We start from the raw sequence: 55,321 nt of genomic DNA on the forward strand, positions 1-55,321 counted from the left end.
GCTGATGCCCCGCGATCTTGCTGCGGATAGCTGGATAAATGTGGACCTCTTCAAGAATCGGGCGTGGCATAAAGAGCTCCAGAAAAGTTGAATAACGACAGTATGCACCGCCACACGAACCAAAAAATGGCCCGTGCGTAGATGCGCGGGGTAGTTGTCGAATCGGCACCAGAGGCTCTCGCTGCATTAGAGTCCGGGTGGAAGGCGTTGGTGATTGGTTCGGAGGAGAAACTGCTCGTTGAGACTTATAGTGCGGTTTGTCAAGGCGAACACAAGTCGATCAGCATTCGGTTACCGGGTGCGATCGTCGTGGTCATCCCTGAACCTGGGTAGGCGTGGGGATGAAGGGGCGGGGTATACGAGGGATATATGTCTATCGCCCCGGCGTGGTTGGCTCCCTCAATCTGCCGCTTCTGGTTGCACTGGCTGGGTTGGACGCGCTGTTACTGCGCGCAGCTCAAATCCATAGTCGATGGCTTCCAGCAGTCGCTGTTTATTCAGAACGGGCAGCTTGCCTTCATATCCCCCTGGCTACCTTTTTCATCACCGGCATGACCTGTTATTGGCCCAACATCAATACTTGGCAATGTATTGTTGGCTCGCGTCAATAGTGTGTGCCGGACGGAGTGCATGCCAGTGATCTTAAAGAATGGAGTGTTGTCGCGCAGTCCGATCTCTTCAAGGAACTCCCGGAACCATTTTTCGGCCTGCGTGCTGGCACGTCCGTTGTTTGGACTCCAACTCGGAAAGATCTGTTTGGCTCCCCGGCGTTGAAGTGACTCCAGATAGTCCAGAAAGCCGAGTTTGACCAGCGTTGAGGGATGGCTACGTTTCGACGTGAGACCTTGTTCTTGGTGGTCTTTTTTACCCCTTTCTCGCTTTCCGTCATGTTCGTAATCCAGAAATACGGTACACCGCTGTCCGGGTCGTCGAGAATGTCCGTCATTGGATTCAATTGGCAGATTTCGCGAACCCGAGCGCCGGTGAAGAGGCCGATCAATGGTAACGCTTTGGCACGATCACCTGTCTTAAGCGTCCTGGTGAACTCACGCTAGCCAACCATTTTGCGCAACTCGACTGGAACTTGAATGCGGAAGTAGAAATTGTCGCCGCGCCTCTGCATGAATGGGTGAATGTGAGCCATGACTTCCAGAGCGCGCTGTAGCACTCTTATGTAGCAAATTCATAAAAGCTACAAACATCAATGGCTTACAGAACCCACCTCTGAAAACGGGACTGTGGTGGAGAGGAGGAGGATCGAACTCCCGACCTCTGCATTGCGAACGCAGCGCTCTCCCAGCTGAGCTACCCCCCCAACAATTGGCAGTCTAACAATAAATCGGATGCTGGGCCAAATGTTTTTTAGTAGATCGCCAACGAACGATCGTTGTTGCAACTAACAAGGCTTGGCTTTGGGGCTTCAAGGTAGGGGTGGAGTGTGTGAAAGAACTGAATCAGGCTTTGCGCCAGCAACGGAATGGCTGGAGTGAATGCCTACCATGGCACTATCACTCATGACATGTCCAAGACGCAACAGACGAGGACGCTTTTATAAATGACGATGCTTATGACGGTATTTTTCGGAATCAACTTTGCAGAACCTGGCATTCAGGCGGGTTTCAAGCGATTTTTTGGTTCCGGCCGCGCCACGGTGCTCTGCTATAAAAAGAATAGCAAGCACCGCATAAATCCCTGCTGAACTGCGTGAGCATGGCAATGCATGCAGGTGCTTGCAGCTCATCCCGCACGCTGCCTCAAGCGCGCAAACCCGCCGCCACCGTCGGGTAGCGCAGCGCCAGCTTCAGTTCCTTTTTCAGCCGCTGGTTGTCGAGTCGCCGTGACTCGCCCATGAAACTCAGCAGCATCAAGGGCATTTGCTCCTGCGCTGTGCTGCGCGGCAGTCGTGGGGGCCTTGGCAACTGGTAAAGGTCGGCAGCCAGATCAAAGTAGTCGCCCATCTTCATCTGCGTATCGTCGCTGGCATGGGTGATGCGCTGCGGCTTGCCGCGCCACAGGGCTGCCAGGCAGGCTCTGGCCAGGTCGTCGGCATGGATGTGGTTGGTGTAAACGTCGTCCTCCGCCCGCAGCACGGACGTGCCCTTGAGCAGCCGCCCGCGCGGCGTGCCGCCTTCGCGATCGGTCGCATAAATGCCCGGAATGCGCAGAATGTGTACCTGCGTGCCGGTGGCGCGCCCAAACAGGCGCAGGTGGCTTTCTGCATGCACGCGGCGCTGGGAACGCGGTGTGTCGGGATTCACGCGCCGCGTTTCGCTCACCCAGTCGCCCTGGCAGTCGCCATAAACCCCACTGGTCGAACCGTAGACCAGCGAGTACGGCAGGCTGCGTAAGCGCAGGGCGCGCAGCAGGGCCAGCGTGCGGGGATCGCTGCGCCAGTCCGGGTTGTCGCTGGGGGGCGGTGCCAGATGCACCACGCGGGTCGCCAACCCGGCCAGCCGACGCAAGGTGGCGCTGTCATCCAGATTGCCTTGCAAGGGGGTAATGCCCTGCGCACGCAGGGCGGGCATGCGCTCGGCAGACGATGTGAGGGCCATCCGCTTGAGCCGGGAAGGCAACTGGCGGGCCACGCGCTGGCCCACATCACCGCAGCCCACGATCAACACACGCTCACGGCGGAAACGGAAAGGCAGCGCGCCAAGGGGGTTTAGGTTTGAAGGCAAAATTGGGTTTTGCTGGAAAACCAGCCAGGTTAAATGAAAAATTGAACAACAGAACTTGCCAAGGATACCGAATATGAGCTTCAACGTGACCGTGCAACCCAGCGGCAGGGCCTTTATCGTCAATAAGGACGAGGTCTTGCTGGCGGCAGCCATTCGCCAGGGCATTGGCCTGCCTTACGGCTGCAAGGACGGCGCCTGCGGGTCCTGCAAGTGCAAGAAGCTCGAAGGCACCGTGACCCTTGGTGCACACCAGCTCAAGGCCTTGTCGCCCGAAGAAGAAGCCAATGGCTTTATTCTGACCTGCTGCGCCACGGCGCATACCGACGTGGTCATCGAATCGCGCCAGGTGACCGACGAGAGCGCCTTTCCCGTCAAGAAAATGCCTGCGCGTGTGAGCAGCCTGGCGCGTGTCTCGCACGACGTGATGGTGATTCGCCTGCAGTTGCCCGCCAGCGACGTGTTCAAGTACCACGCCGGTCAATACGTGGAATTTCTGCTGCGTGATGGTGACCGCCGTGCCTACTCCATGGCCAACGCACCGCATACCCAGGCCGACAACCCGAGCGTGGAATTGCACATTCGCCACATGCCGGGCGGCAAATTCACCGAGCACGTGTTCAGCACGATGAAAGAGAAAGAAATTTTGCGGATTGAAGGGCCTTATGGCAGCTTTTTCCTGCGCGAAGACAGCAACAAGCCCATGGTACTGCTGGCTTCCGGCACGGGCTTTGCGCCGATCAAGGCGCTGATCGAACACATGCAGTACAAGAACATCATGCGCCCCGCCGTGCTGTACTGGGGCGGGCGCCGCCCGGCCGACCTGTACATGAATGACTGGGTACTGGCCAAAGTGGCCGAGATGCCCCACCTGAAATACGTCCCGGTGATCTCCGACGCCTTGCCTGAAGACCACTGGACCGGCCGCACCGGTTTTGTTCACAAAACGGTTCTGGAAGATTTTTCAGACCTGTCTGGCCACCAGGTCTATGCCTGCGGCGCGCCGATTGTGGTGGACTCGGCCCGCGCCGAATACAGCGCGCTGGCGGGCTTACCGGCCGAAGAGTTTTACGCCGACTCGTTCACCACGGAGGCCGACAAGGCCAAGGCCGCTTAACACGCCTTAAGACTGGGGAATGCGACCACACCGGGCCGTCTTACTTTTTTTGCACAATACGCCTATGAAACCTCATCCAACCACCCCCCGCATGTTCAGCCTGAAATCACTCGTCACGAGCGCCGCGCTGCTTGCGGGCGCCCTCACGGCCGCGTTGGCGCCGCCCGCCATGGCGCAAAGCGCCACGCCATCCAACAAGATCATGCGCATCATCGTGCCTTACGCGCCCGGTGGCCCGATTGACGTGACAGCCCGCCTGCTGGCCGAGCGCGTGAAGGACACGCTCGGCACCGTGATCATCGAAAACCGTCCCGGGGCCGGTGGCAACATCGGCGTGGACGCGATTGCCAAGGCGCCGCCCGATGGGCTGACCGTTGGCATTGCCGCCGTAGCCACGCATGCCATCAACCCGTGGCTCTACAGCAAGATGCCCTACAACGCGGCCACCGACTTTGCGCCCATCACGCAAATGGTGCGTGTGCCCAATGTGCTGGTCATGAATGCCGACACGGCGCGGCGCCTGAACATCAACACGCTGGCCGATCTCATCCAATATGCCAAAGCCAACCCGGCCAAGCTCAACTATGCCAGCGGCGGCAACGGCAGTGCGGGCCACCTGGCCGGTGAAATGTTCAAGGCGCAGGCCGGTATCTTTGCACTGCATATTCCGTACAACGGCGGCAACCCGGCACAACTGGCCTTGCTGAGCGGCCAGGTCGATTTCAATTTTGACAACCTCGCCACCGCCTCCGCCAACATCAAGGCCGGCAAGCTCAAGGCGCTGGCTGTGACAACTGCCAAACGCAGCGCTGCACTGCCCGACATTCCTGCGATGGCCGAAACCCTCAAAGGGTTTGAGATCGACACCTGGTGGGGACTGGTCGCACCGGCCGCTACGCCGAAGGACGTGGTGGCCAGACTCAACCAGGCTTTTGTTGCCGCACTGAACTCGCCCGAGGTCAAAACCCGCTTTGCCATGCTGATGGCGGAACCGGTCGCGAATATGCCGGAGCAGTTCGGCGCCTTCATGAAAAGCGAACGGGCGAAGTATGAAAAAGTGGTGAAGGCATCAGGCGCCAGGGTAGATTGAATTAAATAGTCTTTTATGGCTCTAGACCACTGAATACGGGCGCATGCAGCTATTGAATTGATAGCATTTAACCTGGCTGACATGCCGGGTCTCGCCGTGGCTTTCCAGCAAAGTGAGCCGCTACAAAATCAATAGCTACTCAGGAAGACAAAACGGGAGCTAGAGCCCTAAAGCACTTAAAACTACTCGCCCAAATAAGCCGCGCGAACCCGCGGATCGTTGAGCAATTCTTTGGCGTCGCCGTTCATGGTGACGTTACCCGACTCCATGACATAGCCCCGGTTCGCAATGCCTAGCGCGCGGCTGGCGTTTTGCTCAACGAGCAGGATGGTCACGCCGCGCGCAGAGACGTCGCGCACCACCTCAAAAACCTTGTCCACCATGATGGGCGACAGCCCCATGGACGGTTCATCGAGCAGCAACACCTTGGGTCGGCTCATCAGCCCGCGGCCCATCGCCAGCATCTGCTGCTCACCGCCGGACAGGGTACCCGCCAACTGGTCCTTGCGCTCACGCAGGCGCGGGAACAGCTCAAACATCTTCTCGATGTCGGCGGCTATTTCCTGCTTGTCGTTGCGGATATAGGCGCCCATCTTCAGGTTTTCGGCAATGGTCATGCGGGTGAACACACCGCGGCCCTCAGGCACCATGGCCAGACCTTCTTTCACCAGATCCCATGCACCGCGGCCCCTGATGCTTTTGCCCAGGTATTCGATGTCACCCTCCAGCATCGGCAGAGTGCCGGTAATGGCTTTCATGGTGGTGGTTTTGCCGGCGCCATTGGAGCCGATCAGGGTCACCAGTTCGCCCTCGTTGACTTCAAAGTCAATGCCCTTGACCGCCTGGATGCCGCCGTAGGCCACTTTGAGGCCCTTCACTTTAAGCAGTGTGTTTGCCATTGTTATTTCCTTGCGGGATAGACCTTTAGCTCTGCCCCCAACTGTTTAAGACTCAATGACCTGTGCCCAGATAGGCGGTAATCACTTTTTCGTTTTTCTGCACGTCGGCGGGCGCCCCTTCGGCAATCTGCTTGCCGTAGTCGAGCACGGTCACGCGGTCGCACAGGCCCATGACCAGTTTCACGTCGTGCTCAATCAGCAGGATGGTGCGGTTGTCCTTGCGGATCCGGTCTATCAGTTCGCGCAGTTGCACTTTTTCAGTGGCGTTCATGCCGGCGGCCGGCTCGTCCAGCGCAATCAGCTGTGGATCGGTGGCGAGCGCCCGGGCGATCTCCAGACGTCGCTGGTCGCCATAGCTCAGTGTCCGCGCCTTGAAGTCGGCGTACTTGCCGATGCCCACGTAATCCAGCAACTCCTGGGAACGCTTGGCAATGGCGGCTTCTTCCTGCTTGAAGCCCGGGGTGCGAAAAACCGCGCCCAACAGGCCCGAGTAGGTACGTATGTGGCGACCAACCATCACGTTCTCAAGTGCCGTCATGTCCGCAAACAGGCGGATGTTCTGAAAGGTGCGGGCAATGCCCGCTTTGGCCACTTCATGCACCGCCGTGGGCTTGTAGGGCTTGCCGGCCAGTTCAAACGTGCCACTGTCCGGCGTATAAAGGCCGGTCAGCACATTGAAGAACGTGGTTTTGCCGGCACCGTTGGGGCCAATCAGGCCATAGACCTGTCCGCGCTGAATATGAATACCCACATCGCTGAGGGCCTGCAAACCGCCAAAGCGTTTGGAAACACCGGCAACTTTAAGAATGGTTTCGCTCATGTCCATTCTCCTTAGCTTTTAATGGGCTTGACCAACGACTTGCCGTGCTCTGACGAGGGCCACAGACCGCGCGGACGCATCAGCATGATGATGATCATGGCCAGCGCAATCAACAGCTGGCGCAAGATGGCAGAGTCCAGCCGGCCATCGGTCATGGCCTGCAGCGGCCCAGCCACATAGCGCAGCACCTCCGGCAGCGCTGCCAGCATCAGCGCGCCCAGAATCACGCCGGGCAAATGGCCGATGCCGCCCAACACCACCATGGCCACAATCATGATCGACTCCATCAGGCTGAACGACTCGGGGGAGACAAAACCCTGGAAGGCCGCAAACATCGAACCCGACACGCCGCCAAACGTGGCACCCATGCCGAACGCCAGCAGCTTCAGGTTGCGGGTGTTGATGCCCATGGCCTTGGCGGCAATTTCGTCTTCACGAATCGCCATCCAGGCACGGCCGACGCGTGAATTTTCCAGCCGGTGGCAAATGATGACCGAAACGATCACTAACGCCAGAAAGAGGTAGTAGTACATCGAGACCGAGGTGACCTCAAACCCGAAGAATTGATGGGACTTGCCCAGATCGAGGCCAAAAAACTTCATGGAGTCGATTTGGTTGATGCCTTTGGGTCCGTTGGTCAGGTTGATCGGACGGTCCAGGTTGTTCAGGAACACCCGGATGATTTCACCAAAGCCGAGCGTCACGATGGCCAGGTAGTCACCGCGCAGCTTGAGCGTCGGCGCGCCCAGCAACACACCAAACAGCCCTGCCACCGCGGCAGCGACCGGAATGGTGGCCCAGATCGGCAGATGCAGGCCATTGGGAAAGGCCGCTGCAATGGACGGAAAGGCTTCTGCCAGATGGGGCGAGCCGAGCAGCGCAAACAGATAGGCACCCACCGCGAAAAATGCAACATAGCCCAGGTCCAGCAGACCGGCGTAGCCGACCACAATGTTGAGCCCGAGCGCCAGCATCACATAGAGCAGCGACATGTCCAAAATGCGTACCCAGGCGTTGCCGCCTTGCTGCAGCAACAGAGGCAGCACCAGCAGCGCGGCTGCGGCCATTAAAAAAGTAAGCAGTTTGTTGGGTTTCATCAGAATTTCTCCTTAACTCTCAGCGGGGTATCGGCTTGAACAGCAGCGCAAGGGCAGGCTCACGCCCGGTCGGCCACACGTTCACCCAGCAAGCCCGATGGCCGGAGCGTGAGCACAAAAATCAGCACGATAAAGGCAAAAATATCGGAGTACTGGCTGCCCAGCACGCCACCGGTCAGCGGACCGATGTAGCCGGCACCGATGGATTCAATCAGCCCCAGCAAAATGCCGCCCAGCACGGCACCACCCAGGTTGCCGATGCCGCCAAACACGGCGGCGGTAAAGGCCTTGAGGCCGGGCAAAAAGCCCATGGTGTGCTGGACCGTTCCGTAGTTGGAGGCATACATCACGCCCGCCAGCGCGGCCAGAACGGCACCGATGATGAAGGTGGCGGAAATGACGGTATCGGGCCGCACCCCCATCAGCGCCGCAACGCGCGGGTTCTCGGCGGTGGCCCGCATGGCACGCCCCAGCTTGGTGTAGTGCACCAGCCACATCAGCACCGACAGCGAAACCGCTGTGGCGCCCAAAATGAAAAGCTGAGTCACGGTAATCACGGCGCCGCCGAACTGGTAGGGCTCGGGGGGCAGCAGCGTGGGATAGGGCTTGTAGTTGGGCTTCCAGATGATCATGGCCAGCGTCTGCAGCAGCAGCGACATGCCGATGGCGGTGATCAGTGGCGCCAGTCTGGGCGAATTGCGCAGGGGCCGGTAGGCAATTTTTTCAATCGCGAAATTCAGCGCCCCGCACACAACGAAGGCTATCAACAGTGAAATCAGCAAAATCAGCCACCCCGGTGCGCCTGGCATGGCTTCCTGCATCCAGCCGATGACGGTCCAGCTGGTGAGCGCGCCCACCATCAAGACCTCGCCATGCGCAAAATTGATCAGGCTGATAATGCCGTACACCATGGTGTAGCCCAGGGCGATCAGGGCATACATGCTGCCCAGGACCAGACCATTGATGATCTGCTGTAGCAATACGTCCATAACTCTCTCCATTTGATTGAAATTGCCAACTCCGCTTGGCGACCGCGAACCAATGGGATCACCACGGGATCACGCGAGTTAACAAAAAGCCCGCCTGTCCAAGCCAGATAACTGGCGTGCATGGCGAGCTGATTCGCGAATTGTAGCCACGCCGCTCAAGCGAGAATCGGGCCAACGTAGCGGTTTTCGCGGGGTTTACCCTTGCGAAATTTTATTTCTTCGGCCGAATCGGGCTTTATCAGCAGCTTTTGTTTTTCATTAGTTTTTCTGGTTGTTCTTTAATTTCAACTCATTCAACTTATCGGAAATCCTGATCTCCAGGCCGCGGTTGACGGGTCGGTAAAACCCGGGCGTAGCCATGCCTTCGGGGAAATAATTTTCACCCGCGGCAAAACCGTCTTCTTCATCGTGGGCGTAGCGATAGTTTTTGCCGTAATCCAGCTCTTTCATGAGCCGGGTTGGCGCATTGCGTAAATGCAGGGGCACCGGGCGCGTGCCGTCTTTCTTGATGAAGGCCTTGGCTTCATTGAACGCCTTGTACACCGCGTTGGACTTGGGCGCAACGGCCAGATAGACCACACATTGGGCCAGCGCCAGCTCACCTTCCGGTGAACCCAGCCGTTCATAGACCTCGGCGGCATCCAGCGCCAGCCGCAATGCGCGCGGGTCGGCCAGCCCGATGTCTTCGCTGGCCATGCGAATGAGCCGACGCGCCATGTACCGGGGCTCCGCACCGCCATCGAGCATGCGCATGAACCAGTAGAGTGCAGCATCAGGGTCGGAACCGCGCACGGATTTGTGCAGCGCCGAAATGGTGTCGTAAAACTGCTCGCCCCCTTTGTCGTAGCGGCGCAGGCGCTCGCCCAGCACCTTGAGCAACCAGGCGTCGGTCACCTCGGTGATCTTCTCGCTGCGAGCCGCCACGTTGAGGGATTCCAGCGTATTGAGCAGACGCCGGGCATCGCCGTCAGCGTAGGCAATCAGCCGTTCAACGGCCTCATTTGCTATTTTTTCGATAGCTGGTAGCGCACGTTCCACAAGGACCTTGGCTATTATTTGCTTAAGATCAACCTCTGAAAGCGGTTGTAGCACATACACCACGGCGCGCGACAGCAGGGCCGAATTGACTTCAAACGAGGGGTTTTCCGTGGTGGCACCAATAAAGGTAAACAGGCCGCTTTCCACATGCGGCAAAAAGGCGTCCTGCTGGCTTTTGTTGAAGCGGTGTACCTCATCAACGAATACGATGGTGCGCTTACCACTCCCATCGCCCTGCCCTTGCCAGACGGTGGCCTGCTCGACCGCTTCGCGAATGTCCTTGACGCCACCGAGCACGGCTGAAATGGTGATGAAGTGCGCATCAAAACTGCTGGCCATCAGACGGGCGATGGTGGTTTTTCCCACGCCGGGCGGGCCCCACAAAATGCAGCTGTGCGGCTGGCCCGACTCAAACGCGATGCGCAGCGGCATGCCGCCCCCCAACAAATGCTGCTGGCCGACGACTTCGCCCAAGCTCTTCGGGCGCAGGCGCTCGGCCAGGGGTGAGTGGGTGACGGACGCGTCCATACCGTCCTTGCTCGCAGGTGTCATGCGGCGTCCGGCAGGGTGATCAGGCGAGGCGGGCTTTTGATGAGAATGTGGGTGTAAATCATGGTGGTGGTGACATGGCAGTGCGCGGACACAAGCAGCCCAACTCAGTGCGGATACTGTACTGTAGCGTGCGAACGTGCGTACCCGCCTAGCTCTTGCCGTTGAGGGCGTGTTGCCGCGACGGCGCGGACAGGATGATGGCGCGCCATGCTTGTTCTGGCTGACAGCGAGAACCGTTATACGATTTCCACAGCTACTGCTTCGCCGAGGCCTTAACAAGCTGTGTATCCCGAGTCCCTGTTTTCAAATACCGAGTTCCAAACAAGAGTTTCCTGTTGGCTGTAGACTTGAACTCGCGAAGACATGGACTGGCCTCGATTCGTTTCAATCCCCAAATCCCGGTCAATGCTTTGTCGACACGACGGCTTGTCCGTCTCCGGCTATCTTTCATTTTAATTTCTAAGGACCCCCATCATGAATTCAAATCGCAGAACCTTTGTTATTCAATCCGTCGTCGGTGCGAGTGTTTTGGCCACTGCCAGCCTTGCTCAGGCCCAAGCCATGGTGGTGGAGAGTGATGCACAAGCCACGGCGCTAGGCTATAAAGCTGACGCAAGCAAGGCCGACAAGGTCAAGTACCCCAAGTATGCTGCGGATCAGCAGTGCGGTACCTGCGCACTCTATCAAGGCAAGGCTGGTGCCGCTACCGGCGGCTGTCCGCTGTTTGCCGGCAAGCAGGTATCAGCCAAAGGCTGGTGCAGCGCCTGGGCGAAGAAGGCCTGACATCTGACGCGCCTGGTTTGCTGATTGCAGCAGCGATTGTGGAGGTCAGGCTGATCTTCTCAGTCGCCGTGACTCCGTCAATTTTCAAGGTTTCGCCGCAGAAATGAGCCCGCGTCAGGCTTGAAGGCTCCAAGCAATGCCTCTGCTGGCGAAAATTACCCACGGTGACCGTCTCATGGCGCAGAGCCGGTCGCACATGATTCCATTTTTTGCGTTTCCGCCAGAGCTACGCTGGGTGATTCACACCACTAACGCGAATGAGAGCATCAACGCGCGCTGCGCTTTGATCTCAAGACCCGAAGACACTTTCCGGGAATCAATTGGCGATTCTCTTTGAAGACAGGTTCACAACCCCCCGCCAACAAAGACGCCAAAGCGCTTCTATCACTGCCTGATCACATCCGCCCCCTTGGGCGGTTTGAACTGAAAAGTGTCCGCTGGAAGATTCGGGTTGACCTCCACCTTGCTGAAGCTCAGCATCGAACGCTGGCCAAAGCTGTCGAGAATTTCCAGCGCAGCCAGTTCAGTCGATTTTCCGGCGGACTTGTCACTTGCTTGGCCCGCGCGAAAACCCACGCGCACAGCCTGCAGCTGGCCATCTTTGGCCTTGGGCGTAGCCACCACCCATTGCAGGCCGTCCTTGTCAGGTGCGGCTGCCAGGATAAAGTCAGCCTGCAGGGCTCGCAGGTCGGGCGCGGCGGCAATCAGGGCTGCGGGGGTGGAGCCCAGAGCGCTGGATTGCTTGCGCGCGGTCACCTGGTTCAGGTCTGCGTCGTATAGCCATAGCGTCTGGCCGTCGGCCACGATGCTTTGCTCGAAGGGCTTTTTGTAGATGAACCTGAAGCGGTTGGGCCGGGAAAACGCAAACGTGCCACTCGATGTCTTGCTGCGCGTGCTCTGGCCTTCCTTGGCCGGAGCAGTGACCACCTGGGTGAACTCCGCGCGGCCGCTACTCACCGTTTTCACGAATGTTTCAAGACTTTCCAGGCCATTGGCCCTTGCAGACAGGACGCATCCAGCTATTAAAAAAGTAGCAAGCAGATTCTTCATGAAATTCACTCCGCCCGTGTAGGCACCAGGATTTCGCGCTGGCCGCTGCCGCTCATGGCACTAACCAGTCCGGCGTTTTCCATCTCTTCCACCAGGCGCGCGGCGCGGTTGTAGCCGATTTTGAGGTGGCGCTGCACCAGCGAGATGCTGGCCTTGCGGTTCTTGAGCACCACTTCCACGGCCTGGTCGTACATCGGGTCTTTCTCGCCGCCGCTGGCTTCGCCAACCAAATCACCGCCCTCGCCATCGACCATGCCGCCTTCAAGCACACCCTCGATGTAGTTAGGTTCGCCCTGCTGCTTGAGGTAGGCGACCACACGGTGCACTTCGTCATCACTGACAAAGGCGCCATGCACCCGGATCGGGAAGCCCGTGCCGCTGGGCATGTAGAGCATGTCGCCCATGCCCAGCAAGGCCTCGGCACCCATCTGGTCAAGGATGGTGCGGCTGTCAATTTTGCTACTGACCTGGAACGACAGGCGCGTCGGGATGTTGGCCTTGATCAGGCCGGTGATCACGTCGACGCTGGGGCGTTGCGTCGCCAGCACCAGGTGAATGCCGGCGGCACGGGCTTTTTGCGCCAGCCGCGCAATCAGCTCTTCAATCTTCTTGCCCACCACCATCATCAGGTCGGCCAGCTCGTCAATCACCACCACGATATAAGGCAGGCGTTCCAGAGGTTCGGGCTGCTCGGGCGTCAGGCTGAACGGGTTGTAGAGGAATTCGCCGCGCGCCTTGGCTTCATCAATCTTGACGTTGTAGCCCGCCAGATTGCGTACGCCCAGCTTGCTCATCAGCTTGTAGCGCTTTTCCATTTCGGCAACGCACCAAGTCAGGCCGTAGGCGGCTTGCCGCATGTCGGTCACCACCGGGCATAACAAATGCGGAATGCCTTCGTAGGCACTCATCTCCAGCATCTTTGGATCGATAAGAAGCAGGCGCACATCGCGCGCATCGGCCTTGTACAGCAGGCTCAAAATCATCGCGTTGATGCCCACCGACTTGCCCGAACCGGTGGTGCCGGCAACGAGGCAGTGCGGCATTTTGGCCAGATCGGCCACCACGGCATTGCCGGCGATGTCCTTGCCCAGACCGATCGTGAGCATTGATTTGGCTTCGTTGTAGACCTGTGAGCCCAGAATTTCACTGAGCCTGATCGACTGCCGTTTGGCGTTGGGCAACTCCAGCGCCATGTAGTTTTTACCGGGAATGGTCTCAATCACGCGGATGGACACCAGGCTCAGGGCACGGGCCAGATCCTTGGCCAGGTTGACCACCTGCGAGCCCTTCACACCTGTGGCGGGCTCGATTTCATAGCGGGTGATGACCGGACCGGGTGCCGCGGCCACCACACGCACCTCGACACCAAAGTCCCTGAGCTTTTTCTCGATCAGCCGCGACGTCATTTCCAGGGTCTCTGGTGCCACGCTTTCCTGCCGCTGCAGCGCACCGTCGAGCAAGTCCACTTGCGGCAGCTTGGAGTCGGGCATCTCGCTGAACAGCGGCTTTTGCCGCTCTTTCGCCACCCGCTCGCTTTTCGGAATATCAGCCAACGTCGGCTCAATCAGGACCGGCACCGGGTGATGTTCTTCAATCTCGATGCGTTCGCCCGTCAGTGTTTCTTCACGCTCGCGGGCGGCCAGCTTTCCAAGGGCCAGGTCTTCGGCGATCTCGCGTTTTTCACGACGCGAGTCAATGAGGTTGTCAATCCAGGCACCAAGCGCCAAGGCGACACGGGCCCACGAGAAATTGAAGACGCTAGAGACGGCAATGACACCCAATGCGATGAAGACCAAACCGGAGCCTGCAAAACCCAGCCACTTGACGCCCAGGTTGCCGACCAGATAGCCGAGCACCCCGCCCGCATGGCCGGGTAGCCTGAATTCAAAACGGTAAAGCCGCGACCACTCCAGCGCAGCACTGGCGACCAGCAACAGCAAAAGACCCAGCCAGAACCTGATGCGGCCAGCCTGCCGGGATGCCTCAAGAGTCAGCGGTTCGCCGCGCAGCCCGCGCGCCAGCGATGACAACCAGACCTGGCTGCCCGCAGCCAGCGCCCACCAGACAGAAAAACCCAGCAGGAAATAACTGGCGTCTGCAACCCAAGCACCCACACGCCCGCCCCAGTTTCGGGCTGCAACTTGCGCACCGGCCACAGCCTCGGCACTGCCAGAGGTCGACCAGGCAGCATCCTGCGGCGAGTAGCTCAGCATTGCAGCCAGCCAGAAAATCAGGCCAAGCAGGCCCAGAATGAGGCTGACTTCGTGGGTGAAGCGTTTAATGCCGCCGGGCGCGCCCGCAGCAGGGGAATTTCTGGAGTTCAGGGTATCAAGTGAGTAAGTCATAAACCGGCTCAGAGCTTACCGCAGTTGGGTACGGACAGGCGGACCGACGGGTCAAAACAGCAAGCGGGCAGTCAACCCAGCGAATGGAGGCGTTCTTTCACCAGAAGGGTTCCGTCATCGCGGGTTTCAATGAATCCGCGCTCTGCGAGGTCTTTCATCACCCGGCTGACCATCTCGCGTGAGGCTCCTACCATCTTGGCCATATCCTGGCGCGAGACCTTGTCGCGGATCACGGCGTTGCCTTCGCCGTCCTCGCTGGCAGATTCCAGCAGCGCACGGGCCACACGGCCGTAGACGTCCATCAGCGCCAGCGATTCAATTTTGTGGTCCGCATGGCGCAGACGCTGCACCAGCCCCCTCAACACCGCATAGGCCATGGAACTGTTCTCGGGCAGGCAACGTGCAAACTCTGGCCGACCAAGTATCAGGGCGTCAGTTTGAATCTCTGCGCATACTGAGGCTGAATGCGGTTCATCGTCAATCAGACTCATCTCGCCCACATAATCACCAGGGTGCATGGTGGCCAGTATGACCTCACGGCCCCGGGCGTCGGTGGTTATCACACGCGCACGGCCCGTGAGAATGATGGACAGGGCATTGGATTTTTTGCCCTGTTCCACAATAGGCTCGCCACGTTTAAAACGGCGCTTGACTACCGTATCGGCCACGGACTCCGCCTGGCTGACTGTCAGCATGGAAAAAATAGGCACCCGGCGAATCAATTCCAGGTTGGATACCATTGTCGTCATATCAACTCTCTCCAAACCTCACAGCCAACAGCAAGTCGCGTGAGTTCTTACAATGGCATTTAGCTCGCAAAACAACAAATGCTGTCAAAGTTTGCCCTTGCGGCGCACTCGTACGACCTGACTCTACATGACTTCTAACATTTTCCAAATCAGTTTTTCATCATGAAACATTCCAAAGTCCTCATTCTCGGCTCAGGCCCTGCAGGCTACACCGCAGCGGTGTATGCAGCGCGTGCCAACCTCAACCCCGTACTGATTACCGGAATTGCGCAGGGTGGCCAACTCATGACCACAACGGATGTCGACAACTGGCCGGCTGACGTGCATGGCGTGCAGGGGCCGGACCTGATGCAACGCTTCCTGGCGCATGCAGAGCGCTTCAAGACCGAAATTATTTTTGATCACATCAACCAGGTCGATCTCAGCAAGCGCCCCTTCACGCTGACGGGTGACAGCGGCACTTACACCTGCGACGCACTGATCATCGCCACCGGTGCTTCCGCCAAATACCTGGGGCTGGAATCGGAAACGGCGTTCATGGGCCGCGGCGTTTCCGGCTGTGCCACCTGCGACGGATTCTTTTACCGCGACCAGGAGGTCTGCGTCGTGGGTGGCGGCAACACGGCTGTGGAAGAAGCGCTGTATCTGTCCAACATTGCCAGCAAAGTCACGCTGGTGCATCGCCGCGACAAATTCAAGGCCGAAGCCATCCTGCTCGACAAACTTCATGAAAAAGTGGCTGCAGGCAAGATTGAACTCAAACTTCACAACACCCTGGACGAGGTGCTCGGGGATGCTTCGGGCGTGACTGGCGTGCGGCTGAAAAGCAGCCAAAACGGCGCCACGGAAGACATCGCGCTCAAAGGCTGTTTTATCGCCATCGGCCACCAACCCAATACCGACATTTTTGCCGGGCAACTGGAGATGAAAGACGGCTACATCCTCACTAAAACCGGTCAGCAGGGCCTTGCCACCATGACCAGCGTGCCAGGCGTGTTCGCCGCCGGTGACGTGCAGGACCATATATACCGCCAGGCCATCACCAGTGCGGGTACCGGCTGCATGGCGGCGCTGGATGCCCAGCGATTTCTGGAGCAAAGCGTTTAAACAGCGGGCACAATCGCCCTTTTGCGGGCCTTTCGCAGGCCTTCTTGGAGCCACAGAGCGCCTGTTTTTAATAACTCCATTTTCAGGCTATAATTTATGGCTTAGCTGAGCATTCGTATGATCCGTACAGCACGGATTCCTGCAGTTGCCAGCATCCGATTTCTAATTTTTTACGGAGAGTGCTCATGGCACGCGTCTGTCAGGTAACGGGCAAAGCCCCAATGGTGGGAAACAAAGTTTCTCACGCCAACAACAAAACCAAGCGCCGGTTCATGCCTAATCTGCAGTACCGCCGCATCTGGGTCGAGAGCGAAAACCGCTGGGTGCGTCTGCGCATTACCAGTGCCGGTCTGCGCTTGATTGATAAAAAAGGCATCGACGCGGTCCTAGTGGACCTTCGTGCCCGCGGTGAAGTCTAAGGAGAACCATCATGGCTAAAGGCGCACGCGAAAAAATCAAGCTGGAGTCCACTGCCGGCACGGGTCACTTTTACACGACCACCAAAAACAAGAAAACCACGCCCGACAAAATGCTGATCATGAAATTTGATCCAAAAGCACGAAAACACGTGGAATACAAAGAAATCAAACTGAAGTAAATTCGTCTGATTTCTGCGACGCCCTGCGTTGCCCAAAAAACCCGCTGCATCACAGCGGGTTTTTTTATGTCTGCTCGTCTCCTGATGCCGCCGCTAGCCAGACAATCAGCTGACCTGCAAAGACCACGGCTGGCAACGATAACACCAGGGGCCGGAGTGCCACTTTCGCTGCACTCTTTTACTAGCATGCGCCCTCGCCTGTCCGCCTCAACACAGTGACCCTGAGCCAGACAAATGAGTTACCTGACTACCTACCCAGCCACAAATAACAAAGCCGCCTCAGCGAAATATCGCTGAGGCGGCTTTGAAAAATTTCAGCTCAAATAGTCTGAATGAGTCAATCAGCTCAGGTGCGGGCGGCACGCAACTTCATCGAGAATTCGCGAAGTGCGGCAATGCCGCTTTCTTCGGCACGGTGACACCAAGCCTGCAACTCAGAGGCGAGTTGCTCGCGCGACGCCGAAGTGGTTAACCACATCTGGCGAAGCTCTTCGCGCATGGTGACCATCTTGTCCAGCACAGGATGCTCAGCTCTAGCTTGGGCAAGTTGTGGCTTGGCCGCTGCCGGCACCCTGTCATCGTCACGGTGCAGCCAATGATTGGCTGCGCGCAACACCGACATGTCCGCTTTTTTGGCTTTCAGCACTTCAATCTCGGCCTTACCGGCACGGCGCAACTCGCGCGCAAAACCAGCCATCACCTCATAGCGGTGCGCAATCAGTGCTTCCAGCGTTTTCTCGTCAGCCACCGGCTGGATGGCACCCAGCTGAAGCTTGGGCGGAACTTTCTTCACGGTCGCCAGGCCCACTTTTTCCATGGCACGGATATAGCCCCAGCCAATGTCAAACTCATAGGGCTTCACAGAGAATTTTGCCGACGTGGGATAGGTGTGGTGGTTGTTGTGCAACTCTTCACCGCCGATAATGATGCCCCAAGGCGAAACGTTGGTGCTGGCGTCAGGCGCTTCAAAGTTGCGGTAGCCCCAGTAATGGCCGATACCATTGATGATGCCGGCCGCCGTCACGGGAATCCACGCCATCTGGACTGCCCAGACGGCTAGGCCAGCTGCGCCAAACAGTGCCAGATTGATGATCAGCATCAGGCCGACGCCTTGCCAGCTAAAACGCGTGTACAGATTGCGCTCAAGCCAGTCATCGGGCGTCCCACGGCCAAACTTGGCGATGGTTTCCATGTTTTTCGTCTCGGCCCGGTAGAGCTCGGCACCTTTCCAGAACACGGTTTTGATGCCGTGTGCATAGGGACTGTGCGGGTCTTCCATGGTTTCGCATTTGGCGTGGTGCTTGCGGTGCACGGACACCCATTCCTTGGTGACCTGACCGGTGCCAAGCCACAGCCAGAAGCGGAAGAAATGAGCCGGAATGGCGTGCAAATCCATGGCGCGGTGCGCCTGATGGCGATGCAGATAAAGCGTCACGCTGACGATTGTGATGTGGGTTGTCACAAGTGCGTACAGCACGATTTGCCACCAGCTGGCGGCTACAAGTCCATGAGCCAGCCAGTCGAGGACGGCATCAAAAACGATCATAAAAGTCCTTTAAACAATCTGCACCAGCCATGTATTTAAAACTTGTCTCTTGGGCTGCACCAGACAACCCTCTATTATATGGCGATGGTCAAAAAACACCACGACTTGCTCGCAGCGCTCGGAATGACCAGGAAAGAATCAAAAGTCGGATAAAGAGGCAACGCCCGCTTATCTGCGGTCATGCATCGCCAAAGATCAAACTTTTTGCCACACTGCCGCAAAAAACCCATCAGTCTGGTGCAGGTAAGGCCAGAGCCTGAGGTAGGGGCCGCGGCAAAGTGTTTCGGCCTTTTCCACTCCCAGATGGGTCAACAAAGGCCCAACTTCAAGCAGGTTGAAATCTTTATTTGCGGCGCTGAAAGCCTCAGCAATCGCCTCATTCTCTTCGCGCAGGATGCTGCAAGTGGCGTAAACCAGCCGTCCACCGGGCTTCAGAAGGCGTGCGGCGCTCTGCAAAATGGCGGTTTGCTTGGCCGTGAGCTCTTCAATCGCCTTGGGGCTTTGCCGCCATTTCAGGTCAGGATTGCGCCGCAAGGTGCCCAGCCCCGAGCATGGCGCATCCACCAGCACCCGGTCGATCTTGCCTGCCAGACGCTTGATGCGGTCATCGCGTTCATGCGCAATGGCCACCGGATGGACGTTGGACAAGCCGCTGCGCGCCAGCCGCGGCTTGAGGGCCGCCAGCCGGTGGCCAGAGGTGTCAAAGGCATACAGTCGCCCGGTATTTCGCATGGCGGCGCCAATTGCCAGCGTTTTACCGCCCGCGCCAGCACAAAAGTCCACCACCATTTCGCCGCGTTTGCCATCGACCAGCAGGGCCAGCAACTGCGAGCCTTCGTCCTGCACTTCAATGGCACCGCGCGTGAAAGCGTCCAGCTTGCCGAGTTGCGGTTTGTCCACCAGCCGCAGACCCCAGGGCGAATACGGTGTTGCTACCGTTTTAATAGCTGACTTGGCAAGTTCCTTCTGTACTTCAGCCCGTTTATCTTTCAAGGTATTGACGCGCAAGTCCAGGCCCGCAGGGGCATTGAGGCTTTCGACCAGCGGCCAGAAGTCGTCTCCCAACTGCTCTTTGAGGGGCTCTACCAGCCATTGCGGCAGGTTGTGGCGGTGCAGTTCCATCAGATCCGAGGGTTTGACCTGGTCACAGCGGGCCAGCCAGTCTTGCTCCTGATCGGTCAGCGCACTCAGCAAGAAATCGCGTTCGGCAGCGAAACCCAGAATCGCCAGGCGCCGCTCCGGCGGTCCACTGCCATGCTGGGCCAGGTAGGTGAAAAGCGATTTTTTGCGCAGCACGGTGTAAACCGTTTCAGCCAGCGTGGCCCGCTCGCGGGGTCCGAGACGCAACTCGCGAAAATAGCGCGACAACACCATGTCGGCGGGGTGGTCAAATTTGAGAACCTGCTTGAGTAGCTCGGAACAACTGTCTAGTAAGGCTTTAGGATGCATGGCCCTATTGTCCCACTGCGGTCCCATAACCCACCTCATGGAGTCTTGATTGACCCTGCCCGACCTCTTGCCACCGCTGATTGAAACCCCGCCCGGCCTGTACCGCCACTACAAGGGCATGCTCTATGAGGTGGTGGGGACGGTCCGCCACAGCGAAAGCCTGGAGCCCATGACGCTGTACCGGGCGCGGTATGGCGAAAAAGGCCTGTGGGTCAGGCCGGCGGCCATGTTCAACGAAGAGGTGGTGATTGACGGCCTCCGGCAGCCACGTTTCGCACGGCAGCCCGATTAGCGTGCTAGCCGAGGCAAGCGTCACCGATAATCATGGGTTATGTCTGAAACCTCCGAAATCGCAAAACAAGTCAAGCGCCGCCGCACGTTTGCCATCATTTCCCACCCTGACGCCGGCAAGACCACGCTGACTGAAAAGCTGCTGCTGTTCTCGGGCGCCATTCAGATTGCTGGCAGCGTGAAGGCCCGCAAGGCTGCGCGCCACGCGACCTCTGACTGGATGGAGATTGAAAAGCAGCGGGGTATTTCGGTGGCCAGCTCGGTCATGCAGATGGAATACCGCGACTGCGTGATCAACCTGCTCGACACGCCCGGCCACCAGGACTTCTCGGAAGACACCTACCGCGTGCTGACGGCAGTGGACGCCGCGCTGATGGTGATTGATGCCGCCAACGGCGTTGAGCCGCAAACGCGCCGTCTGCTGCAGGTCTGCCGCGCCCGCAACACGCCCATCCTGACCTTTGTGAACAAGATGGACCGCGAGGTGCAGGACCCGATGAGCCTGATGGACGAGATCGAACGCGAACTCGGCATGACCGTTGTGCCCTTCACCTGGCCCGTCGGCATGGGCAAGCTCTTTCACGGCGTGTTTGACCGGCGCGAAAACCAGATGCGCGTGTTCAGCCCCGGCGAAGACAAAGCAGGCGGCGACGACGAAATCCTGTCCGGGCTGGACAACGCTGAAGCGGCCAAACGCTTTGGCGCAGAGTTCACGCAGGCGCAGGGCGAAATCGAGCTGGTAGCTGGCGCAACGCCAAAATTCAACCGCGAAGAATTCCTCAGCGGCAAGCAAACGCCCATGTTTTTTGGTTCGGCGATCAACAACTTTGGCGTACAAGAAGTGCTCGACGCCCTCGTGGACCTGGCCCCGCCGCCGTCCGAACGCATGGCCCTGCAGCGCGTGGTGCAACCCGAAGAAAAGAAATTTTCAGGCGTGGTGTTCAAGATCCAGGCCAACATGGACCCGGCCCACCGCGACCGCATAGCTTTTTTGCGCGTGGTCAGCGGCGAGTTCACGCGCGGCATGCGTTTGAAGGTGGTGCGCAGTGGCAAGGAACTGCGGCCCAATACCGTGGTGAGCTTCATGAGCCAGCGCCGCGAGCTGCTCGACACCGCTTTTGCCGGCGACATCATCGGCATTCCCAACCATGGGGTGCTGCAGCTCGGCGACACGCTCACCGAAGGCGAAGCGCTGCAATTCACCGGCCTGCCTTTTTTTGCACCGGAAATGTTCCGCTCGGTGGAAGTGGCCGATCCGTTGCGCAGCAAGCAGCTGCGCGCGGGGCTCACGCAGCTTGGCGAAGAAGGTGCCATTCAGGTGTTCCGGCCCATCGCCGGTTCGCTGTTGCTGCTGGGAGCCGTGGGCCAGCTGCAATTTGAAGTGGTGGCGCACCGGCTGGAGCATGAGTACGGCGTGAAGGCCCGCATCATGGGCAGCCACTTCAACCTGGCGCGCTGGGTTACTTCTGAAGACCCCCATGAACTGAAAAAATTCATCGAGGCCAACGCGCACCGTGTGGCACTCGATGCGGTGGATGCACCGACCCTGCTGGTGGACCACAGCGCCACCTTGCGTGCGGTGGAGCAGCAATGGCCCAAGATCAAGTTCCATGCACTGCGCGAGCACGCGGGGCTGGTTTTTCAGTCAAAAATGTAGTGTTTTATGGCTCTAGCCCAATAAAGGCGGGCGAGATAAGCTATTATTTTTATAGCAAATAAACCAGGCACCCCAAGCAGAGACGGGTCGTCAAAAATCAGACACAGCGTTCAAAAAAGGACCGGACGGCTTGCGGAAAAATCAGGTGTTCCTGCGTGAGCACGCGGGTAGCCAGCGTATCCGCACTGTCGCCGGGTAACACGGGCACCACCGCCTGCGCCAGGATGGCGCCGTGGTCCAGCTCGACCGTCACCTGATGCACGGTTGCGCCCGCAACCTGACAGCCCGCGTCGATGGCACGCTGGTGCGTGTTAAGGCCCGTGAAAGCCGGCAACAGTGAGGGGTGGATATTGATCAGCCGGCCCGCGTAGTGCTGCACAAAGCCAGGCGTGAGGATGCGCATGAAGCCCGCCAGCACCACCAGTTGCGGCGCATGCTGGTCAATACGTGCCATGAGCGCTGCATCAAAGGCCTCACGCGAGTCAAAAGAACGGTGCGACACGACCTCGGTCGCTATTCCCATATCTTTGGCCAGCGCCAGCCCCTGGGCGTCCGCGCGGTTGCTGATGACAGCGGCAACACGCATGCCGCGCCTGTCCTGCCAGGCTTCTTTTTGTGCAGTCCTGGCAATGGCAGCCATGTTGGAGCCGCTGCCAGAAATTAAGATCACGATGTTTTTCATTGTTTCAGGATTATCCCCATGAGATCCCTCACACCGATAGAAGCCCGCGTGCTGGCCACCTTGATGGAAAAAGCCCGCACCGTGCCCGACAGTTACCCGCTGTCGCTCAACGCCTTGCTGCTGGGCTGCAACCAAAAAACCAGCCGCGACCCAGTGATGGAAGTCACCGAGGCCCAAGCCCAAGCGGCGATTGACGCGCTCAAAGCCCTGAGCCTGGCGTTTGAAGCCAGTTCCAGCCGTGTGCCGCGTTTTGAGCACAATTTTCAGCGCGGCTTGCGGGTGAGCGAGCCGCAGGCGGTACTCCTGGGTTTGCTCATGCTGCGCGGGCCGCAAACGCCCGGCGAGCTGCGCACCAACAGCGAGCGTTGGTACAAATTTTCCGATATCGCCAGCGTGGAAGACGCTTTGGCCGAACTGAAAGCCCGCAGCGAAGACGGCGGCGCCGCCATGGTGGCACACTTGCCTCGGGCCGCTGGCATGAGGGAGCAGCGCTGGGCACATTTACTCTGCGGCGATGGGCTATTAGCCTCCCTTCCGCACATCGGCACTAGCGATGACGCTATCAATTCTGAAGCTGAGCCGATTTCTTTGGGCCAGGCCGAACGCCTGGAGCAGCGCATTGAAACCCTGGAAACCCAGGTCTTGCAGCTTCAAGGCCAGCTGGCCCACTTGCAAAAAGAGCTGGGCTTGTCTCAAGCCTGACAGGATGGCGCGAATGATCGTGCTAAAAACACTGCATTGGAGAACTTGCCATGGATTTAGCTTTTACCCCTGAAGAGCAGGCCTTTCGCGAAGAGATACGCGCCTGGGTTCATGCCAACTTGCCGGCTGATATTTCGCACAAGGTACACAACGCCTTGCGCTTGTCGCGTGACGACATGCAGCGCTGGGCCAAAATCCTCGGTAAAAAGGGCTGGCTGGGCCACGCCTGGCCCAAGGAATTTGGCGGCCCGGGCTGGAACGCCGTGCAAAAGCACTTGTTTGAAGAAGAATGCGCGCTGGCTGGCGCCCCCCGCGTCCTCCCATTTGGACCGGTGATGGTCGCCCCCGTCATCATGGCGTTCGGCAATGCGGAGCAACAAAAGCGCTTTCTGCCCGGCATCGCCAGCGGCGAAGTCTGGTGGAGCCAGGGCTACAGCGAGCCAGGCGCCGGCTCCGACCTCGCCTCGGTCAAGTGCCGGGCCGAGCGGCAGGGCAACCAGTACATCGTCAATGGCCAGAAGACCTGGACCACGCTGGGCCAGTATGGCGAGTGGATTTTTTGCCTGGTGCGCACCAGTAACGAAGGCAAGCCGCAGACCGGCATTTCCTTCCTGCTGATCGACATGAAGTCGCCCGGCGTGACGGTGCGCCCCATTGTGTTGCTGGACGGCGAAGCCGAAGTCAATGAGGTCTGGTTCGACAACGTGGAAGTGCCCGCCGAGAACCTGATTGGCGAAGAAAACAAGGGCTGGACGTATGCCAAGCACCTGCTCAGCCATGAGCGCACCAACATCGCCGACGTGAACCGTTCCAAGCGCGAACTCGAGCGCCTCAAGCGCATTGCCAAAGCCGAAAACGTCTACAACGACGTGCGTTTTCGCGATGAAATCGCCAAACTTGAAGTGGACGTGGTCGCGCTTGAAATGCTGGTTCTGCGCGTGCTCTCGGCTGAAAAATCCGGCAAAAACTCGCTGGACATCGCGGGCCTGCTGAAAATCCGCGGCAGTGAAATCCAGCAGCGCTACAGCGAGCTCATGATGCTGGCCGCAGGCCCTTACAGCCTGCCCTTTATCGAAGAAGCCATGGAAGCGGGCTGGCAAGGCGACTTCCCAGGTGGCTTGACCGCCAACGCCCCGCTAGCCTCGAGTTACTTCAATCTGCGCAAGACCACGATTTATGGCGGCTCCAACGAGGTGCAGCGAAATATCGTCGCTCAAACAGTTCTTGGTTAAAGGAAAGCATCATGAATTTCGATTTTACGGACGACCAGGAACAACTGCGCGACGCGGTACGCAAGTGGGTTGACAAAGGCTACAACTTCGAACGCCGCCGCAGCATTGCCAAGGCGGGCGGATTTTCACGCGAGGCCTATGGCCAGCTGGCCGAATTGGGCCTGGCGGGCCTCTACATCCCCGAGGCGCAAGGCGGACTTGGCATGGGGCCTGTGGAAGGCATGGTGGTGATGGAAGAACTCGGGCGCGGCATTGTGCTGGAGCCTTTCGCCCAGACGCTGATGGCTGGCGCCGTGCTCTCTGGCTACGCACCGGAGGCTGTCCAGGCAGCCTGGCTGCCAAAAATAGCCTCGGGCGAAAGCCTGGTGGTGCTGGCTTACCAGGAGCGCGCCGCACGCTACAAATTCGAAATTTGCGAAGCAAAAGCGACTCTAGCCCAAGATACATGGGCGCTAAGCGCTACAAAAAGCATAGTGCACGCCGGTGACCAGGCAGATGCTTTCATGGTGCCAGCCATGATTAACGGCAAGATGGCGCTCTTTCTGGTCGAGCGCACAGCAGCAGGCGTGGCCACCCGCGGCTACGGTACGCAAGATGGCGGCCGGGCTGCAGAAGTGACGTTCAAGGAGGCACTCGCCAGCCTGATCACCCTGGAAGGCTTGACAGCTCTCGCCCATGCCATTGACATCGGCATCGCCGCCTCCTGCGCCGAAGCCGTCGGGGTGATGGACAAGACGCTCAGCATCACGGTGGAGTACATGAACACCCGCAAACAGTTTGGTGTGGCCATCAGCAGCTTCCAGGCACTGCGTCACCGCGTGGCCGACATGAAAATGCAGCTGGAACTGGCCCGCTCCATGAGCTACTATGCGTCGCTCAAACTCAATGCGCCGGCAGAAGAGCGCCGCCGCGCCCTGGCCCGCGCCAAATACCAGTTAGGCGTCTCCATGCGTTTTGTGGGCCAGCAGGCCGTGCAGCTGCATGGCGGCATTGGCGTGACCGACGAATACATCGTGAGCCACTACTTCAAGAAGCTCACCCAGCTTGAGATGACGTTTGGCGACACGCTCCATCACTTGGGCGAGGTATCCAGGCAGATGCAGGACACGGCAGGCGTGTTTGCATAAGGCCTGCCCCGCAGACAGGCATTTCGCTCAGGCGTGCAGGCGCGATGTCTTGGGAATGTGTGCCATCAAAAACTCCATCTGGTCCGCCAGAATACGGCGGTTGCGCAGAATGAAGTCTTCCCACAGGCTGGGCACATAAGGCGTGTACAACAGCGGCATGTGGGCCTGCTCGGGCGTGCGGCTGCTTTTGCGGTGGTTGCAGGCGCGACAGGCGGTCACCACGTTCATCCAGGTATCAATGCCGTTTTGCGCAAACGGAATAATGTGCTCACGCGTCAGGTCTTCTTCGTAAAAGTGATCACCGCAGTAGGCGCACAGATTGCGGTCGCGCGCGAACAGCTTGCCGTTGGTAAGCCCTGGCTTTATGTCAAACGGGCTGATGTTGGGCACGCCCTTGGTGCCGATGATGCTGTTGACCGTGATGATGGACTGCTCGCCCGTGATGGCGTTGTGGCCACCGTGAAACGTGGCAACCCGCGCTCCGATCTCCCAGCGCACTTCATCAGCCGCGTAATGCAACACGGCCTGTTCAAGGCTGATCCACGATTGTGGCAATCCCTGGGCTGAGAGCTTCAAGACCTTCAAAACGAACCTCCATGAACATGGAAACACGGCATCAGACTATCTGCTTGTCAATATACAGTGAAATCATGATAGCTAGCATGACAAACAGGTTCCAATTCACAAGTAGCCGCGTTCAGTCCCCACCCGATCGGCCGGTGTCGCTATAAAAACGATAATTGGTCCCATGAAAGTCTTCCGCGGCTACCGACATCCCCAACTGGCGACGCAGTGCGCCCTGACCATTGGCAATTTCGATGGCGTTCACCGCGGCCACCAGGCCATGCTGGCGCTGCTTAAAAATGAGGCCGAGCACCGCAGCGTGCCCAGCTGCGTCATGACCTTTGAGCCCCATCCGCGTGACTATTTCGCCGCGCTCGCCCGCAAACCCGAGCTGGCGCCCGCGCGCATTGCCACGCTGCGCGACAAGCTCACCGAGCTGGCGCACTGCGGCATCGACCAGTGCGTGGTCCTTCCCTTTAATGCGCAGCTAGCATCGCAACCGCCCGAAGGCTTTATTCAGGATGTGCTGGTTCGGGACTTGGGGGTCCGGTACGTGCTGGTGGGCGATGATTTCCGTTTTGGTGCCCAACGCGCAGGCGACTATGCCATGCTGGACGCAGCAGGTGAGCGTCTCGGTTTTGACGTCGCCCGCATGAACAGCTACGAAATATCTGACCCCCACGCCCGGCTGCACCTCGCTGCACCCCAAGGGGGCGCTCCCACCTTGGGACGGCCCGGCGGCGGGCATAGCACCCGAGTTTCCAGCTCAGCCGTGCGCGAGGCGCTGGCACAGGGTGATATGGGCCGCGTGGCGAGCCTGCTGGGCCGGCCTTACAGCATCTCGGGCCATGTGGTACACGGCCGCAAATTGGGCCGCGATCTGGGTTTTCGTACGCTCAACTTGCGGTTTTCCCACTGGAATCCGGCTGCCAGCGGGATTTTTGCCGTGCATGTGCATGGCCTGACCGGGCCACCGCTGCCTGGGGTCGCCAATCTGGGTATACGGCCCTCGCTCGACCCTGGCGACGCTAACGGCGGGCGCGTGCTGCTCGAGACCCATTGCCTCGAATGGCCCGCCAGCCTTGGCCCAGAGGGGGCATACGGTAAAATCATTCGTGTGGAACTGCTACACAAACTGCACGACGAACTGAAATACGACAGCCTGGAAGCCCTCACGCAGGGAATCACAACAGACTGTGTTGATGCACTTGCTTTTTTCGCTGCGCGAATTTGACGGGGCGCTGCGCCCCGCTCTAACCGTTCGCCCCCTGCATTCATTGACATACCGCAGGGGATCTTTTGAAGGTGGTCCTGACGACTGCCTGTCAACCCAAAAGTTTGTCCCAAGAGTTTCAAAATGACAGAAAAAGTCGATTACCGCCAAACACTGAACCTGCCCGAAACCCCCTTCCCCATGCGCGGCGACCTGCCCAAGCGCGAGGCGGGCTGGGTCAAGGAGTGGGAAGACCAGGGGCTTTACAAAAAACTGCGCGAGGCGCGCTGCGGCGCAGTGAAGTTTGTGCTGCACGACGGTCCGCCGTATGCCAACGGCAGGATCCACATCGGCCACGCCGTCAACAAGATTCTGAAAGACATGATCGTCAAGGCGCGCCAGCTCAAGGGGCTGGACGCCATTTATGTGCCGGGCTGGGACTGCCATGGCCTGCCGATTGAAAACGCCATTGAAAAGCTGCATGGGCGCAACCTGCCGCGCGATGAAGTACAAGCCAAGAGCCGCGCCTTTGCCACCGAGCAAATTGTGGGGCAGATGGCCGACTTCAAACGCCTGGGCGTGCTGGGCGAATGGGACAACCCCTACCGCACCATGGATTTCGGCAACGAAGCCAATGAAATCCGCGCGCTCAAACGCATCATGGAACGCGGCTTTGTATACCGTGGTCTGAAACCCGTGTACTGGTGTTTCGACTGCGGCTCGTCGCTGGCCGAATTCGAGATCGAATACGCCGACAAGAAATCCCAGACGCTGGACGTCGGCTTCAAATGCGCCGAGCCCGAAAAGCTGGCAGCAGCTTTTGGATTGTCCAGCCTTGCCAAAGACGCCTTTGCCGTGATCTGGACCACCACCGCGTGGACCATTCCGGCCAACCAGGCGCTCAACCTCAATCCCGAACTTGAGTATGCACTGGTCGATACCGAACGCGGCCTGCTTCTATTGGCGGCCGTGCTGGTGGACAAGTGCCTGGAACGCTACCAGCTCACTGGCCAAGTGCTGGCGACCACGCATGGCAAACACCTGGCGCTGCTGAACTTCATGCATCCGCTGTATGACGTGGACGCCGGCTATCGGCGCTTCAGCCCGGTGTTTCTGGCCGACTACGCCACCGCCGACGACGGCACGGGTATCGTGCACTCCTCGCCCGCTTATGGGGTGGAAGACTTTAACTCCTGCGTGGCCAATGGTATGGCCTATGACGACATCCTGAACCCGGTGCAGGGCAATGGCCGCTATGTGGACGACTTACCGCTGTTTGGCGGCCTCAACATCTGGAAAGCCTGCCCCGTCGTCATTGAGACGCTGCGCGAGCACGGGCGCCTGTTTGCCACCGACAACATCGTTCACAGCTACCCGCACTGCTGGCGCCACAAGACGCCGGTGATCTACCGCGCAGCGGCCCAGTGGTTCATCCGCATGGACGAAGAAACATCGGGCACCCAGGGCGTGTTCACCAAGGACAAGGCCGGCAAAACGCTGCGCCAGCTGGCTTTGGCCGCGATCGAGGAAACCCGCTTTTATCCCGAAAACGGCAAAGTGCGCTTGCGCGACATGATCGCCGGCCGGCCCGACTGGTGCATCAGCCGCCAGCGCAACTGGGGCGTGCCGCTGCCCTTCTTCATCCACACCGCCACGGGCGAATTGCACCCGCGCACCATGGAAATCATGGACCAGGCGGCCGACATGGTGGAAGCTGGTGGTATCGAGGCCTGGAGCAAGGCGAGCGCTGAATCCATCATCGGCGCTGATGCCCCCGACTACATCAAAAGCACCGACATTCTCGACGTGTGGTTTGACTCTGGAACCACGCATGACCACGTCCTCCGGCACAGCCACGCGGCGCAGTCGACCTGGCCGGCTGACCTGTACCTGGAAGGCCACGACCAGCACCGCGGCTGGTTTCACTCGTCGCTGCTCACGGCTTGCGCGATGTATGACCATGCGCCCTACAAAGGCCTGCTCACCCATGGCTTCACTGTTGACGGCAAAGGCCGCAAGATGAGCAAGAGCGAGGGGAATGTCGTGGCGCCACAAGAAGTCAGCGACAAGCTCGGTGCCGAAATCATCCGCCTGTGGTGCGCGTCCACCGATTACTCGGGCGACCTGGGCATTGACGACAAAATTTTGGCCCGCGTGGTCGACGCCTACCGCCGCATCCGCAATACGCTGCGCTTTCTGATGGCCAACGTGAGCGATTTCGACCCCGCCCAGGACGCGGTACCGTTTGACGAGATGCTGGAGATCGACCGCTACGCGCTGAGCCGTGCGGCGCAACTGCAGGCCGACATCCTGGCGCACTACGAGGTGTATGAATTTCATCCGGTCGTCTCCAAACTGCAGATTTACTGCAGCGAAGACCTGGGGGCTTTTTACCTCGACATCCTGAAAGACCGGCTCTACACGACGGGTCCCAAGTCGCTGGCACGGCGCAGCGCGCAAACAGCGCTGCACGCGATCACGCATGCCATGCTGCGCTGGATGGCGCCGTTTTTGAGCTTTACCGCCGAAGAGGCTTGGAAGATTTTCGGCCAGTCGGAGTCCATCTTTCTGGAAACCTACGCCGAACTTCCCGCGCCCGATGCCGCCCTGCTGGCCAAGTGGTCACGCATTCGCGAAATCCGCGATGCGGTCAACAAAGACATCGAAGCCTTGCGGGCCGACGGCAAGGTGGGCTCGTCGTTGCAGGCCAACCTGATACTGGCCGTGCCGTCCGACGACCACGCGCTGCTGGCCAGCCTGGGCCATGATCTGAAGTTTGCATTCATTACATCTGCTATTGATTTGATAGCTGGAAGCACCCTTCAATCAAGCGTTAGTACCAGTTCAGCCACAAAATGCGAGCGCTGCTGGCACTACCGGGACGACGTGGGCATTGACCCCGCTCACCCCACGATTTGCGGCCGATGCACCAGCAACCTGTATGGCGCGGGTGAAGACAGGAAGTTCGCGTAATGGCAAAAACCTCATTCAAGAAAACATCGGGGTCCATGCTGCCCTGGCTGGGCTTGGCACTGATCCTGGTCATTACCGACCAGTTCACCAAGGTGCTGATCCTGGGCTATTACCGCCTCGGTGATGCCACCTACGTGACCAGCTTCTTCAATGTGGTGCGGGTTCACAACCTGGGGGCTGCGTTTTCATTCCTGGCATCGGCTTCGGGCTGGCAGCGCTGGTTTTTTACCGTCATCGGTGTGGTGGCTGCCGTCTTTATCGTATGGCTACTCAAGTCGCATGCCGGGCAAAAGCTGTTCTCGTTTGCCCTGGCCTGCATTTTGGCCGGCGCGGTGGGCAACGTGATTGACCGCAGCCTGCACGGCTATGTGGTGGACTTTCTGGATTTTCACTATGGCAGCTGGCATTTCCCGGCCTTCAACATGGCCGACAGCGCCATCACCTTCGGCGCGATCTGCCTGATCCTGGACGAATTGCTGCGCGTGCGGAAGACACACTAAGGCCAGCTCACACTGTTTTCACCCCCGCTCCCTTCCGGTTGCGACCCAAAAGGCCATGTGCCGCGTTCCGGTTTGAGCAGCGCCATTCATAGAGCTCGTTCTTGACGCTGTTCGCGGCGCCGAACGACAGGTCGAAACCGGGCCACAGGCCCGCGACCGAGCGCCGAGTGAGTCGAGGACAGCCTGATACGAAAGGTCATGAACTCGGATCCGACGAATCAACGCGCCGGAGGCGCCAGCGCGCGCTCGACGCGCTGTTCCAACTCTGTCAGGCCGAAGCTGGTAAGGTCCAGGTCGTGGGTGGTGGATAGCAGGCACACGGTGGCTGCGCCGAGTTCGGCCTTGAGTTCGCCCAGGAAGGGACTGGACGCAAAGATAGCCAGCGAACGTTTTTAGGTTCAATGCACCATCAGCACCGGCAAGGTCATGGACCGCAGCACCGTGCGAGAGGTACCGCCCAATACCCACTCGCGGGCGCGGCTGTGGCCGTAGCAACCCATCACCAGCAGGTCGGCCTCGAGGTCGAAAGCACGCGACAACAGCAATTCGCCCAGTGCCTCGGGCTCCTCGCCCTCGCGGTGCCAGGTCACCTCCACCCCATGCAGCTTGAGGTAGCCGTTCAGGTCCAGCCGGTCGCCGCCGATCGCCCCTTCCTCGCCGGACCAGGAGAGGACGTGAACGCGACGCGCGCGCTGCAGCAGAGGCACGGCGGCGCTGACGGCATGGGCCGCCTCGCGGGTAGGTTTCCACGCGATCACGACGGTCTCGCCAACCCTGGGCGGAACGCCCGCATAAGGCAGGATCAAGGCCGGCTTGCCGCTTGCGGCCATCACGGTCTCGGCGAAATCGAATGGAACGCCGTCCGTTGATGGACTGGAAGGGTCGTGCTGGCCCAGCACCAGCAGGTCCGCGTAGAGCGCCTGCTGCGCGAACGCAGCCATGATGGGATCGTCGCGAATCTCGGCCCATGCGACGTAGACGCCGGTCGTCGCCAGCGACTGCTCGAACGCGGTGCGCGCGCGGAGCCGCCGCTCGTCGTCAATGTCACGCAAGGCGGCCGCGATGCCTGGTCCGGCCTCAGGCGAGAACGGCAACTCCACAAAACTGGGTGTCACAGCGTACAGCGCGGTCACCGCAGCGCCGTGCGCCTGCCCGAACCGGCGCGCCACCTCCAGGCGTTGCACCGCCCGCGGCGAGGCGTCAAGGTGCACCAGCAGTTGTGTCAGGGAAGCTTTCATGGACCTACTCCTTCAACAGCTTGCGATCCCACAACGTTAGAGCGCGAGCGCCCGGGACGGATTGACAAGCATCAACCACCCGTCATGGCCGCGTTCACGGCTCCAGCGGTTCGCTCACGCCGTGTTTGATGGCGTAGCGAATCAGCTCGCTGTGGTTTTGCAGGCCCATTTTCTGCATCAGGTTGGCCTTGTGGGTACTGACGGTCTTGACCGAGAGCTTGAGGTCCGCGGCAATGTCGGTCACGGATACGCCGTCAGCGAGCAGACGGAACACTTCGAACTCCCGGTCCGACAGCGACTCGTGTGCTGGCGCAGCCCCACCCTGCATGGCGCCCAAGGCCAGTTGCTCGGCCACCTCGGCGCTAATAAAGGCACCACCTGCGGCGACCCTGCGCAGGGCCTGGACCAACTGCGTCGGCGCGCTTTCCTTGGTCAGGTAGCCGCTCGCACCGGACTTGATGGCGCGTACGGCGTACTGGAGTTCCTCGTGCATGCTGAGAACGAGGATGCGCAGCTTGGGCTTCTCCCCATGCACTAGCTTGATCAGTTCCATACCACTGCGCCCAGGCATGGACAGGTCCATCACCAGCACATCGAAATCTGATTCGCGCACGCGCTGCATCACTTCGGTTCCGTCAGCCGCCTCACCCGCCACCTCCATGTCGTCGACAGAAGCAAAGATGCGCTTGAGCCCCTCCCGGACGATGGCGTGGTCATCGGCGATCACGATCCTGATCATTCCGGAACTCCCGATTGCGGCAACGGAATGTACATTTCGACCAATGTGCCATGCCCCAGCGCGCTATTGATGGCGATGCTACCCCCGAGCAGCTGCGCCCGCTCGCGCAAACCCATAAGCCCCAGCGATTGCGGCTTGCGCGGCACCGCCGTGACAAAACCGCAGCCGTTGTCCCGCACGGTCAGCATGACCGCGCGCGGCACCTTGTCGATGACCACGGCGACCTCCGACGCCCCAGCATGTTTGGCGACGTTGGCCAGCGACTCCTGGACGATCCGGAACACTGCAGTCGCGTAAGGTTCCTGCAGTTCCAACTCCTCGTCCACGGAGAGCTTGCAGGCAACACCGCAGCGCTGGGTGAAGTTGCCCACCAGCCATTCAATGGCGGGCACCAGGCCCAGGTCGTCCAGCAGCAGCGGCCGCAAGTCCGCGGCAATACGGCGCGTGGCGCCGATCGTACGGTCGAGCGTCTCCAGCATGTTGGTTAGCTTGGCAACTGCGGCCTCGGGAGCGATGGCGGCGTTGTCGCGCACCCAAATGGTGTCCATCTTCAGCGCCGTCAGGGATTGGGCAAGGTCGTCATGCAACTCGCGCGCCACGCGGGCTTTTTCTTCTTCGAGGATGGCATTGGCCGCCATAGCGAAAGCGTTCCGTTCCTCCTGAACTCGATCACGCTCGGTCACATCAGGCGGTCTGATGGTAAAGAACTTCCCATCGGCTGTCCTGAGCCGGGAAACCGGCACGTCCATCTGGAACTCTTCGCCGATTGAGCGCAGCCCGTATAAGTGACCGCCCACCGCCGGAGTTCCAATTCCCATCAATGGCCTCGACCTAAGGTCAGTCTGGATACGGTTGTCCATAAATCCTCCTGAAGCTTCCCTCTTCCTCAGTCATGCTTTGTATCTTCAGCCGCCTTTTTGACGGATTGACTACAACTGCTTGCACTGTCTTGCGTGGGAATGTCTAATCTATTTATGTCACGCTCAAACCTTAGGGTAAATTGATGTTCGCATCTATATCAATAGCCGAAAAAAAACATATAGTTACAATAGTTGCATAACGTAACTACCAAATTCAAACCCTGTGGTGTTTAGCAAAAAAGATAGCAAGACAGGTTGATGCTGATTCATGGAAGCAGTCAGACATGAGCAGCAATGACCCGCCCGTCGCTCATGCGCCGGGCGCTAAAACGATGTTTGGCTGCTCGTTCCCCATTATGATGGCGTCCATGACCGAGTCCAACACAGCCGTAAGGCGTGCTTCCACATTGCTGACCTGGGAGGCATCAAGGCTGTGGACGGAAGAAAAAGGCAGGGCCCAGTGCAGCCGACACTGCGCAAGGCCGACAGGCTCCTAGCGCATCAGCACGGCACCGGCCGACTCCTGGAATGGGCCAAGCGGGTTGCTCTGCCTCTCGACGCGAGCGATTTGCGCCTGCCCTGCATAGTTGCGAAACAGCACCGTGCTGTCACTGACAACCACCAAGGCCTGAAACGACCACCCGGTGACGTCTGTCGTGCGGCGAATATTCAGGACGTCCAGCCAGAAGCCGCCGGTGCGGCGCCGATCCTGTCGCTCGAAGTGGAACAGGTAACCACGGCACGCCGCTTGGGCCTCTACGCACTTCCTGACGCCGGGATCCAGTGCCGACAGCGGCAGGCCCGGGTAAGGAGCCAGCCGCGCGACGATGTCGGGGTAGGGAATCAGGGTGACGTTGGCACCGCCCTCGGGATCGAACCCGAGGTCTTTGAGTTCCGAAAAACGCGTCTTCAGAGGGACGATGCGCTCGGCCGCCGCTTGGGCGGACTCGAATGTGGCAAAGGTACCTGGCGTGTCGCTGCTGCCGCGTGGCAGCATGGCAGAGCAGGCAGACAAGGCGGCGCAGGCAAGCACGACGATTAGCAGGCGGTATTTCATGCAAACACTATGCTCGCTGCTAAACGATCCCGGTTTGACCCGCATCAACAAAATTCATTGACCCACGTCAATGCCGTCCGCCCGGCCGTCGACCACACTGAAGCCGTCAAATACAGCATAAAGGAGCTGATCATGTACAAGCGAATACTCGTTCCAGTGGACGGAAGTGAGACCTCAAACAAAGCTTTGGTGGCTGCACTGCAACTGGCCAAAGACGCAGGAGGACGCGTGCGGCTCGTCCACGTCGTTGAAGAGCTGGCCTACCTGAGCGGCTATGAGCAGTTTGGCGGTTATTCGGACGAGTTATTCAGGGTGATGCGCGAAACCGGGACCAAGGTGCTCAATGACGGCATGGCCATTGCCCAGGCTGCGGGCATAGAGGCGGACAACCTGCTGTTCGACAACCTTGGTGGGCGACTCGCCGAAGTAGTTGCCGACGCCGCCAAACAATGGAACGCCGACCTCATCGTAGTCGGCACTCACGGCCGCCGGGGCGTGGGCCGCATGCTGCTGGGCAGTGGCGCCGAACAGATCATCCGCTTGGCACCCATGCCGGTGCTGGTGGTTCGCTCGGGCGAGGACAGCGGCTCAAAAGCGGCCTGAAACGCAGCCCATCCAGAACAGGCCACGAGGGAACACAGACACTCAACCAGTTGCTGGCCGAACTGGACGGCTTCGACACCAGCGCGGGGTTGATCCTGCTGGCCGCCACCAACCGGCCCGAAATTCTCAACCCTGCCCTGCTGCGGGCGCGTGGAGATTCTCAGCGTGCACCTCAAACGCATCAAGCGGGCATCCAGTGTGGACTTGGTGAACGAGGCCGCGTTGCTGGCGACGTGGCGCGAAGCCGAGGAAGTGACGCTGCATGATTTCACGGAGGCTATCGAACGCATCATGGCCGGACTGGAAAGGCGCAATCGCGTCTTCAACGCCAGTGAGTGCCGCATCATTGCCGTGCATGAAGCGGGACATGCGCTGGTAGCCATGTCGATCCATGGCATGGACAAAGTCCACGAGGTGTCGATCATCCCGCGGGGTATCGACTCGCTGGGCTACACCATCCATAGACCGACGGCAGACCGCTTCGTGACGACACGGCAGGAATTCAAGGAAAAGCATGGCGATGCTGATGGCGGCCGTGCCGCCGAGCCCCAGGGAATACCGTGAAGCGCTCGACCAAGGCGTACTCCCGCCATACCTTCAGCCTTGAGCCGTCCGGGCCCTACTTGCAGCGTGGGACGGCATGCACCAGCAGTTCGCGAACCTGCTCGTCGCTAATCTGGTCGAAGTCGCGGTAATACTGGCCGACACTGCGGAAATCCGGCGGACTCAGCACGCAGACGAACTCGTCCGCCGCCGTGCCGATCAGATCCTGCGCCCCGGACGGCGCTACCGGCACAGCCACCACGATCCACGCCGGCTTGGCGCTTCGCAGGGCCATGAGCGCGGCGCGCATCGTGGCGCCGGTGGCCACGCCGTCATCGACCACAATGACCGCGCGCCCTTCGATCCTCGCGGGTTCACGCGTGCCGCGGTAGAGAACCTCGCGCCGAGCCGGTTCGCGGCTCCCGGTGGCGATGGCCCCCTCCTGCTGCTGCAGGCTCATGCAACTGCTGGCCACGATCTGCTGGTTGACATACATCGCGCCGCCACCGGCGATCGCGCTCATGGTCAGTTCGGGCTGGTGCGGCACGCCCAGCTTGCGCACAATCAGCAGGTCCAGCTCCGCACCCAGCGCCCGGGCCACTTCCCATGCGACGGGCACACCGCCATGCGGCAGAGCCAGCACCACGACATCGTCGCGTCCGGCATAGGCCTGCAGGTGCCGGGCCAATATGCGCCCGGCAGCGGCGCGATCAGTAAACAAGCCGTTCATAAGTTTTCCCTCTGGATACCTGGCTATCAAGTTAGGGCACGATCTGCCCGGCTGCATTGACCCACATCAATGCCCTTGCCGACGGCGTCCTTGAAGTGCCGTGGCTGCATGCAACAGTTCAAACCAAAGCATGGCCGCCAGCGCCAAGCCAATCACAGCAGGGACTATGGCTTCAGCCGCGCCGCATTCTCCTGCGTGAGACCTGGGATTTCGGAATTTGTTCATGACGCCAGCGTATGGACAACAGGTGTTCGCCTTGTTGAGCGACGACAAGCTTGCAGCGCGGCAACGCGCTTGACAATTGTCAACCCCATCGGAAGGAACCTCGCTAAACTGGCTTCGCGTTCTTACCCAGGAGAGAAACATGAACGATGCAAGCACAACTCCCAAAGACAGTCAGACGCAGCTGGCGCAGGATTTCAAGGCCGTGGTCAATGATGCCGAGGAGCTACTTCGCCACGCGGCTCATGATGCGGGCCAGGGCTACCACGACGCGCGCGAGCGGCTTGAGCAAAGCCTGAGGACCGCGCGCCGCGAACTTGACAGCATGGAGCAAGCCCTTCTGGAGGGTGCGCGCCACGCCGGCCGCGCCACCGACGACTATGTCCACGGCCATCCCTGGGAATCGATCGGCATTGGTACCGGCGTGGGCCTGCTGGTGGGCATGCTGATCGCGCGCAAGTAGGCACCTGGGCCGGGTGCCAAACCTTGACGCGGCGGGGCTCCAATCGTCTGCTACTCTACCGCGGAGGCTCGAACTGGCCTCGCTCGACATTAAGGAGGAACGGCTATGTATCGGTGCCTTGGTCGCTGGAACCTTGACTCGCGCTCATGCTCGCGCGGGTACTCGCGGCCGCCGTGGTGATCTAATTCTGGGACGGCGACGGCCAGTGCGAAACTTGCTGGGCGACACCGATGCCGATCGGAAGGATGGCAATTTGCGTGAACCAGGGCTATCGGCCGGACGGGAGCTTGCCATTGACCTGGATCAACACCGGTGGCGAATGCCACGCCTAAGCTGAAGCCCTCGCATCAAATCCGGAGAACCCACCATGTACCAACGCATTCTTGTGGCAACCGACGGCTCTACCCTTTCGAAGAAGGCTGTGCGTAGCGCTATCAACTTGGCCGCTGCCGTCGGTGCAGAGTTGGTCGCGCTGTATGTCGTGCCGCGCTACCCCGTCAGTTACTTCGAAGGCGGCGTAACGATCTCGGTGCAAGACATCGCACGCACCGAGAAACAGTGGAGCGACAAGGGTCAGGCCGTGGTCGACGCCGTGCAACAGTTGGCGCAGGCCGATGACGTCAAAACCAAGGCCGTCGTTACTCAGTCAGACTTCGTGGCCGAATCGATCATGGCCACTGCCAAGAAATACAAGTGCGACCTCGTCGTCATGGCCTCGCACGGCCGCAAGGGCATCAAACGGGTGCTACTGGGTAGCGAAACCCAACATGTGCTCACGCACGGTACTGTGCCCGTTCTGGTGTTGCGTTGAACCTGCAAAAAAAAGAAGGGGAAACGCATGAAAGTCCTGCTTGCCGCCGACGGCAGCAAGTTCACCAAGAAGGCACTGGCCTTTCTCGTCACCCATGAAAGCCTGGCTGGCGCCGAGGGCGAACTGGTCGTACTGCATGTGCAGCCGCCTGTTCCTCCGCGCGTCAAGCGCATGGTAGGCGCCGCCACCGTCACCGCCTACCATCGCGACGAGGCCAAAAAGGTGCTGGACCCGATCGAGCGCTTCCTCAAGCGCCACAAGATGCGGTTTAGCACGTCCTGGGTCGTCGGCTCGCCGCCTGTCGAGATCGTGCGTGCCGCGCAACGGGACAAGGCACACCTAATCGTCATGGGCACCCATGGCCACGGCCTCATCGGCCGCGCGCTGATGGGCAGCGTGGCCCAGCGGGTCGTGGCAGATTGCGATATTCCGGTTCTGCTGGTGAAGTAGCGGCTACGGCCCCAGGCAAAACTCATTTTTCGTTCACCCTTTCAGCCCGGCCAGCCGGTGGGACGGCGCTGCGCCAACTGTTCGTGCTCCTGCACCATTTGGACTTCCAGCTGCGGGCGTCCTTTTTTCGCCACGGCGATGGCCTTGGCGCGGTCTTTGCGGTGCGGGTACATCTGCTCGAACAGCTCAAGGTTGTGCTGGCAAAAACGTATGGCGTTTTGCCGTGATCCATGGGGTGGGCGGCACAGGCTGGACTCGAACACCTCGCGCTCCACCCCGCATCACGCCGCAGTCACGCAGCGCGTTCCAGTGTGTTGCATCGCGGGCATCGAATACCACTGGATGGGGTGCCGCAGCAGCACCAGCCTGGCCTGGGCCAGCGCGGCTTGCTCGCGGTCCACGTCAATCGCGTAATCGGGGTAGCTGGAATGCAGGTCTTGCAGTTGCACGCGCGGCAGTGCTTGCGTTGCCTCCATCAGGGGAGCGATTGATCCGCAACTCGCGCCAAATAACAATTGGGCCATGATGACATGAATGTCACGGCTTGCCATTCTTTCAGCGGCTATATCAGCGGTTGTGAGAACCGTGTCCATGCCGTTACCATAGCGGGAAAGCAAGATGAAGCAGCAGAGGAGATTTGTATGCCCGTGGTTGTAATTGCCAATCCGAAGGGGGGCGTCGGCAAATCGACGTTGGCCACCAACGTAGCCGGCTACTTTGCCAGCCAGGGCCATGCGGTCATGCTAGGGGACGCCGACCGGCAGCAGTCTTCCAGGTTGTGGCTGGGCTTGCGACCGCCGGCTGCGCGACCCATCGCGACCTGGGAAGTAAACGCCGACCTGATTGTCAAACCGCCCAAAGGCACGACCCATGTGGTGCTGGACACGCCCGCCGGCCTGCATGGCCGGCGTTTCAGCGATGTCGTCAAGCTCGCCGACAAGGTGATCGTGCCGCTGCAGCCCAGCGTGTTCGATATTTTTGCCACGCGCGCGTTTCTGGATCAGTTGGCCGAGCACCGCCATGCCGGCAAGCTGCAGGTGGGCATTGTCGGCATGCGCGTGGATTCACGCACGATTGCGGCCGACAAGCTGCGTGAATTTGTGGACGGCCTGGGCCTGCCGGTGCTGGGTTATGTGCGCGACACGCAAAACTACATCCATCTGGCGGCACGGGGCTTGACGTTGTTTGACGTGACTCCCGGCCGGGTTGAAAAGGACCTGGTGCAATGGCAGGGCATCTGCAACTGGCTGGGCTAGCTTGCAGCGCCGCCGCAGTCAGCGGGCCGACTTGTCGCTGACTCGACAAGCCTGACCCCGCATTGCTCTGGATATGCCGCTAAAGTCAGGGCATGAAAACATTCCAAACCCTCTCTGAGCTGGTTCCCCTGGTCGGACAGGAAGTCGCTGTCAGCGACTGGGTCACCATCACGCAGCAGCAGGTCAACCTGTTCGCCGAGGCCACGGGCGACCACCAGTGGATTCATGTGGACCCCGAAAAAGCCAGCGCCGGGCCGTTTGGCGGGCCCATCGCACACGGCTTTCTGACCCTGTCGCTGCTGCCGAGGTTTTTTGAATCATCGTTTGAGATCACCGGCTCACGCATGGGCGTGAATTACGGTCTGAACAAGGTACGCTTCACGGCACCCGTCCCCGTGGGCAGCCGCCTGCGCGCCCACATGAAGCTGCTGGCGGCCGAGCCGATTGACCATGGCGGCATGCAGATGGCCTGGGAAGTGACGGTGGAGCGCGAAGGGTCGGCCAAGCCGGTGTGCGTGGCCGAATCGCTGGTGCGGCGCTTTCCCTGAGCCATGGAGCTTCGGGGGCCGACGCGCCTGGTGGTGCGTCAGCGCGCGCTTTGTGTTTTAAATGGTCGTCAACTGGCCGGCTGGCACCCAGCCTTCAAATACATTGATCAGACTGTGGATGCGCTCGGTTGCCTCGGTCTGGCTGTGTACTTTCGCAATGCATTGATGCAGGTCGCTGCGCAACAGCCACAGGTCAGCCGGTGTCCGGGCGACGTTGATCTTGTAGATGACCCGCTGCGTACGCATGTCTTTGCAGTCATGCAATACCGTCTGAAGGCTTTCCCGGATTTGCTCAATCGGCAATCGGCTGTTCGCCCTTCCGGAATCGGAAACGCTGGACGCTGTACGATCAAAAATACGGTGGATAACCATGTTCACTCAGTACTCCTGCCAGTCTCGTGAACTGAAAGGATAGAGGGAATTACGCAAGACCAGCCGGGTGTCGGCATCCCTGCGAACGAGAGTTCGTGTTATAGGGTTTTCCCTAGGCTTCCCCAAACCAAAAAGTTGGTGAAAAGGGCTAGAGGCTTATTGATGTGCCAACAACAGTATGCGGCAGAGTGGTGCTTGGCTCGTTATTCGATGTTGGGCAGGCAGGTTGCCCCGGCAAAACCGTTCTGCCGCCAGGCCTCAAACACCGTGACTGCGACGGTATTGGACAAGTTGAGGCTGCGCTGGTCCGGCCGCATGGGTACCTTGAGGCGCTGGATCGCCGGAAAGAACTCCCGCACTTCAGGCGCCAGGCCCTTGGTTTCAGAGCCAAACACCAGCCAGTCACCGGGCAGGAAGCGCATGTCATACAGGCTGCTGGTGCCTTGCGTGGTCATGGCAAATAGCCGCCCGGGCTGCGGTTGCTGGCTGTCCAGCAGCGCTTGCCAGTTGGCGTGACGCAGCACCTGGGCGTACTCGTGGTAGTCGAGCCCGGCGCGCCGCATGTGCTTGTCGTCCATCGAAAAACCGAGCGGCTCCACCAAATGCAGGCGGCATCCGGTGTTGGCGGCCAGACGAATCACATTGCCGGTGTTGGGCGGAATTTCGGGCTCGACAAGGACAATATTGAACATCGCTGGATTGTCGCCCGTGAGCCAACTTGGGGGGAGTGATTCACCAAGCGAAAAGCGTGCGGGCTTACTGCGTGCGCTGCGAAGGGCCGCCCCAAGCAAGCACAGCCCCCTCGGGGGGCAACGCATTACACGCAGTGAAAAGCGTGGGGGCTTATTGCGTACGCGCCAGCACCACAGCGGTGATATGTGCAGCACCGGCCTCCCGCAGGGCCTGCGCCGCTGTAAACAGCGAGGCGCCGCTGGTCATCACGTCGTCCACTAGCACCACGCGTCGGCCCTCCAGCTCGGCAACGCGCAGCGGATCGACCTGGAAGGCACCCTTGACATTGGTCAGTCGGGCCTCGCGTTTGAGCTGGCTCTGCGGACGGGTGTGTTTGACGCGTAGCAGCAGCTGGGCATCAGGATTGGCCCTGGTCTGCGTTTGCCGGGCCAGCGCGCTGGCCAACTCCCAGGCCTGGTTGAATCCGCGGGTCTGCAGGCGTTCGGCCGACAGCGGCAGCGGAACCACCCAGTCTTTGACATCCAGATCGGCAAACACCTGCAGCACGCCGGGCGTCTTGAGCAACAAGGCTGCAAAAAAAGCAGCCCAACCGTGCTGCTCGCCAAATTTGTAACTGGCAATCAGGGTGGACCACGGGTAGGCATAGGGCACTGCCGCCAGCGCCCTGTCCAGCGGCGGCCGCTGGCGCGCGCAGGCAGCGCAAAGATCGGGGCCAGCCCTGAGGCCCATGGATAAATCGGCGGGCAAGGCCAGCGCGCAATGGTCGCAGCGAGGCTGCACCGTCGCAAAGCGCGCCTCGCAGGGCTGGCACACCTGGCGCGCTGGCCAGCTGCGGCAAACGGCGCACTGACTGGCAAAGCCGGGTAGCCGGGGCAGGAATAAACCAGGGGAAAGCAGGCGGGTGAACACCGTGTCAATATACTCGCGTACTTCCTGCTCCCGATCTGTTCCGCGGACTCCCCGTCAAACGTCTAGCCCCTCCAATGACCACCACCCAGCGCCCGCCCACACTTGATCCGCTCGCCGTCAGCCGCTGGCAGCGCACGGCGCCGCTTGCCTCACCGTGGCTCCATGAAGAAGTGGCAAACCGCATGCTTGACAGGTTGCAGTGGATCAAGCTGAAGCCGCAAGCGTGGGCGCACTGGGGCGCCGTGCGCGGCGGTCTGCAGGCCCATGCGAAATTGGCCACCATGTATCAAAATTCAGCATGTTTTGTGGCTGAATCCCATACAGGACGGGCACAAGCAGCTATAAAACATATAGCAAAACCGTGGTGGAACCCTAAGCAATGGAGGGCAGTTCCCACTCGCTTTGAGACGCCACCACCGGCCAGTGTGGACATGCTGTGGGCCAACATGGCCCTGCACGAATCGGCCGACCCGCAAGCCCTGCTGGCCGAGTGGCACCAAGCGCTGAAGGTTGACGGGTTCCTGATGTTTTCATGTTTGGGGCCCGATACTGCCCGGGAATTGCGCGACATTTACGCCCAACTGGGCTGGCCTCCTGCGGGGCATGAGTTGACCGACATGCACGACTGGGGCGACATGCTGGTGCAAACCGGCTTTGCCGAACCGGTGATGGACATGGAGCGCATTACGCTGACCTATGAGACGCCAGCGCGGCTGTTGCATGAACTCGCTGAACTGGGCCGCAACTTTCATCCGGCGCGCTTTCCTGCCCTGCGCGGCCGTCAGTGGAAGGCGCGGCTGGAGCAGGCGCTGGTTGAGCATCTGACAGGCCAGGATGGTCGACTGTCGCTCACCTTTGAAGTGATTTACGGCCACGCGCTCAAGGCACCCCCCAAAATCAGGATCAGCGCGCTCAGCGCGGTGTCAGTGGCGGACATGCGCAGCATGCTGCAGGGGCAGCGGCCGCACGCCTGAATTGCGGCATTTTTCTGGTTACAGGGCGCCACCCCGGTGATGCTCTTTGCCTGGGCTGAGTTGCGGTCGGCGCTGGCCCGCGAGATCCGCTCTTCGCACTGCGGGCCTGCTGAGCAAGTCCTGAAGGACTTGCATCATTTTCAGCGGCGGCGGTTTGATCTGCCGCAAACTTTGTGATAATAAGCTGATTCAGTCGGTAATCGAAGCAGAAAAAGTAATCACGATGAACGCAAGCAACACCATGAGCAAAATGACACGACTGGGCATGCAGCATGCAGGCGCAATTCTGGTATCTGCGGCCGCCTGGGTCAGTACCGCCGCTTACGCCGTGAATGATTTGCCCGGTGGTCCTGCTGTCAACCAGCTAAATTTACATCCTGCGGCCACCAAAATTGCCGAAGAGCAGATATGGTTGCATTGGTTCATGATGGCAATTTGCCTCGTGATTTTTGTGGCTGTGTTCGGTGTGATGTTCTATTCCATCCTGAAACACCGTAAATCAGTGGGCCACAAGGCAGCCAATTTCCATGAGTCCACCGCCGTTGAAATTGCGTGGACTATCGTTCCTTTCATCATCGTGATAGTGATGGCGCTGCCAGCCACCAAGCTGGTGGTAGCCCAAAAAGACACCACCAGCGCTGACCTCACCGTCAAGGCCACGGGTATCCAGTGGAAGTGGGGTTACGACTACATCAAGGGCGAAGGCGAGGGCATCGGTTTTGTGTCCACGCTCGACAACGCCCAGCGCGAGATGTCCAACAATGGCGGTCCGAAAGCCGGCGAAGCGCCTGACAACTACCTGCTCAAGGTTGACAATCCGCTTGTCGTGCCAGTGAACAAAAAAATCCGAGTCATCACCACTTCCAATGACGTGATTCACGCCTTCGCGGTGCCCGCTTTTGGCATTCATCAGGACGCGATTCCCGGCTTCGTGCGCGACACCTGGTTTCGGGCCGACGAAATCGGCGACTATTACGGTCAGTGCGCCAAGATTTGCGGCAAGGAGCACTCTTACATGCCCATCCATGTGAAGGTGGTTTCCGCAGAGGATTACACCGCATGGGTTTCGGTCAAGACCAAGGAAGCTGCTGCCAAGGCGGACGATCCGAGCAAGGTCTGGACACTGGACGACATCCTCAAACGCGGCGAGAAGGTCTACGCTGCCAATTGCGCGGCTTGCCACCAGGCCAATGGCAAGGGTGCTGGTCCGATCAAACCGCTCGACGGCTCTGCCATCGTGCTGAATGCGGACCACAACAAGCAAATTCTGACCGTGCTCAATGGCGTTGTCGGTACCGCGATGCCATCATGGAAGGCGCTGAGCGACACCGATCTCGCCGCCGTGATCAGCTACACCAAAAACAACTGGTCCAACAAGACGGGTCAACTGGTTCAGCCTGCCGACATCCTGGCTGCCCGCAAGTAGGCAGTCCGTTCCGGCGAAACGTTTTTAGAGAATTGAAAAGGAAATCACGATGAGTGCCGTTCTAGACCATCACGCCCATGACGGCCACCACGACGACGACCACGCCCACCATGCCCCCACAGGCTGGCGTCGCTGGGTTTTCGCCACCAACCACAAAGACATTGGCACGCTGTACCTGCTGTTTTCCTTCACCATGCTGATCTTCGGCGGTATTCTGGCGCTGCTAATCCGTGCCGAGCTGTTTCAGCCCGGCCTGCAATTGATGAATCCCGAACTGTTCAACCAGCTCACCACCATGCACGGCCTGATCATGGTGTTCGGCGCCATCATGCCGGCCTTCGTGGGTTTCGCGAACTGGATGATTCCACTGCAGATTGGCGCATCCGACATGGCCTTTGCGCGCATGAACAACTTCAGCTTTTGGCTGATGATTCCGGCTGCCCTGATGCTCACAAGTTCGTTCTTCCTGCCTGGCGGAGCGCCCGCCGGCGGCTGGACGATGTACGCACCGCTTTCGCTGCAAATGGGCCCGGGCATGGACGCCGGCATTTTTGCACTGCATATTCTGGGTGCTTCGTCCATCATGGGTTCGATCAACATCATCGTGACCATCCTGAACATGCGTGCGCCCGGCATGCCGCTGATGAAGATGCCCATGTTCTGCTGGACCTGGCTCATCACCGCCTACCTGCTGATCGCCGTTATGCCCGTGCTGGCCGGTGCCATCACCATGACGCTGACTGACCGCCACTTTGGCACCAGCTTTTTCAACCCCGGCGGCGGTGGCGACCCAGTGATGTTTCAGCACATTTTCTGGTTCTTTGGTCACCCTGAGGTGTACATCATGATTTTGCCGGCCTTCGGCATCATCAGCCATATCATTCCCGCGTTCTCACGCAAGCGCCTCTTCGGCTACGCCTCCATGGTCTATGCCACCGCGTCAATTGCCATTTTGTCCTTCGTCGTCTGGGCGCACCACATGTTCACCACCGGCATGCCCGTCACTGGTCAGCTGTTCTTCATGTACTCGACCATGCTGATCGCGGTGCCAACAGGTGTGAAGGTGTTCAACTGGATTGCAACGATGTGGAAGGGTTCCATGTCATTTGAAACTCCCATGCTGTTTGCCGTGGGTTTCATCTTCGTGTTTACCGTGGGTGGCCTGTCGGGCGTGATCCTTGCGGTGGCACCCATTGACATTCAACTGCAGGACACCTACTACGTGGTGGCGCACTTTCACTATGTACTGGTGGCCGGCTCGCTGTACGCGATGTTTGCCGGCTATTACTACTGGTCGCCCAAATGGACTGGCGTGATGTACAACGAAACCCGCGGCAAAATTCACTTCTGGTGGTCGCTGATTTCTTTTAATGTGACCTTCTTCCCGATGCACTTTCTGGGTCTTGCCGGCATGCCACGCCGCTACGCCGACTACCCGATGCAGTTTGCCGACTTCAACGCGATTGCCACCGTAGGTTCGTTCTTCTTCGGTTTTGCGCAGGTGTATTTTTTCCTGTTCATCGTGCTACCCACGATGCGCGGCAAAGGTGCGCCGGCCAAGCAGAACCCTTGGATGGATGAAGGCGGCAAGGGCGCTGAAGGCCTGGAGTGGGAAGTCCCATCGCCAGCACCTTTCCACACCTATGAAACCCCGCCCAAGCTTGATATCACGGCAACCCGCGTGATTGGCTGAGCAAACCAGCGGCAAGCACCATGACACCTGAGCAAAAGAAAAACAACCTTCGCCTGGCATTGATACTGGCGTCAGTCGCGCTCGTCTTTTTCGTCGGCTTCATGGCCAAGATGATTTTTCTGGGCCACTAGGCCGGTTCGACAGCCCACATAGCTCAAACCGGTACAACTCTGATGCGGCTCAAGCACGAAAATTTCAAGATGGTGGGCAAGCTGGGCGTGATAGTGCTCGGCATGTTCGCCTTCGGCTATGCGCTCGTGCCCATTTACAGGGCCATTTGTGAGGTGACGGGCATCAACGTACTGGCCTTGGCTGATCAGCAAATCCCTGGTGCTACCCCCAAGCTACCAGCCAACACGCAGGTCGATCTCACACGCACCATCACAGTGGAGTTTGACGCCAACTCGCGCGGGCCGTGGCATTTCAAGCCGGCCCAGAACACGCTACAGGTGCACCCGGGCGAAGTGACCACGGTGATGTACGAATTCCAGAATGTACAGAACCGCACCATGACCGCGCAAGCCATTCCCAGCTATGCACCGGCGCAAGCGGCCGCTCATTTCAACAAGCTGGAGTGCTTCTGCTTCAGCCAGTACACCTTGGCGCCCGGTGAGAAAAAACAGTGGCCCGTGGTGTTCGTGATTGATCCGAAGCTGTCCAAGGATGTGGACACCATCACGCTGTCCTACACGTTTTTTGAAGTGGGCGGCAAGACGCCTGCGGCACCGGACACCTCCAGATCGACCTCGGCGGCAGCGCCTGGCAAGCAAGTAGGTGCATGAGCATGGCCGAAACGCCTGCCAAAAAATCCATCTGGCGAACCGCCAAGGTCGTCGCATGGTCTTTTGTCGGCTTGCGGGGGCGCGGTGCCTATGACGAAGATGCCAAAAATTTGAGTCTCATCCACATCATCGTGGTCGGGCTGGTCGCTATTTTGGTATTTGTGGCATCCCTGGTGTTTCTGGTGAACTGGGTCGTTGCGCACTAGCAGTCCTAGAAGGCTGACAAGCCAAAATGCGGCAAAGCGCATCACGGTTTGAATGAAAAGATTATTGAAAATTCGAGAGAAAAACAGGAGTCGAGCAATGTCATCAGCAACCCACGGGGCAACCCCTTACTACTTCGTGCCCGGCCCATCCCGGCATCCGGTCACGGCCGCTACTGGCCTATTTTTTGTCATTCTGGGCGCCAGCCAGTGGATCAATGGTGCGGGCTGGGGGGCCTGGTCGCTGGCCTTCGGCATGCTTTTGTGGCTCGGCACCCTGTTCCTGTGGTTCCGTGAGGCCGTTTCCGAAAGCGAAGGCGGCATGTACGGTCGCAAGGTCGACCTGTCTTTCCGCTGGAGCATGAGCTGGTTCATTTTTTCCGAAGTGATGTTCTTCGGTGCCTTCTTCACGGCGCTCTGGTGGGCCCGCTCGCATTCGGTGCCGGCGCTGGGCAGCCTGGACAATGCCTTGCTGTGGCCGGATTTCAAGGCGGTCTGGCCCAGCCTTGCCGTCGGTGTGACGGCGTCACCTGCCGATATCGTTGAGCCGTTCTCGACCATGACGCCGTTCTGGCTGCCCACCATCAACACCGCACTGCTGCTGAGTTCCGGCGTGACCTTGACGATTGCCCACCATGCCCTGCGCGAGAACCACCGTGGCCGCACCATTGCATTCATGTGGATGACCGTGCTGCTGGGCATCGCCTTCCTGTCGGTACAAGGCTACGAGTACTTCCACGCCTACTCCGAACTCAATCTCAAGCTCACGTCTGGCGTGTATGGCTCGACCTTTTACATGCTGACGGGCTTTCACGGCTTTCACGTGTTTGTCGGCATGCTGATGTTGCTGTTCATCACCCTGCGCCTGCAAAAAGGGCATTTCACACCCGAAAAGCATTTCGGCTTTGAAGGCGCGGCCTGGTACTGGCACTTTGTGGACGTGGTCTGGCTAGGCCTTTACATCCTCGTTTACTGGCTGTGAAATCAGCCTGAGGCGACTGGACGGGCCTGCTGTACTGTTGGGCGGTGCCCCTAACCCTTCGGCTCACTGCGCCGGGTCACGACAATTAAAACAAAGGCCGCAGTGATCGGCCTTTGCTGTTGATCCTTATGTTTTTTATTTGCCCACCGGAATGCCGGTAGGCTGTATGTAACCCAGCTTCCACGCCATCAGAATGCCGACAAACAGCACCACCGAGAACCCGACACGGAACGCCAGCGCGCGCGCCATGTTGCTGGTTTTGCGTTTGCCGTCGGTGCCGTCCTTCAGCATGAAGAAGAGCGCTGAGCCCAGGCTGGCGATGATGGCGATAAATGCCAGTGCAACGAGATAAGTCATGAACCAGATTATCTGCCCATGACCTCCGCTTTGCACTCACCCCGGCGCTGGCTGATCACGCTGGCCGCCGTGCTGGTGGCGGGAACGACGTTTTCGCTGGGCCAGTGGCAGTTGCGCCGCGCCGCGCAGAAAGAGGCGCTCCAGGCGGCCATCGAGTCCCAGGGCAATCTCCCCATCATTGATACGCGCGCGCTGGCCGCTGTAAAAAACGTGACCGATGTCATCCACCGGCAGGCCACCCTGAAAGGCAGCTGGCGCGCCGCTTACACGGTATACCTGGACAACCGGCCCATGAACGGCAAAGCCGGTTTTGTGGTGGTCACGCCGCTGCTACTGGAAGGCGGATCGCAGGTCATTTTGGTGCAACGCGGCTGGGTGCAGCGTGATTTCACGGACCGCACGCACTTGCCCGACATTTCAACGCCCATGGGGCTCGTCACCGTCCGGGGCCGTATTGCCCCGCCGCCTTCCAAGCTATATGAGTTCAAGGGCATGGAGAGCGGCCGCATCCGGCAAAATATCGATATACCTGCCTTCACGGCGCAAACCGGCTTGCCACTGCTTGGGGTTTCATTGCTGCAGACGGGTGTCGCCAGCGAAGGCCTGCTGCGCGAATGGGCAGCGCCCAATCTGGGTGTGGAAACACACTACGGCTATGCCTTCCAGTGGTTCGGCATGTGCAGTCTGGTGGTCATACTGTATGGCTGGTTTCAATTGATTCTTCCTTTGCGCAACAAATTGCGCACCCAACGCCGCGATCAACTGCTGTGACAAACAACCCTCCAGAATCTCCCTCACCCCGTGACAGTTCAGCTGCCGCCCTTGCCGTGCAAGACCAGCCCCTGAGCCTGACGGTGCACGCCATGCCGACGCTGGATCGATCCGGCACCCGGGCACCGAATACCACGGCAGGCCGCTGGAAAATGCTGGCTGTGCTGCTCGTTTGCGCCGCCCCGGTGATCGCCTCCTACTTCACCTACTACGTGATTCGGCCCGAGGGGCGCCGCAACTTCGGCGAGCTGATCAATCCGCAGCGTCCCTTGCCGGCCATGGCCACGCAGACGCTGGACGGCCTGACCGGCGAACTGACGGCCTTGAAGGGCCAGTGGTTGCTGCTGAGCGTGGCAGGCGGTGCTTGCGATACGCGCTGCGACAAAAACCTGTATTTGCAGCGCCAGCTGCGCGAGTCGCTGGGCCAGGAAAAAGACCGGGTGGACCGAGTCTGGCTGGTCAATGACGAAGCGGGTATACCCGATGCCCTGCGGCCGGCACTGGCGTCATCAACAGTGCTGCGCGTGGCCCCTGCCGCGCTGGCGCAATGGCTGGAGCCCGCCGCGGGCCAGCGTTTGCAGGACCACATTTACGTGGTGGATCCGATGGGCAACTGGATGATGCGTTTCCCGGCCAACATGGACGCAGCGGCCGCTGCCAAAGCCAAGGGTGATTTGGAGCGCTTGCTGCGCGCATCCAGCAGTTGGGACAAGGTCGGACGCTAATCGTTTAAAAGCCAGTCGTCTAAAAGACCTTCGTCGCTCATCTTTCACACCATGTCTACAACCGCTCTTTATGACCTGAGTCCGGCCCTGCGCCTGATGCTCATGGGCCTGATCGTGGCGCTCGGGCCGCTGGCCTGGATCTGGGTGCGCAACAAGAACGCGTCGGTGGCACAGCGCCTGCGGGTGCTGACGCTGCTCATCTTGTTTTTGACCTTCGATCTGGTGATTTTTGGCGCCTTTACCCGCCTGACCGATGCCGGCCTGGGGTGCCCCGACTGGCCCGGCTGCTATGGCAGCGCCAGCCCGGTCGGCGCACAGATTCCTATCGACGCCGCGCAAAACGCCATGCCCACCGGTCCGGTCACGCACTCCAAGGCCTGGATAGAGATGATTCATCGCTACCTGGCTACGGGGGTGGGAGTGCTGATCCTCACGCTGACCTTGAGTACCTGGTTCGAACGCAAGCGCGTCCCCGTGTCACCGTGGTGGCCTACGGTCACGCTCATATGGGTGTGCTTGCAGGGCGCATTTGGCGCACTCACCGTCACGATGAAGCTGTTTCCAGCGATTGTCACCCTGCATCTGCTCGGTGGTCTGGTCTTGCTGGCGCTGCTGCGGGCGCAGTCAGCGCGCTATGCACAGCGACAGATGCTGACGCAGGCAGAGTCAGCGAACACGGCAACAACCTTAAGCGCCGGCACCCGGCTCTTTGTCATCGCCGCATTGGCCTTGCTATGGCTGCAGATCGCCTTGGGCGGCTGGGTCAGTACCAACTACGCGGTGCTCGCCTGCACAGACTTCCCCAGTTGCCAGAATTCGCTGTGGCCGCTCATGGACTTCAACCAGGGCTTCACGCTGTGGCGCGAACTGGGCGCGGGCCATGAGGGTGCCAACATCAGCTTTCAGGCGCTCACGGCCATCCACTATGCACATCGCCTGGCCTCTTATCTGGTATTGGCGGTTCTCTTGGCGCTGGCCTTTCGCCTGCACCGCGTGCCCGCCCTTCGCAAACAGGCACGCTGGTTGGCCGGCCTGACCTTGCTGCAGGCCGCCACCGGCCTGAGCAATGTGGTGCTGGGCTGGCCGCTGCTGGCCGCAGTCATGCACACCGGCGGCGCTGCTGCGCTGGTGGTGGTGCTCACCGGTATCGTTTTTTCAAGTCGTAGCCTCCCCGAGACGGTGCCAGCGTCCACATTGAATGCATCGAAATTGCCCGCATGAACCCCAGCAACCCGCCCGCCGCATCAGCTCCCACGCCCCGCATTCCGTCAAGGTTTGGCCAGTTTTATGCGCTAACCAAGCCACGCGTGGTGCAGCTCATCGTGTTTTGTGCGTTGATCGGCATGGTGCTGGCGGTTCCAGGCGTTCCGACGTGGGCCGACGTGAAGCTCGCAGCGGTCGCCTGTGCAGGCATCTGGCTGGTGGCAGGTGCCGCCGCGGCATTCAATTGTCTGGTCGAGCAGCAGATTGACGCCAGAATGCGGCGTACCGCCTGGCGCCCCACGGCCAGGGGCGATCTCAGCAATCCACTCACACTGGCGTTCTCCGCCGGCCTGTGTACTTTGGGCTCGGCAATTTTGTATGTGTGGGTCAATCCGCTCACCATGTGGCTGACCTTTGCCACCTTCGTTGGCTATGCGGTGGTCTACACCGTCATCCTCAAACCGCTCACACCCCAAAACATCGTGATCGGCGGTGCCTCCGGGGCCATGCCACCCGTGCTTGGCTGGGCCGCAATGACGGGCTCGGTGGCCCCTGAAGCGCTGATTTTGTTCTTGATTATTTTTCTCTGGACGCCGCCGCACTTCTGGGCGCTGGCGCTCTATCGTGTCGAGGACTACCGCAAGGCGGGCCTGCCCATGCTGCCAGTCACACACGGCAATGAATTCACCCGCTTGCAAGTGTTTTTGTACACCCTGGTGCTGTTCGCCGCTTGCCTGATGCCGTTTGCTTTCAAGATGAGCGGTTGGCTCTATCTGGTGGCTGCCGTAGTGCTCAGTATCGGCTTCAGCTGGTATGGCTGGCGCCTGTGGCGCAATTACTCCGATGCACTGGCGCGCAAGACCTTCCGCTTTTCACTGATTCATCTCTCGGCTTTATTTGCAGCCCTGCTGCTGGACCACTACCTCGTATGAAGACCCGACCCACACGACTCACGCTGCCCAGCCGCAGGCTCATTGTCAAATCAATGGCTGGCGCTGTGGCTCTCACCATGACTGCCGGGCTTTTGACGGCCTGCACGCCGGACAAGCCACAGTTCAAGAGCATTGACCTGACCGGTGCCGACTACGCGCAGGGCTTTTCCCTGACTGACCACAACGGCCAGGTGCGCACGCTCAAGGACTTTGCCGGCAAGGTGGTGGTGGTGTTTTTTGGCTACACCCAGTGCCCTGATGTCTGCCCAACAACCATGGCCGAACTGGCGCAGGTCAAGCAGTTGCTGGGGCCTGATGGCGACAAGCTGCAGGGGATATTCATCACGGTCGACCCCGAACGGGACACGCCGGAACTGCTCAAAGCCTATATGGGCAATTTTGACGCCTCTTTCCTGGCGCTGCGGCCCACCATGGCCCAGTTGCCAGAAGTCGCCAAAGACTTCAAGATTTATTACAAAAAAGTCGATGGGGAAACGCCGGGCAGCTACAGCATGGACCACTCGGCGGGTAGCTATATCTTTGACGGCAAAGGCCGCATTCGTCTGTACACCCGCTACGGTAGTGGCGCTGAAGCGCTGGCATCCGACATCCGGCTGCTGCTCAAGAACACCTGATACGTCACATCGCCGGTTTTGCAGTTGCAAGACGGCCATGAAAAAGGCCCGCACCTTTCAGGGAGCAGGCCTGCTTGCATGGCGGCATGCAAGAAAAGAAGCAGATGAGCGCACGGGAAGGGCCGCGTGAATCGCAACCCTCCCGCTCAGGCAGCCATCTCAAGCGTAGCTTGCCAGCACCTTTTTCATCTTCTTCATGGCCGCCACTTCAATCTGGCGAATGCGCTCGGCGCTCACCTTGTACTCGGCGGCCAGATCGTGCAGCGTCTTGCCGCCCGAGCCATCGTCGTTGACCTTGAGCCAGCGTTCTTCCACAATGCGGCGCGAACGCGCGTCCAGGTCTTCCAGCGCGGCGGAGATGCCGTTGCTGGCCAGGTTATCCCGCTGGCGCGACGCCATCAAAGCCGTCGGCTCCTGTGTGGCGTCGGCCAGGTAGGCAATCGGGCCAAAGACATCTTCACCGTCGTCGCTGGGGCTCGGGTCCAGCAGCACGTCGCCGCCTGACATGCGCTGCTCCATCTCGATGACTTCCTCACGCTTGACGTTCAGCGTTTTCGCCATCGAGTCAATCTGGCCTTCGGTCAGCGTATCGCGGTGCGTCGCCACATCGGCATCGTCCTTGAAACCCTGCTTCATCGAGCGCAGGTTGAAAAACAGCTTACGCTGGGCCTTGGTGGTGGCCACCTTGACCATGCGCCAGTTTTTCAGGATGTACTCGTGAATCTCGGCCTTGATCCAGTGCATGGCGTAGCTGACCAGGCGCACGCCCTGATCGGGATCAAAACGTTTGACCGCCTTCATCAGGCCAATGTTGCCTTCCTGGATCAGGTCGCCGTGAGGCAGCCCATAGCCCAGGTATTTGCGGGATATCGACACCACCAGACGCAAGTGTGAGAGCACTAACTTACCGGCTGAGTCAAGATCGTTGTTGTCTCTCAGATTTTTGGCAAATTCCTGTTCCTGCTCCAGGGTGAGCATAGGCAGGCGGTTGACCGCCGAGATATATGCGTCCAGGTTGCCCAATGGAGGAATCACCGACCAGGGATTGACGGTGGCCAAGGCACCGGTGGGGACAACGGGAGCAACCATGGCTTTGGGGGAAAGAGTGTGTGACATAGCAGAACTCCTTTTCTCTAATCTTTAATGTTAGCAGTCTGTTAGAGAGAGTGCCAAGCAATAGGTTCAATGGCTTTGATAGAGGCAGGCTAATTCACACGACCTCAAGCCGATTTAGTTTAGGTTCTGATCCTGCGCTTTAGTTCAGCGGGTGTTTGTAGGAAAAACAGCAGAAGCTGCGGCGTCAAATATCCCTTGAAGGCTTCATGGTCACTTTTTTGACCAGCCGCCAGACCTTCCAGGGATGGAAAAGCTCAGGCGTCCGGCCCTGCCGATACCTTCAAAACCGCCAGAATTTATGAAAAAAGAGGCTTTTATCCAATAACTACGGGCGCAAGCAGCTATTAATAAAGTAGCAATTTCGGTGGCTTTCAGGGCATTTCAGGCCACCTGAGCCGGCACCCGGACCAGCGCTTGCCCGGCCAGCCAGGCCTGCAGGCGCTCCGTCTGCCCCGCTACAAAGCTGCTGATGCTCGCATTGCACAGGGCAATCAGGGACTTGGAAATCCCTGTGCTCCCCCAGTGCGGTGTTGCACGCTATCTGGCACATAAAACCGCGTTTATTTGTGCCATCAAGCATGCAACACCACACTAGAATGCCCTACAACGGAGGGGGAATGACACCAGAAGCCAAAGCCAGACAAAGCATTGATGCGCTACTCATGCAAGCAGGCTGGCATGTCTGCGATATGAATGACGCCAACATCCACGCCGCCCGTGGCGTGGCGATTCGCGAATTCCCCCTCAACGCCGGCTTTGGCTTTGCCGACTACCTGCTCTACCTCGATGCCAAAGCCGCCGGCGTGATCGAGGCCAAGAAAGAAGGCGCCACCCTCACTGGCGTGGAAGTGCAATCCGCCCGCTACGCCCAGGGCTTGCCCGCCACCCTGCCCGCTTGGCGCAGGCCCCTGCCCTTCAGCTACGAATCCACCGGCATCGAGACCCATTTCACCCAGGGGCTGGACCCGCAGCCTAGAGCCCGCAGCGTGTTTGCCTTCCACCGGCCCGAAACCCTGGCCGCCTTCCTGAAAGACGCGCTCGCCGCCGCCGTTCTCCCTGACGCGAATTCCGTCCAGGAACCCCGCCCCGCCTACCTCACCGCCGCCGCCAACGACCCGGCCACCTTCCTGGCCCGCCTGCAAGCCATGCCGCCGCTGATAGAAGACGGCCTGTGGCCCGCCCA

The 55,321-nt window shown here is 59.5% G+C and carries 59 protein-coding genes, 1 tRNA gene and 2 pseudogenes (2 of these 62 running past the window's edge); 36 read left to right on the forward strand and 26 right to left on the reverse strand.

The window, feature by feature from the left end; genetic code table 11:
* Positions 1-1,239 precede the first annotated feature (1,239 nt).
* Positions 1,240-1,315: transfer RNA gene (locus B3F77_RS03535), tRNA-Ala, on the reverse strand.
* 439 nt (positions 1,316-1,754) lie between these two features.
* Positions 1,755-2,678, reverse strand: coding sequence for an SDR family oxidoreductase (locus tag B3F77_RS03540; RefSeq protein ID WP_293603620.1), 924 nt, complete (start codon positions 2,676-2,678; stop codon positions 1,755-1,757).
* A 73-nt stretch (positions 2,679-2,751) separates the two neighbouring features.
* Between B3F77_RS03540 and B3F77_RS03545 the strand changes: the two genes are divergently transcribed.
* Both B3F77_RS03545 and B3F77_RS03550 read left to right on the forward strand, forming a co-directional pair.
* A complete protein-coding gene (locus B3F77_RS03545) occupies positions 2,752-3,792 on the forward strand; it encodes a CDP-6-deoxy-delta-3,4-glucoseen reductase (protein ID WP_293603621.1) in 1,041 nt (346 codons plus the stop codon).
* Positions 3,793-3,961: 169 nt separating this feature from the next.
* Positions 3,962-4,882: a tripartite tricarboxylate transporter substrate binding protein gene (locus tag B3F77_RS03550; RefSeq protein WP_293603677.1), complete on the forward strand. Its 921-nt coding sequence runs from the start codon at positions 3,962-3,964 to the stop codon at positions 4,880-4,882.
* 182 nt (positions 4,883-5,064) lie between these two features.
* Here the strand turns inward: B3F77_RS03550 and B3F77_RS03555 are convergent, their stop codons facing one another.
* The 5 genes from B3F77_RS03555 to B3F77_RS03575 form a co-directional block, all read right to left on the reverse strand.
* Positions 5,065-5,781 carry an ABC transporter ATP-binding protein gene (locus B3F77_RS03555; RefSeq protein ID WP_293603622.1) on the reverse strand — a complete coding sequence of 239 codons (717 nt, stop codon included), beginning with the start codon at positions 5,779-5,781 and terminating at the stop codon, positions 5,065-5,067.
* Positions 5,782-5,833: 52 nt separating this feature from the next.
* Positions 5,834-6,601 (reverse strand): ABC transporter ATP-binding protein, encoded by a 768-nt coding sequence (locus B3F77_RS03560; RefSeq protein ID WP_293603623.1) that lies wholly within the window; start codon positions 6,599-6,601, stop codon positions 5,834-5,836.
* Between the two features lie 11 nt (positions 6,602-6,612).
* The gene (locus tag B3F77_RS03565; RefSeq protein WP_293603624.1) at positions 6,613-7,698 is read right to left on the reverse strand and encodes an ABC transporter permease subunit; all 1,086 of its coding nucleotides are present in this window, start codon (positions 7,696-7,698) and stop codon (positions 6,613-6,615) included.
* A 59-nt stretch (positions 7,699-7,757) separates the two neighbouring features.
* Positions 7,758-8,687, reverse strand: coding sequence for a branched-chain amino acid ABC transporter permease (locus B3F77_RS03570; RefSeq protein WP_293603625.1), 930 nt, complete (start codon positions 8,685-8,687; stop codon positions 7,758-7,760).
* 258 nt (positions 8,688-8,945) lie between these two features.
* Positions 8,946-10,277, reverse strand: a complete 1,332-nt coding sequence (locus B3F77_RS03575; protein WP_293603626.1) for a replication-associated recombination protein A — start codon at positions 10,275-10,277, stop codon at positions 8,946-8,948.
* Positions 10,278-10,751: 474 nt separating this feature from the next.
* On the opposite strand from B3F77_RS03575, the gene B3F77_RS03580 reads away from it, so the two are divergent.
* The gene (locus tag B3F77_RS03580) at positions 10,752-11,060 is read left to right on the forward strand and encodes a high-potential iron-sulfur protein (RefSeq protein ID WP_293603627.1); all 309 of its coding nucleotides are present in this window, start codon (positions 10,752-10,754) and stop codon (positions 11,058-11,060) included.
* A gap of 149 nt (positions 11,061-11,209) precedes the next feature.
* Positions 11,210-11,372, forward strand: a pseudogene (locus B3F77_RS03585) (transposase); the annotation flags it as partial.
* A gap of 72 nt (positions 11,373-11,444) precedes the next feature.
* Here the strand turns inward: B3F77_RS03585 and lolA are convergent.
* From lolA to B3F77_RS03600, 3 genes are all read right to left on the reverse strand, one after another.
* Complete coding sequence (gene lolA, locus B3F77_RS03590; RefSeq protein ID WP_293603628.1) at positions 11,445-12,110, reverse strand: outer membrane lipoprotein chaperone LolA; 666 nt, start codon at positions 12,108-12,110, stop codon at positions 11,445-11,447.
* A gap of 5 nt (positions 12,111-12,115) precedes the next feature.
* Complete coding sequence (locus B3F77_RS03595) at positions 12,116-14,455, reverse strand: DNA translocase FtsK (RefSeq protein WP_293603629.1); 2,340 nt, start codon at positions 14,453-14,455, stop codon at positions 12,116-12,118.
* Positions 14,456-14,526: 71 nt separating this feature from the next.
* Entirely contained in the window at positions 14,527-15,204 is a 678-nt protein-coding gene (locus B3F77_RS03600) for a Crp/Fnr family transcriptional regulator (RefSeq protein ID WP_293603630.1), read from the reverse strand.
* A 162-nt stretch (positions 15,205-15,366) separates the two neighbouring features.
* On the opposite strand from B3F77_RS03600, the gene trxB reads away from it, so the two are divergent.
* The 3 genes from trxB to rpmG all read left to right on the forward strand — a co-directional run bounded on the left by trxB (position 15,367) and on the right by rpmG (position 16,909).
* Entirely contained in the window at positions 15,367-16,311 is a 945-nt protein-coding gene (gene trxB / locus B3F77_RS03605) for a thioredoxin-disulfide reductase (protein WP_293603631.1), read from the forward strand.
* A 185-nt stretch (positions 16,312-16,496) separates the two neighbouring features.
* Entirely contained in the window at positions 16,497-16,730 is a 234-nt protein-coding gene (gene rpmB / locus B3F77_RS03610) for a 50S ribosomal protein L28 (protein WP_293603632.1), read from the forward strand.
* An 11-nt stretch (positions 16,731-16,741) separates the two neighbouring features.
* Positions 16,742-16,909: a 50S ribosomal protein L33 gene (gene rpmG, locus B3F77_RS03615; RefSeq protein WP_007863188.1), complete on the forward strand. Its 168-nt coding sequence runs from the start codon at positions 16,742-16,744 to the stop codon at positions 16,907-16,909.
* A 346-nt stretch (positions 16,910-17,255) separates the two neighbouring features.
* On the opposite strand, the gene B3F77_RS03620 is transcribed toward rpmG, so the two are convergent.
* Entirely contained in the window at positions 17,256-18,455 is a 1,200-nt protein-coding gene (locus B3F77_RS03620) for a DesA family fatty acid desaturase (protein ID WP_293603633.1), read from the reverse strand.
* A gap of 195 nt (positions 18,456-18,650) precedes the next feature.
* On the reverse strand, positions 18,651-19,904 hold the full coding sequence (locus B3F77_RS03625) for an RsmB/NOP family class I SAM-dependent RNA methyltransferase (RefSeq protein ID WP_293603634.1): 1,254 nt from the start codon (positions 19,902-19,904) through the stop codon (positions 18,651-18,653).
* Between the two features lie 55 nt (positions 19,905-19,959).
* Here B3F77_RS03625 and B3F77_RS03630 point away from each other — a divergent pair, with 55 nt between their 5' ends.
* Together B3F77_RS03630 and B3F77_RS03635 are read left to right on the forward strand one after the other, a co-directional pair.
* Complete coding sequence (locus B3F77_RS03630) at positions 19,960-20,196, forward strand: DUF1653 domain-containing protein (protein ID WP_293603678.1); 237 nt, start codon at positions 19,960-19,962, stop codon at positions 20,194-20,196.
* A 39-nt stretch (positions 20,197-20,235) separates the two neighbouring features.
* Positions 20,236-21,852: a peptide chain release factor 3 gene (locus B3F77_RS03635; protein ID WP_293603635.1), complete on the forward strand. Its 1,617-nt coding sequence runs from the start codon at positions 20,236-20,238 to the stop codon at positions 21,850-21,852.
* A gap of 97 nt (positions 21,853-21,949) precedes the next feature.
* On the opposite strand, the gene purN is transcribed toward B3F77_RS03635, so the two are convergent.
* The gene (gene purN, locus B3F77_RS03640; protein ID WP_293603636.1) at positions 21,950-22,534 is read right to left on the reverse strand and encodes a phosphoribosylglycinamide formyltransferase; all 585 of its coding nucleotides are present in this window, start codon (positions 22,532-22,534) and stop codon (positions 21,950-21,952) included.
* 18 nt (positions 22,535-22,552) lie between these two features.
* Here purN and B3F77_RS03645 point away from each other — a divergent pair, with 18 nt between their 5' ends.
* From B3F77_RS03645 to B3F77_RS03655, 3 genes are read left to right on the forward strand one after another with little or no spacing between them, the layout of a single operon-like run.
* Positions 22,553-23,236, forward strand: a complete 684-nt coding sequence (locus B3F77_RS03645) for a YceH family protein (protein WP_293603637.1) — start codon at positions 22,553-22,555, stop codon at positions 23,234-23,236.
* Between the two features lie 50 nt (positions 23,237-23,286).
* Positions 23,287-24,468, forward strand: a complete 1,182-nt coding sequence (locus B3F77_RS03650) for an acyl-CoA dehydrogenase family protein (RefSeq protein ID WP_293603638.1) — start codon at positions 23,287-23,289, stop codon at positions 24,466-24,468.
* A gap of 11 nt (positions 24,469-24,479) precedes the next feature.
* A complete protein-coding gene (locus B3F77_RS03655) occupies positions 24,480-25,595 on the forward strand; it encodes an acyl-CoA dehydrogenase family protein (RefSeq protein WP_293603639.1) in 1,116 nt (371 codons plus the stop codon).
* A gap of 27 nt (positions 25,596-25,622) precedes the next feature.
* Here B3F77_RS03655 and B3F77_RS03660 read toward each other — a convergent pair whose 3' ends face one another.
* Positions 25,623-26,180: an HNH endonuclease gene (locus tag B3F77_RS03660; protein WP_293603640.1), complete on the reverse strand. Its 558-nt coding sequence runs from the start codon at positions 26,178-26,180 to the stop codon at positions 25,623-25,625.
* A 163-nt stretch (positions 26,181-26,343) separates the two neighbouring features.
* On the opposite strand from B3F77_RS03660, the gene B3F77_RS03665 reads away from it, so the two are divergent.
* The 3 genes from B3F77_RS03665 to lspA all read left to right on the forward strand — a co-directional run bounded on the left by B3F77_RS03665 (position 26,344) and on the right by lspA (position 30,845).
* Entirely contained in the window at positions 26,344-27,393 is a 1,050-nt protein-coding gene (locus B3F77_RS03665; RefSeq protein ID WP_293603641.1) for a bifunctional riboflavin kinase/FMN adenylyltransferase, read from the forward strand.
* Between the two features lie 123 nt (positions 27,394-27,516).
* The gene (gene ileS, locus B3F77_RS03670) at positions 27,517-30,345 is read left to right on the forward strand and encodes an isoleucine--tRNA ligase (RefSeq protein ID WP_293603642.1); all 2,829 of its coding nucleotides are present in this window, start codon (positions 27,517-27,519) and stop codon (positions 30,343-30,345) included.
* Complete coding sequence (lspA, locus tag B3F77_RS03675) at positions 30,345-30,845, forward strand: signal peptidase II (RefSeq protein ID WP_293603643.1); 501 nt, start codon at positions 30,345-30,347, stop codon at positions 30,843-30,845. Before ileS ends, lspA begins: the two co-directional genes overlap by 1 nt.
* A gap of 398 nt (positions 30,846-31,243) precedes the next feature.
* On the opposite strand, the gene B3F77_RS03680 is transcribed toward lspA, so the two are convergent.
* The 4 genes from B3F77_RS03680 to B3F77_RS03695 form a co-directional block, all read right to left on the reverse strand.
* Complete coding sequence (locus B3F77_RS03680; RefSeq protein WP_293603644.1) at positions 31,244-32,083, reverse strand: universal stress protein; 840 nt, start codon at positions 32,081-32,083, stop codon at positions 31,244-31,246.
* A gap of 94 nt (positions 32,084-32,177) precedes the next feature.
* Complete coding sequence (locus tag B3F77_RS03685; protein WP_293603645.1) at positions 32,178-32,822, reverse strand: response regulator; 645 nt, start codon at positions 32,820-32,822, stop codon at positions 32,178-32,180.
* The gene (locus tag B3F77_RS03690; protein WP_293603646.1) at positions 32,819-33,640 is read right to left on the reverse strand and encodes a sensor histidine kinase; all 822 of its coding nucleotides are present in this window, start codon (positions 33,638-33,640) and stop codon (positions 32,819-32,821) included. Before B3F77_RS03690 ends, B3F77_RS03685 begins: the two co-directional genes overlap by 4 nt.
* Before the next feature lie 535 nt (positions 33,641-34,175).
* Entirely contained in the window at positions 34,176-34,739 is a 564-nt protein-coding gene (locus B3F77_RS03695; RefSeq protein ID WP_293603647.1) for a hypothetical protein, read from the reverse strand.
* Positions 34,740-34,871: 132 nt separating this feature from the next.
* On the opposite strand from B3F77_RS03695, the gene B3F77_RS03700 reads away from it, so the two are divergent.
* A complete protein-coding gene (locus tag B3F77_RS03700) occupies positions 34,872-35,342 on the forward strand; it encodes a universal stress protein (protein ID WP_293603648.1) in 471 nt (156 codons plus the stop codon).
* Positions 35,279-35,888: pseudogene (locus tag B3F77_RS03705) on the forward strand (AAA family ATPase); the annotation flags it as partial. The gene B3F77_RS03700 and the pseudogene B3F77_RS03705, both read left to right, overlap by 64 nt.
* 73 nt (positions 35,889-35,961) lie before the next feature.
* Here B3F77_RS03705 and B3F77_RS03710 read toward each other — a convergent pair.
* Positions 35,962-36,615 carry a phosphoribosyltransferase gene (locus B3F77_RS03710; RefSeq protein ID WP_293603649.1) on the reverse strand — a complete coding sequence of 218 codons (654 nt, stop codon included), beginning with the start codon at positions 36,613-36,615 and terminating at the stop codon, positions 35,962-35,964.
* A gap of 364 nt (positions 36,616-36,979) precedes the next feature.
* Here B3F77_RS03710 and B3F77_RS03715 point away from each other — a divergent pair, with 364 nt between their 5' ends.
* The 3 genes from B3F77_RS03715 (at position 36,980) to B3F77_RS03725 (ending at position 38,561) form a co-directional block, all read left to right on the forward strand.
* Positions 36,980-37,300: a DUF883 family protein gene (locus B3F77_RS03715; protein WP_293603650.1), complete on the forward strand. Its 321-nt coding sequence runs from the start codon at positions 36,980-36,982 to the stop codon at positions 37,298-37,300.
* Positions 37,301-37,667: 367 nt separating this feature from the next.
* Positions 37,668-38,111 carry a universal stress protein gene (locus tag B3F77_RS03720; RefSeq protein WP_293603651.1) on the forward strand — a complete coding sequence of 148 codons (444 nt, stop codon included), beginning with the start codon at positions 37,668-37,670 and terminating at the stop codon, positions 38,109-38,111.
* Positions 38,112-38,138: 27 nt separating this feature from the next.
* Positions 38,139-38,561, forward strand: a complete 423-nt coding sequence (locus B3F77_RS03725) for a universal stress protein (RefSeq protein ID WP_293603652.1) — start codon at positions 38,139-38,141, stop codon at positions 38,559-38,561.
* 41 nt (positions 38,562-38,602) lie between these two features.
* On the opposite strand, the gene B3F77_RS03730 is transcribed toward B3F77_RS03725, so the two are convergent.
* Complete coding sequence (locus B3F77_RS03730; protein ID WP_293603653.1) at positions 38,603-38,824, reverse strand: hypothetical protein; 222 nt, start codon at positions 38,822-38,824, stop codon at positions 38,603-38,605.
* Between the two features lie 18 nt (positions 38,825-38,842).
* Entirely contained in the window at positions 38,843-39,112 is a 270-nt protein-coding gene (locus B3F77_RS03735; RefSeq protein ID WP_293603654.1) for an NAD(P)H-dependent oxidoreductase, read from the reverse strand.
* A gap of 90 nt (positions 39,113-39,202) precedes the next feature.
* On the opposite strand from B3F77_RS03735, the gene B3F77_RS03740 reads away from it, so the two are divergent.
* Positions 39,203-39,817 carry a ParA family protein gene (locus B3F77_RS03740; protein WP_293603655.1) on the forward strand — a complete coding sequence of 205 codons (615 nt, stop codon included), beginning with the start codon at positions 39,203-39,205 and terminating at the stop codon, positions 39,815-39,817.
* A gap of 92 nt (positions 39,818-39,909) precedes the next feature.
* Positions 39,910-40,365 (forward strand): MaoC family dehydratase, encoded by a 456-nt coding sequence (locus tag B3F77_RS03745; protein WP_293603656.1) that lies wholly within the window; start codon positions 39,910-39,912, stop codon positions 40,363-40,365.
* Between the two features lie 57 nt (positions 40,366-40,422).
* Here B3F77_RS03745 and B3F77_RS03750 read toward each other — a convergent pair whose 3' ends face one another.
* From B3F77_RS03750 to B3F77_RS03760, 3 genes are all read right to left on the reverse strand, one after another.
* Positions 40,423-40,737 carry a hypothetical protein gene (locus B3F77_RS03750; RefSeq protein ID WP_293603657.1) on the reverse strand — a complete coding sequence of 105 codons (315 nt, stop codon included), beginning with the start codon at positions 40,735-40,737 and terminating at the stop codon, positions 40,423-40,425.
* 203 nt (positions 40,738-40,940) lie between these two features.
* Positions 40,941-41,429, reverse strand: coding sequence for a tRNA (uridine(34)/cytosine(34)/5-carboxymethylaminomethyluridine(34)-2'-O)-methyltransferase TrmL (gene trmL / locus B3F77_RS03755; protein ID WP_293603658.1), 489 nt, complete (start codon positions 41,427-41,429; stop codon positions 40,941-40,943).
* Positions 41,430-41,580: 151 nt separating this feature from the next.
* Entirely contained in the window at positions 41,581-42,339 is a 759-nt protein-coding gene (locus tag B3F77_RS03760) for a ComF family protein (RefSeq protein ID WP_293603659.1), read from the reverse strand.
* Positions 42,340-42,413: 74 nt separating this feature from the next.
* On the opposite strand from B3F77_RS03760, the gene B3F77_RS03765 reads away from it, so the two are divergent.
* From B3F77_RS03765 to B3F77_RS03795, 7 genes are all read left to right on the forward strand, one after another.
* The gene (locus tag B3F77_RS03765; RefSeq protein WP_293603660.1) at positions 42,414-43,313 is read left to right on the forward strand and encodes a methyltransferase domain-containing protein; all 900 of its coding nucleotides are present in this window, start codon (positions 42,414-42,416) and stop codon (positions 43,311-43,313) included.
* Between the two features lie 265 nt (positions 43,314-43,578).
* A complete protein-coding gene (gene coxB, locus B3F77_RS03770; protein ID WP_414702953.1) occupies positions 43,579-44,739 on the forward strand; it encodes a cytochrome c oxidase subunit II in 1,161 nt (386 codons plus the stop codon).
* Positions 44,740-44,788: 49 nt separating this feature from the next.
* Complete coding sequence (gene ctaD, locus B3F77_RS03775; RefSeq protein ID WP_293603661.1) at positions 44,789-46,432, forward strand: cytochrome c oxidase subunit I; 1,644 nt, start codon at positions 44,789-44,791, stop codon at positions 46,430-46,432.
* 20 nt (positions 46,433-46,452) lie between these two features.
* The gene (locus tag B3F77_RS03780) at positions 46,453-46,563 is read left to right on the forward strand and encodes a cytochrome oxidase small assembly protein (protein WP_293603662.1); all 111 of its coding nucleotides are present in this window, start codon (positions 46,453-46,455) and stop codon (positions 46,561-46,563) included.
* 42 nt (positions 46,564-46,605) lie between these two features.
* Complete coding sequence (locus B3F77_RS03785) at positions 46,606-47,214, forward strand: cytochrome c oxidase assembly protein (RefSeq protein WP_293603663.1); 609 nt, start codon at positions 46,606-46,608, stop codon at positions 47,212-47,214.
* Between the two features lie 2 nt (positions 47,215-47,216).
* The gene (locus B3F77_RS03790; protein ID WP_414702951.1) at positions 47,217-47,420 is read left to right on the forward strand and encodes a DUF2970 domain-containing protein; all 204 of its coding nucleotides are present in this window, start codon (positions 47,217-47,219) and stop codon (positions 47,418-47,420) included.
* Positions 47,421-47,517: 97 nt separating this feature from the next.
* On the forward strand, positions 47,518-48,399 hold the full coding sequence (locus B3F77_RS03795) for a cytochrome c oxidase subunit 3 (protein WP_293603665.1): 882 nt from the start codon (positions 47,518-47,520) through the stop codon (positions 48,397-48,399).
* Positions 48,400-48,534: 135 nt separating this feature from the next.
* Here B3F77_RS03795 and B3F77_RS03800 read toward each other — a convergent pair whose 3' ends face one another.
* Positions 48,535-48,756: a twin transmembrane helix small protein gene (locus B3F77_RS03800; RefSeq protein WP_293603666.1), complete on the reverse strand. Its 222-nt coding sequence runs from the start codon at positions 48,754-48,756 to the stop codon at positions 48,535-48,537.
* Positions 48,757-48,774: 18 nt separating this feature from the next.
* Between B3F77_RS03800 and B3F77_RS03805 the strand changes: the two genes are divergently transcribed.
* From B3F77_RS03805 to B3F77_RS03825, 5 genes are all read left to right on the forward strand, one after another.
* On the forward strand, positions 48,775-49,527 hold the full coding sequence (locus B3F77_RS03805) for an SURF1 family protein (RefSeq protein WP_293603667.1): 753 nt from the start codon (positions 48,775-48,777) through the stop codon (positions 49,525-49,527).
* Between the two features lie 92 nt (positions 49,528-49,619).
* Complete coding sequence (locus B3F77_RS03810; RefSeq protein ID WP_293603680.1) at positions 49,620-50,252, forward strand: hypothetical protein; 633 nt, start codon at positions 49,620-49,622, stop codon at positions 50,250-50,252.
* 51 nt (positions 50,253-50,303) lie between these two features.
* The gene (locus B3F77_RS03815) at positions 50,304-51,473 is read left to right on the forward strand and encodes a COX15/CtaA family protein (protein ID WP_293603668.1); all 1,170 of its coding nucleotides are present in this window, start codon (positions 50,304-50,306) and stop codon (positions 51,471-51,473) included.
* Positions 51,470-52,387, forward strand: a complete 918-nt coding sequence (gene cyoE / locus B3F77_RS03820) for a heme o synthase (protein WP_293603669.1) — start codon at positions 51,470-51,472, stop codon at positions 52,385-52,387. Before B3F77_RS03815 ends, cyoE begins: the two co-directional genes overlap by 4 nt.
* Positions 52,388-52,464: 77 nt before the next feature.
* Positions 52,465-53,022, forward strand: a complete 558-nt coding sequence (locus tag B3F77_RS03825; protein WP_293603670.1) for an SCO family protein — start codon at positions 52,465-52,467, stop codon at positions 53,020-53,022.
* A gap of 159 nt (positions 53,023-53,181) precedes the next feature.
* On the opposite strand, the gene rpoH is transcribed toward B3F77_RS03825, so the two are convergent.
* Entirely contained in the window at positions 53,182-54,138 is a 957-nt protein-coding gene (gene rpoH / locus B3F77_RS03830; RefSeq protein ID WP_414702952.1) for an RNA polymerase sigma factor RpoH, read from the reverse strand.
* Positions 54,139-54,755: 617 nt separating this feature from the next.
* Here rpoH and B3F77_RS03835 point away from each other — a divergent pair.
* On the forward strand, positions 54,756-55,321 hold the 5' portion of the coding sequence (locus tag B3F77_RS03835) for a hypothetical protein (protein ID WP_293603671.1). 61 nt of this gene lie beyond the right edge of the window; the window shows 566 of its 627 coding nt (coding positions 1-566); it begins with the start codon at positions 54,756-54,758; the stop codon falls past the right edge of the window.
* Positions 55,310-55,321, forward strand: partial view of a type I restriction-modification enzyme R subunit C-terminal domain-containing protein gene (locus tag B3F77_RS03840; RefSeq protein ID WP_293603672.1) — the 5' portion only. Its footprint extends 2,316 nt past the window's final position; 12 of the gene's 2,328 nt are visible here — the first part of the coding sequence; the start codon lies at positions 55,310-55,312; its stop codon lies off the right edge, out of view. The genes B3F77_RS03835 and B3F77_RS03840 overlap by 73 nt, the downstream gene beginning before the upstream one ends.

This window comes from Polaromonas sp. UBA4122, from assembly GCA_002381615.1.
Classification (GTDB): domain Bacteria; phylum Pseudomonadota; class Gammaproteobacteria; order Burkholderiales; family Burkholderiaceae_C; genus Polaromonas.

Bases quoted from the DNA above. Each gene is read 5' to 3' on its own strand.
- B3F77_RS03620 (WP_293603633.1), bottom strand. From the start codon at position 18,455: ATGATCGTTTTTGATGCCGTCCTCGACTGGCTGGCTCATGGACTTGTA.
- purN (WP_293603636.1), bottom strand. From the start codon at position 22,534: ATGAAAAACATCGTGATCTTAATTTCTGGCAGCGGCTCCAACATGGCT.
- B3F77_RS03570 (WP_293603625.1), bottom strand. From the start codon at position 8,687: ATGGACGTATTGCTACAGCAGATCATCAATGGTCTGGTCCTGGGCAGC.
- B3F77_RS03635 (WP_293603635.1), top strand. From the start codon at position 20,236: ATGTCTGAAACCTCCGAAATCGCAAAACAAGTCAAGCGCCGCCGCACG.
- B3F77_RS03735 (WP_293603654.1), bottom strand. From the start codon at position 39,112: ATGGCAAGCCGTGACATTCATGTCATCATGGCCCAATTGTTATTTGGC.
- B3F77_RS03740 (WP_293603655.1), top strand. From the start codon at position 39,203: ATGCCCGTGGTTGTAATTGCCAATCCGAAGGGGGGCGTCGGCAAATCG.
- lolA (WP_293603628.1), bottom strand. From the start codon at position 12,110: ATGAAGAATCTGCTTGCTACTTTTTTAATAGCTGGATGCGTCCTGTCT.
- B3F77_RS03650 (WP_293603638.1), top strand. From the start codon at position 23,287: ATGGATTTAGCTTTTACCCCTGAAGAGCAGGCCTTTCGCGAAGAGATA.
- rpmB (WP_293603632.1), top strand. From the start codon at position 16,497: ATGGCACGCGTCTGTCAGGTAACGGGCAAAGCCCCAATGGTGGGAAAC.
- B3F77_RS03725 (WP_293603652.1), top strand. From the start codon at position 38,139: ATGAAAGTCCTGCTTGCCGCCGACGGCAGCAAGTTCACCAAGAAGGCA.
- B3F77_RS03565 (WP_293603624.1), bottom strand. From the start codon at position 7,698: ATGAAACCCAACAAACTGCTTACTTTTTTAATGGCCGCAGCCGCGCTG.
- B3F77_RS03780 (WP_293603662.1), top strand. From the start codon at position 46,453: ATGACACCTGAGCAAAAGAAAAACAACCTTCGCCTGGCATTGATACTG.
- B3F77_RS03665 (WP_293603641.1), top strand. From the start codon at position 26,344: ATGAAAGTCTTCCGCGGCTACCGACATCCCCAACTGGCGACGCAGTGC.
- B3F77_RS03550 (WP_293603677.1), top strand. From the start codon at position 3,962: ATGGCGCAAAGCGCCACGCCATCCAACAAGATCATGCGCATCATCGTG.
- B3F77_RS03560 (WP_293603623.1), bottom strand. From the start codon at position 6,601: ATGAGCGAAACCATTCTTAAAGTTGCCGGTGTTTCCAAACGCTTTGGC.
- B3F77_RS03815 (WP_293603668.1), top strand. From the start codon at position 50,304: ATGTCTACAACCGCTCTTTATGACCTGAGTCCGGCCCTGCGCCTGATG.
- cyoE (WP_293603669.1), top strand. From the start codon at position 51,470: ATGAACCCCAGCAACCCGCCCGCCGCATCAGCTCCCACGCCCCGCATT.
- ctaD (WP_293603661.1), top strand. From the start codon at position 44,789: ATGAGTGCCGTTCTAGACCATCACGCCCATGACGGCCACCACGACGAC.
- lspA (WP_293603643.1), top strand. From the start codon at position 30,345: ATGGCAAAAACCTCATTCAAGAAAACATCGGGGTCCATGCTGCCCTGG.
- B3F77_RS03790 (WP_414702951.1), top strand. From the start codon at position 47,217: ATGGCCGAAACGCCTGCCAAAAAATCCATCTGGCGAACCGCCAAGGTC.
- trmL (WP_293603658.1), bottom strand. From the start codon at position 41,429: ATGTTCAATATTGTCCTTGTCGAGCCCGAAATTCCGCCCAACACCGGC.
- B3F77_RS03690 (WP_293603646.1), bottom strand. From the start codon at position 33,640: ATGGGAATTGGAACTCCGGCGGTGGGCGGTCACTTATACGGGCTGCGC.
- B3F77_RS03745 (WP_293603656.1), top strand. From the start codon at position 39,910: ATGAAAACATTCCAAACCCTCTCTGAGCTGGTTCCCCTGGTCGGACAG.
- B3F77_RS03680 (WP_293603644.1), bottom strand. From the start codon at position 32,083: ATGAAAGCTTCCCTGACACAACTGCTGGTGCACCTTGACGCCTCGCCG.
- B3F77_RS03655 (WP_293603639.1), top strand. From the start codon at position 24,480: ATGAATTTCGATTTTACGGACGACCAGGAACAACTGCGCGACGCGGTA.
- B3F77_RS03545 (WP_293603621.1), top strand. From the start codon at position 2,752: ATGAGCTTCAACGTGACCGTGCAACCCAGCGGCAGGGCCTTTATCGTC.
- B3F77_RS03685 (WP_293603645.1), bottom strand. From the start codon at position 32,822: ATGATCAGGATCGTGATCGCCGATGACCACGCCATCGTCCGGGAGGGG.
- B3F77_RS03800 (WP_293603666.1), bottom strand. From the start codon at position 48,756: ATGACTTATCTCGTTGCACTGGCATTTATCGCCATCATCGCCAGCCTG.
- B3F77_RS03580 (WP_293603627.1), top strand. From the start codon at position 10,752: ATGAATTCAAATCGCAGAACCTTTGTTATTCAATCCGTCGTCGGTGCG.
- B3F77_RS03555 (WP_293603622.1), bottom strand. From the start codon at position 5,781: ATGGCAAACACACTGCTTAAAGTGAAGGGCCTCAAAGTGGCCTACGGC.
- B3F77_RS03715 (WP_293603650.1), top strand. From the start codon at position 36,980: ATGAACGATGCAAGCACAACTCCCAAAGACAGTCAGACGCAGCTGGCG.
- B3F77_RS03575 (WP_293603626.1), bottom strand. From the start codon at position 10,277: ATGACACCTGCGAGCAAGGACGGTATGGACGCGTCCGTCACCCACTCA.
- B3F77_RS03825 (WP_293603670.1), top strand. From the start codon at position 52,465: ATGACTGCCGGGCTTTTGACGGCCTGCACGCCGGACAAGCCACAGTTC.
- B3F77_RS03805 (WP_293603667.1), top strand. From the start codon at position 48,775: ATGACCTCCGCTTTGCACTCACCCCGGCGCTGGCTGATCACGCTGGCC.
- B3F77_RS03710 (WP_293603649.1), bottom strand. From the start codon at position 36,615: ATGAACGGCTTGTTTACTGATCGCGCCGCTGCCGGGCGCATATTGGCC.
- B3F77_RS03625 (WP_293603634.1), bottom strand. From the start codon at position 19,904: ATGCATCCTAAAGCCTTACTAGACAGTTGTTCCGAGCTACTCAAGCAG.
- rpmG (WP_007863188.1), top strand. From the start codon at position 16,742: ATGGCTAAAGGCGCACGCGAAAAAATCAAGCTGGAGTCCACTGCCGGC.
- trxB (WP_293603631.1), top strand. From the start codon at position 15,367: ATGAAACATTCCAAAGTCCTCATTCTCGGCTCAGGCCCTGCAGGCTAC.
- B3F77_RS03595 (WP_293603629.1), bottom strand. From the start codon at position 14,455: ATGACTTACTCACTTGATACCCTGAACTCCAGAAATTCCCCTGCTGCG.
- B3F77_RS03795 (WP_293603665.1), top strand. From the start codon at position 47,518: ATGTCATCAGCAACCCACGGGGCAACCCCTTACTACTTCGTGCCCGGC.
- B3F77_RS03700 (WP_293603648.1), top strand. From the start codon at position 34,872: ATGTACAAGCGAATACTCGTTCCAGTGGACGGAAGTGAGACCTCAAAC.
- B3F77_RS03810 (WP_293603680.1), top strand. From the start codon at position 49,620: ATGCCGACGCTGGATCGATCCGGCACCCGGGCACCGAATACCACGGCA.
- B3F77_RS03765 (WP_293603660.1), top strand. From the start codon at position 42,414: ATGACCACCACCCAGCGCCCGCCCACACTTGATCCGCTCGCCGTCAGC.
- ileS (WP_293603642.1), top strand. From the start codon at position 27,517: ATGACAGAAAAAGTCGATTACCGCCAAACACTGAACCTGCCCGAAACC.
- coxB (WP_414702953.1), top strand. From the start codon at position 43,579: ATGCAGCATGCAGGCGCAATTCTGGTATCTGCGGCCGCCTGGGTCAGT.
- rpoH (WP_414702952.1), bottom strand. From the start codon at position 54,138: ATGTCACACACTCTTTCCCCCAAAGCCATGGTTGCTCCCGTTGTCCCC.
- B3F77_RS03695 (WP_293603647.1), bottom strand. From the start codon at position 34,739: ATGAAATACCGCCTGCTAATCGTCGTGCTTGCCTGCGCCGCCTTGTCT.
- B3F77_RS03645 (WP_293603637.1), top strand. From the start codon at position 22,553: ATGAGATCCCTCACACCGATAGAAGCCCGCGTGCTGGCCACCTTGATG.
- B3F77_RS03600 (WP_293603630.1), bottom strand. From the start codon at position 15,204: ATGACGACAATGGTATCCAACCTGGAATTGATTCGCCGGGTGCCTATT.
- B3F77_RS03720 (WP_293603651.1), top strand. From the start codon at position 37,668: ATGTACCAACGCATTCTTGTGGCAACCGACGGCTCTACCCTTTCGAAG.
- B3F77_RS03785 (WP_293603663.1), top strand. From the start codon at position 46,606: ATGCGGCTCAAGCACGAAAATTTCAAGATGGTGGGCAAGCTGGGCGTG.
- B3F77_RS03750 (WP_293603657.1), bottom strand. From the start codon at position 40,737: ATGGTTATCCACCGTATTTTTGATCGTACAGCGTCCAGCGTTTCCGAT.